Genomic DNA, 57,671 nt, shown 5'->3' on the forward strand with positions numbered 1-57,671 from the left:
GTGGAGAACCTAGCTACTAAGCCCATGTTTTCTCTGTCTCTCTTGTAGGATTGTTTTGAGACACTTAGTATTGATGCTTATTTAATGGGTTGTATGTGTTGTGTAGGATTGTCGCTACTAGTTGTCTTATGTGAGCTAGAGGTTGGAGCTGTTATTAGTACTTAGTGCTATTATTATGCATATTGTTGTAGGTATAATCCGTTGAGGCCGTGTTCTGCTATTGAAATTAGTGATACCTATTAGTGGCGTTATTGTTCCACCTACTATTGTGATTGTTGCAGCATGTGCTCTTAGGTAGAAATATTGTAGTTTTAATATACCTACTATTTCGAATACTCCTCCTAATCCTAGTTAGGATTATACCGGTTGTTTTTAGTATCTCTGTGAGTATGTTGATACCCGTAATCACTTTTTATCCCTCTCGTAGTGTACCATGAGATGTAGATGTCTAAAGTGTGTATGCCCATAGTGCTATTGGGATCATGCATACTGCGAGGATATGCCTACTTGATAGTGATATCATAGCCATGAATACCGCTAGATCATAGCTCAGTGTATCAATAGCTAGTACTCGGTCAAATACTCTTGATCCACGCATAACTCCGTATAGGAATAAGACGGCTGAGAGTAAATAGAGTATGATCATGGCCTCCAATAGTGGTTTTACAAATGATCTTCCCTGCCTTTCCCGGGAACTGAATTCTTTTTAATGGATTCTTGTTTTATACAACAGCCCTATCTTCTTTCCTCGGTGAAATGTCCACGAGACCACAGTATTCGAGATGTGAATAGTCTCAATCCTCCTCACATAGTTATTACCTCGATGAGTAGGCCTACAGGGGTAGTAGCCCGAAAGCCTCGCCCCTTCAAGACAGAGAGAAAACCAGCCCGAGAAACCCTATTGCTGCAAAAACTTTATTAATATTCATAGTCAACATTATTAAACACTGAGACTCGTGGAAACGGAGTTGAACATGACCGAGACTAAACCCGAGTTGAAACTATACGAGAAACTACTTATGATCTTTCCTGGGTACCGTGGATACAAGGAAAAAGAGCTAATAAGAGAAACCGATAAAATAGTCCGAGAGCAACTATACCGGAGACTAAAGAACATCATTAACATACTTAGAGATATCCAAGTTGACCTCTCATCGAGAAACAAAATCACCGATGCCCTCGAGATAGAGAGACTAGTCTACAGCATAGATACAATAGCAACTAGAACAAAACACGCTCCACACGGGTACAAACCACTATTCTACGTAGTCAAAGTAGATGAAAAAGACTTATCAAAACTACTAGAACACGACCTCTCCCTCAGCGAAATAATTGATAAACTAGTAAAAGCAACCGAGACACTTAGAGAGAAAACAACGCGTGGAGAAGACATCAAAGCAAGTATTAGAGAGATACAAGTCAAAGCTGGCAGAAAGAGACAACATAATCACAAGCACAGGTGTAAGACAATGAGCAAGAAAACAAATGTAATAGAATGGGTTAACCCAGGACCAGATGACATACTATGGGTATACCCATACGAAGATATCAGATGGGGTAGCATAATAGTAGTGAAAGAGTACGAAGTAGCAGTATTCATGCGTGATGGAAAAGTATACGATGTCCTCCCACCCGGTAGACACATGATTACAACACAGAATATACCACTATTAACAAGAGCATACAACCTAGTAATGGGATACGGGGAAACACCATTCAAAGCAAACATAGTCTACGTCTCACTAAAGCAATTCAGAGGGAGATTTGGATTATCAACGAGAGTTAAGCTAGGTCCAAGAACATTATACATGACAGAGCTACAAGCATATGGAGAATACTGGTTTAGAATAGCAGACCCAGTGTTATTCCTAACACAAATAGCTGGAGCAGTGCAAAGAATAGATACACAGAGCGTAACAGAGTTCCTGAGAGGATACATGGTTCAAAACCTAATAGAACAACTCAGCAACTACACAGCTATAGATGTCTACTCAAGACTAGGCGAAGTAGTATCAAAGATAAAAACGGGAATACTATACGATGCCTTCAAAAGCAGAGGAATAGAGCTAATAGATATACGAGTATCAGGAATATCACTACCACAACTAGAGAAAATGGAGAAAGAAGACCCAACATATGGACTACCACTACTCCTAGCAATACAGAAAGGAGATGAGGACAAGGCACTTGAGATCATTAGAACGGTTGAGAGCCTGAGAGCCCTTGGAAAAGCACCAGGAGCGGGGATACTAGGAGCATTAATAGCAATGCCAGGACTACTACAACCAATACAACCAGCACCGCCTCAACAACCACCCCCGCAACCACAGCCAACACAGCCACAGCAACCATCAACAAGCATAGCTGACAAACTACGAGAACTCAAAAAACTCCTAGATGATGGATTAATAACACAAGAAGAATACGAGGCAATGAGAAAGAAGATCCTCGAGGAGTTCACGAGGAAATAGGTGAACTAAGAAAATGGCGTGGAAAATATGGAAAAACGAGACAGAGAGATTTGAAGAGGAGATGAGAAAAGCATTTGACAATAGAAATAAAAATAAGATCGAGAAAGCAATAGAGCACTTCGCGAACGCATATAAAATAGCAAATAGCTCCAGTGACCCAAGCCTACGCGAGAAAGCAAGAATAGCGTATGCATACATGTTAATATACAACGCTATACAATACAAAAGCACCGATATACTTAAAAATACCTTTGAATACCTAGCAAGTCTACCAGGAGACATCGAGCTCGACCTAGCACTACCAAGACCAGTAAAAGTAGGTGAACTGGTAGAAGACTTCAAGATCCTCAGCTTACTCTCATCTATACCAAGCATAGAGCTCGAGAACGCATCAAGTATCAACCTCGAAGAAGCGAGGAGAATAAGAGAAGTCGGAGAGTACCTATTATCAAAAGGAAGCAAAAGACTAATACTAGAAGACATATTCAACATTAAGGAGCCAATGAATATAATTGCCTTGAGACTACTAGGATACTCAAAGCTAATAGAAGCCACTCACATTGAAAAAGAAGATCTAAACAAAAGCATAGAGCTATACGCGGAGGCACTAGTATACTTCCAACAAGCAGCTGATAAAATAGCAAGCAACGTGATGACAAAGATAGAGAAACTAGGCAAGGCAACAAAGTGCTGGATATGTGGTAGAGCTATACAAGGCGAGGACGTGAACTTCATATACCTTGATAGCTTTCTCACAAAGTACATCGTTGAGAAATACAGCGGTGACGCCCCTGGAATACTGATATCTGAGCATGGAAAAATAGCAACGTGTAGTGCGTGCTATGGTGTCATATATAACTTAAGCGATAAAATAGCGAGACACTACTATCAAGAAGCAATGAAAGCACTAAGAGAACTTGAACAAAGACTCCTTGCAATAATAAGTCAATTACAAGCTCAGATAAACATGCTACAAACACGAATAACAAGCATAGAGTCATCTATCTCATCACTAAGAACAACCATAATGTTCAAAAGGTAGAACACAGTGACAATCGTAGTAGAGAAGCTTAGATGCACTAATTGCGGGGCACCACTACCACAACTAAAACAAGGAGAGTCCTTTATAAAATGCGACTACTGTGGCTTCATAAATCGCATATATGACTCAACAACATACATGGAACAATTAAAAAGAGAGATATCCAAGTGGATCTCCCAGATACTACCACAATATACATCTCTATCCACGATAGCGGACCCCGTTGCAAGACATCATCTATTCCAAGGATATGTAAAACCAAGACTAATCCCAATAAGTGTAAATGCTAAGACAACATACATAGAGACAATACACAAGCCCTTCATAGCGCTCAACCCCATATACAGCCAAGCATGCAAAGAGCCAAAATCACTATTCGAAGAGTCTATTAAAATAGAAAGTGTATCAGAACTAGCTATAAGCGACGAAGATAAATCATTCATTAGTGATACACATCGATATCTCACCGTATCCGCTTACATATGCAATGCATTAATAGACGCCAACGAAGAGAAATACACCGAGAGCGCGAAGAACATTGATGAAGCATTACGATACCTAGAAAACACCGAGGATAAAACCCTAGTAGCAAGGTTGAAAATCGCGAAGTCCACATACACAGCATTAAGCGAACTATATAATAAAAACACACAGGCATCGCATAGCTTAATCGGGTTGGCACTCTCACAAGTAAACGAGCTATTAAACATGAAGGAGGCAGCATCCAAGCCCAAATACCAAGGTGCACTAGAGATCGAGAGAGACCTTATCAACTTAGTAAAGAACATTATTGAAATATCCAATATATACTTCGAGAATGGACTAGATCCGCTAACCCCAGCTCCAATAATAAAGAAAATACTTACATACATAACTCGCAGCGTTAAAGACCATAATAGACCATTAAAAGACGCAGTAGAGGTTATTACCCACTGCAAGAAAACTATCTTGTCAAGATTTAGAAGAGCCAGAGTCAAAGTGCTCGGAGAGGGAGATACATACCTCCCATTCTACGTTGTGGGCGTAAGTATAACTTATACATCTGGGTTACTTTTCAAGAAAGGGCATGGATCGAGGATAGATCTATTGATCTCCGCTGCATTCCCAACTCTACCAGCTATAAGCGACGTATTCGGACTATACACGGGTAGATTAGTAAACCTGGAGAAAGAAACTGACAAACTAGAATCAATAAGTAGTCTCCTTGAAAACACTAGAGAAGACTACCTCGGTAAGAACACAGTCCTACCATTAATATCACATGTAATAGCTGAAAGCATGATTGATAAGTACCTTGAATACATCGGAGCCAGGTATCATGGTAAGATAAAACTATCAACAACACAGGCAAAAGAGGATATTATATATGTGGGTTGTATGCTAGATAAAGGAGGTTTCAAGCCCTCTATACCACTAACTCCTTTAAGCAGTATTGATTATAATGTATTAAAAGAGATTATGGTGTAGTTTCATGGTGTTAAAGATAAGATTTATACACGACTTCATAGTGTTTACTATATGCCTAGTGATTGGGGTAGCCCTGACATATGTCTACCCAGTTGCACTCTCGATAGCTATATTCATACTATTCTATGGCTCCTGGCTACTAATAACGAGCTCTATAACGCATATAGAGCATGTATATGCATTAAATCCACGTGTCGCCAGGTCCTCTCTGGCATCAATACTGGTGTTGATATCAACATTGGTTATTTTAAGAGCAATACATCTCGAAATAAGGCTCGCATTGATTACGTTTTTAATCGTATTGATGATTCTAGCTATATACGTATACTACTTATCAAAACGCAGTAGATAAGTGGAAAGCAAATTAATAGTTCACCAGGCTATTTCATTAGATAAACTTAAACAATACTTACCACTACACTATGTGAATAGCATACGAGTGAGTAATGTTCACGGGCCCGCCGGGATTTGAACCCGGGTCCTCCGGCTCCGCAGGCCGGCGCCCTATCCTGGCTAGGCGACGGGCCCTGTACTACTTAACGGTACTTTGCTTTAATTACTTTTGTATACTCGTCAGCTATTTGCAGAGGTATTGGTAGTCTCTTCTTCTCAGTGAGTAGGCTTTTCACGAGCTTGACTGCGTCTTCCAGCCTCACCCTGTAGCCTACGCTAACGTAGAGTAGGGCTCCTTCGTGTTCCAGTACTTCGCCTACGGGCTTCCCGTGAGCGTGTATGAGTTTTCGGCCTCCCCTCTCAATGATTTCTCCGTACAGGTGGCTTTTAGCCACCCCTATGCTGGGCTTCCCGAGCACTAGGCCCATGTGAGTTGCTATTCCGAATGCCCGTGGATGGGATAGCCCGTGACCGTCTACTAAGACCACGTCAGGCACCGTGACTATTTTTCTTAAAACCCTCATGTAACCCGGCACTTCCCTAAACGCCAAGAGCCCGGGTATGTACGGTACGTGTACCCTTACCGCCGAGTATGCCTTTTCAACTACTCTCGAGTTCGCGAGGTCGTATACAACGATGACAGCACACTGAGTACTACGCGCGTACGAGGAGTCGAATGCCCCAACGTAGCGGATCTTACTGAAATCCAGTGGTGGAAAGGCATCCAGCTCTTCGAGCACTCTGCGTGAAAGCAACAACTGTAGTTTCATTGCCCTCTCAACGCTGAAAATCGCGACCACCACTCTAAAAACGCCTACTTCAATTTATTATTCTCCCTGGCCCCAATAACATATCGGGTGCGTGCATGAAGTACAGCATGGAGGAGCTCGTAGAGGTTTACAGGGAACTGGTCGAAGAGGGGGTGAATGCGGTGGTCATCGGTAACACGTGTGTGCAGTTAGCGCTCGGGTACACGGAGCTGGAAGGGGATCTAGACCTTTTCGTCGTAGACCCGAGCCCCATCGCGGAAAGGGACTTCTACTACCAGCTAGCCGAGAGAAAGGGGTGGGACTTGACCACTACGGAGATTGGGGCTCCCGCGCTGGTGGTGCCCTTGAGGGAGGGAAACCTCATCGTGGAGCTTTACGAAAACTACATGGACATAGACGTACCCCTCGAAATACTGGAAGATGCCCAGGAGTACAGGGTTAGGGGTGTAAGAGTGAGAGCGCTGAAGCCCGAGTACTACCTAGTGCTCAAGGCGAGGCAGGGAGTAGACCTAGACAGGCTTAAGCGGTACGTGGCTCACTTAAAGGAGCGTGGACTGAACACAAAGCTAGTGGAGTACGCGGCATCCCACTACCCGGAAGACGAGAGGGAAGTCATAGTGGAAAGGCTTCGTGACGCGGGCTTAGAGTTGTAGCGGGGAGGAGGGTTTTTAAGTCCCTGTCTGTATTTGACACTACGGTGTAGGGAAGCGCTCGAAGCCACAGTAAACGGGGTGATATCGTGCCAATAACTGATCCGGAGCTACTGAAAATAGTTTCGGCGAGAGTGCTGAATAGGTACGTGTGTAGGCGTTGTGGCGCGCTGAACCCTCCAGGCGCGACTAAGTGTAGGAGGTGTAAATCCAAGGGCACCCTCAGGCCGAAGAAGGCGCTTAAGGCCGGTCCAAAGGCCACAAAGACAGCGTAGCCCGTAGTAGGCCGTATTAAGCATGTTCACCGGCTTCGTCACGTATATTCTTAGGTCTCTTTAGTAGTACGAGTAGCCCTATCAATACCGGCACAAAGAAGTACAGCACGCGGTAAGCTACTACGGTATCCGCTGGAAGCGCTAGTGATAGGCCGTACTCGGCAACCCCACTACCACCCGGGGTCGGTAGGATGCTAATAGACTGCATCAAGTAGTAGGCGGACACGGATCTCCATAGAAGCCCCATAACGCCGGAATGGGCAACCTCGCTACACGGTATGAGAGGTATTAGTGAAACCGACCACAAGGTGTGCACGAGAAATGTCAGTGCCCAGGTCAAGGCTTTCAGCTTAGTGGTCACCCTTGACGATACCTCGGTATAATGCCCTTTAAACCGGGTAAGGGGGTACACCAGCTTGTCGAGGTATTTACCGACTAGCGACCCCTTCACGCGCTTACTACCAAAAATTCTCCTGCACAAGAAGCCCGTGATCTTGTCAAGGCTACTGAACACGACGATCCAGAGAGCGCCTGCAGACACCGACGTGATCAGCACTGGTAAGCCGAGTGGCATGTAGTTTAAGCTCACTGCAGCGCCCATCGCGCACGTCAAGATCACGTCGAAGTACACCTCGTAAATTGCGAGCGCGTAAGCTTCAAGGAAACTCAAACCAGTCCTCGTGGAGATGTAGTATGCTCTCGCAGGTTCGCCGCCAATGGAAGATGGCGTCATCTTCGCCAAGACATCACCAGCGAATCGGGCCTTAACGCACACTCCAAGCGAACACCTTAACCCGGGCTTAAATGCCCGGAACAGGAGCTTCAACCTGATGGCGGAAACAAACCACCCGGCTAGTAGTAATGCCGCGGAGAGCAGTACGCCGCAGACCGTGACATTTAGAGCACGGACGTTCATCAGGGTCGAGTACGCTAGGAGCACCGTTACAAAGATGATCGTGGTTGCCGCGAGCCTCCTCGCGAGCCCCCTTAAGCCTACCTCGTTCAACGCTTAATACCTCAACACGTTTATTAGGGTACTAGGCGCGTATCACTATATTCACGGATAGCTCTTATAGAAGGGGCCGGGTTATGAGCTTTTAGCTATAATGAAGAGCAGTTGGAAAAGTTAAAAGTAGATAAGCAAATGCTACGCGAAATCATAAAGGAGCTCGCAAAGTGGAAAGCTCACGCAACTGTACTGTTAAGCCTGTACATACCGCCGGGAAGGCCCATAAGCGACGTCTTAGCCCTGCTCAGGCAGGAAATATCCGTAGCTGACAACATAAAGCTGAAAAGAACTAGAAATGCCGTAGAGTGGGCCTTAAACGTCGCATACGATAGGTTGAGTAAAGTACCAAAGACGCCCGAAACAGGGCTAGTCCTCTTCGCCGGCATGAACCCCGACACCGGTGAAACGATAGTACTGATGCTCGTACCGCCCGAAAAGGTCCCCATATTCTTCTACAGGACAGATAAGTACTTCCACACGGAGTTTCTCGAGGAAATGGTCTCTGAGAGCAGTGTAGCCGGGTTGCTGATCGTGGAAAGGGACGCGGCGACAATAGGCTTGCTTAAAGGTAACAAGTTAGAGGTGGTCGAGGAGCTTGAGGCCTACATTCCCGGTAAACACCACAAAGGTGGTCAGAGCCAGAGGAGGTTTGACAGGATAATAGAGCAGATGGTCGAGGAGTTCTACAAGAAAGTTGGTGAACGCGCTAATAGCGTATTCCTGCCACTACTCGAGCAGGGCAAGCTCAAGTTAATAGTCATTGGAGGCCCCGGATACGCTAAGCACGACTTCGTTCACGGAAACTACCTAGATTACAGGCTCCTGCAGATCACCGCCTCCCAGCTCGTCGACGTATCTTACCAGGGAGAGGTCGGGTTGAGAGAACTTATTTCCAAGGCGGGGGACATCCTCGAGGAGTACGAGTACGCTGACTCCATGAAGTACCTGGAGGAGTTTAAGTACCACCTGGCAAAAGATGACGGGCTAGTAGTTTACGGTGAGGAGGAGGTGAAGCTGGCGCTAGAGCAAGGACTACTAAAAACACTACTACTAGGTGAAACAAGAGAGGACTTAAGTCAGTGGCTTGAAGCCGCCTCTAGAGTCGGGGTAAAAGTCGTAGTTATAGGTAAAGACCTCCCTGAAGGGGAGTGGTTCAGTAGAACTTTCAACGGGGTAGCCGGTATTCTGAAGTTTAAAGCGGGAGGAGCTAGGTCTTAGGTACGTGGCTTTAGGAACGAAGCGAACGCCGCCAACGAGCTCGGATCTTCCCGGTGTAAACGGTGCTCCTCGGCGCATTAGACTAGCCGAAGAGGGCTGCGTGCGTGAAAGCGAGGATCAGAGCTATTATCGAGGGTAACAGGCCGTACTTCATCACCAAGGCTATTCCCTGCTCTATTCTCCTACGGCCATACGAGGCCCTGACCCACGTCAGTACGAACAGCACTACGAGGAACTTAACTATCAGTAGCGCGGCCCCCTCGAAGCTCAAGTGCCTGTAGGGGTAGGGCCCTCCGATGAACACGTACGTTATCAGGATGGCAGAAAACGCGAATTTAACGTCATGTGAGAGATTGTATAAAGCCAACACGCTCCCCGAGAACTCGGTCATGTGACCCGCTATAAGCTCTTGCTCTGCTTCGGGTATGTCGAAGGGCTTGAGGCCTAGCTTAGCCTGCGTGGCCACTATCATCGATAGCAAGGCTAGAGCCATCGACGCGAACGACAGGGGAGAGGCTAACCAAGCCCTCCACGAGTTCGTAGCTGCACACGTGACGGAGTATGGGAGATCGCAGTGAGGCGTTAGTACCACCATCGGTACCAGGATCGAGCCGAACACTACTGGTTCCACCACCACCGTTAACGCTATTAGCCTCGACAAGCCGGCGATGACGAAGGGGTTGGGGTAGGCTAAGACTGCTAGTAATATCCCGGTGAAGTGCCACACCGCGTAGAGGTATACTAAGACGATGACATCGTAGGGAGCAGATAGCCTTACCGGCGATATTGGCAACAATAGCATTGAGGCTATGACGGACGCTATTGATATTCCCAAGCCTACTTCTGCCAGTAGTGTTGACGAGTATTTCTGCTTTTTAACTTCCTTGGCTAGAAGCAGCTTTAGCAGATCCGCCAGCGGCTGGAGTAGCCCTAGAGGGCCTGTATACGACGGCCCCATTCTATTCTGCATCCTAGCCGTGGCCTTTCTGTAAAACCATTCACCGAAGAGCGCTAGCGTGGCTGAAAATACAAGTCCTGGAAATACCAGCACCGCGAATATAGTGTAGAGGAGCTCGCTCACCAAGGGCCTCACCAAACCACGTAAACGATCAGCGCTATTAACGCTATGAGCAGCACCAGCCCGAGCCACATACTCATGTACCCGTACCAGTCATTGAGGACGCCCGTGTGAACGGAGTCTCTAAGCGTTTCAAAGGCCCTTCTCCACGCCTTCCGCACGATGCCCCAGTAAAGTGCGAGAACGCTGGGTATCTTGCGCCTCAGTACTTCTTCGCCTTCACCGCCAATGTACATCTCAGCGCCTTCGGTCGACATCCTACCACGTCTAGCCACCACGACTATGGCCACCGTGATCAGCGCAACGAGGATCGTGGCCCCCGTTAGGATCAGGCTTAACCCTACTATGTCTAAATTACACGTCACGACCATGCCCGTTCACCTGCCTAGAAGACTGGCCATGTAAGCCAGAAACACCTCTATGTACTTCTTGTAGCCATACATGGCCGAGCAGACGTCTTCCAGGTACTCGTAAAGCCCCACGGGCAGTAGGGTACCCAGGAGAACTAGAATGACCGCGAGCAGTAGGCCCGGTAGCGAGAACCTCATGTCCTCCTTTACATTTAAACCCTTAACGCCGGTACCGAAGACCATGAGTAAAAGCTTCGCGTAGCCCATGACGCTTATGGCCGTCGCTAATATGACCATTAGCGCTATTACTGGCTGCGAAACCTCTAGTGCTGCCTGGTATATCATTAACTTGCTGAAGAACCCGCCGAGGGGTGGTAGCCCTACCAGGTTTAAGACGCCCAAGACCACGCTCGTGCCAGCCACGGGCATGTACCTCCCCACACCTGCAAGGGCATCAATGTCGCGGCTACCAGAGGCCTTCTCCAAGGCCCCTACTGCCAAGAACAACATCGAACTTGTCACCACGTAGTTAACCATGTGGAATATTGCCGCCATCAACGGCAACCTGCCCTCCTGTGAGAACGCCGTTAATCCCAGCGCCATGTAGATGAAGCCCACGTGGCTTATAGAGCTGTAACCCAGTAACCTCTTCGCGTCTCTCTGCAAAGCCATCATGACCCCCCCGACAATGGAGGCAACTACGCCCAGAGCTAGTAGCACGTACAAGACGGTTGACCTAACGCCGTTCTCCGCGAGTATGGAGTCCGGTCCGAATATGGTGAAGAGGTAGCGTATAACAACGTACGTTGACGCCATTTCCGCCACCGGTAGCACGGCCGATACGGGTGTGGGGGCCTCGCTTATCGCGTCAGGTAGCCAGAAGTGGTTTGGAAACAGCGCTGACTCTAACGTGAATACCCAGATAATAATAGCCATGGCTATGGCCGTGGCGACGCGTATATCTGCGAAGTAGCCGCCACTAAGTAGCGCGGACTGGTAGTAGCCGAACTCTGAAGGCCTCGACTTTATGGCTAAGTCCGCCATGTTAAGCGTCTGGTAGCTTCCATATATTAGTAGAGTCGAGAAGAAGTACAGTACGAGCGCCACGATGCTAACTAGGGAGTACTTTATCGCGGCCTCCACGGCTTCTGCCCGCGTCCTGTGGAATGCCACCAGCACGTAGAGGGATATGCACATCACCTCCATCATCACGAAAAGATTAAAGATGTCCCCGGTGTAGAAAACCCCCATAACGCCCGCCGTAAAGCCCAGTACGGCCGTGTAAATGTAAGATAGAGTTGAAGGCTTGTAGTTCTCCAAGTAGCTTGTAGACGCCACAACGGATAGGAGTACTATGATAGACGCTAGAAGTGCCAAGGAGGCGCTAAGCTTGTCCACTATGTAAGCAATGCCTATGGGAGGAGGCCAGCCGCCGAACGGGTAGAGAGCCACGTCTACGCCGGTGAAGATGTTTCGCGCTATGATTCCAGCGATAACGGTCGCCGTAGCTACCACCACGATCGCGTAGAGCATGAAGAATTTCCTGCTCTTCACGAACAAGCCGAGTAGCGGCGTTATGAAAGCCAAGGAAACGAGAAATGGAGGTACCAGCCCGTAGAGGATGTCGAGGTACTGCATGCACGACACCCCTTAGTCGAATACCCGTTTAGAGTACTTCTCGAAGGTTTCCGATATCATCTTGTGGCACTCCTCAGGCTCAAACGCTTTAACGTCTATCCAGTGAACGTAGAAGCATCTTCTTTCCTCGTCCACGTCAACGACGACCGTACCCGGCGTGTTGGTTATGGAGTTAGCTACCGCCGTTATCCCGTAAGCCGACGAGACCTTAACGGGCACCTTGACTATACCTGGGTTTATGGGCATTCTCGGGCTTAAGATTCTCCTAATAACGTCTACGTGGGCTTTAACCTCGTCTATGAAGAAGTAGTGCAGTGCGTACGCTATAAGCCACGCCCATCTCTTAACATCGAATACCTTTGAAGCGTTCGTAAGTAGGATGTTTGCTGTAACCGCTCCCACTAGTACCGACGTTACCAGGCCCGTGACTATGTCGTACACGGTCGCCGAGCCAGAGAAGACTATGTAGGTCACAAACACTAGTAGCGTTACGGGTATTGCCCTTGACCACCTACCCACGCTCATCCCCTCAATTTAGCTATTTTCCTAACGTCGGTTGTACCATAAATACGGTAAATCTGTGTAGTTATAAATATCAGGAAGAGAGTTACAGCGAGGCCTATGACTATAGCTGTAAGGACTAAAGCCTGGGGTACCGGGTCCACGGCCTTGGCAACGAAGAGCTCCACGTCTTCGGGTCTCGGCGGTATCGACACTAACACTGGAGGTATCGGGTTCGGCTCGGCGTACCTAAACCCTATAAGAACGGCTAAGAGGTTTACGGTGTCACTGAATATTGTAAGAGCTATTATCTTCTTCACGAGGCTGGGCCTCGCGAATATACCATACAGGCTCAGCCCCACGTTTATGATCATGGACAACATAACGACGTTGAATAGGAATACAGGCGTCATCTCCACTAATCCTCACCCTTTAAAACAACCTCCTTCGCAGGTGCCTCGGGCACCGTTATAAGGATGAGTAATGCAACGAATCCGAACGCAACCGCGAACATTTCAGCTACGTTGAATAGTAAAAGGGTTCCACCTAGTACAGTGGCGTCTCCTACGTATGAGGGTATGCCGTAAGGTGCCCCCACCTTTGGCTGGTTTTGGAATATATACGCGTAACCTCCACGAGTTAAGGCTACTAGTAGAACTAGGTACGTGGTAACCGCTATTGCCGCCAAGCCGGCACTCCTGAGGAGAACTGCCCGTTTCACGGGCACTCTCTGGGCTAAGAAGTGCACCGAGAAGGCGATGATCATTAGCATGGGTGCCACTGCTATGGTAGCCCCTCCTTGGAAGCCTCCACCCGGTGTTAAGTGTCCGTGAAATGCTATTGAGATCCCAACAGCCACAATCATGATCGTCGTCAGCCTGGTGACAGTCTTCACTATTAATGAGAGGCCGCCTCCTCCTGAACCCGGTCCCGGTACCCTTTCCCCGAGCCCTCTAAAGATCATGAGGGCGCCGACGATCGCCAAGAACATCACGGACGTTTCGAAGAGCGTATCCAGCCCCCTGTAGTCCCAAACTATGGCTGTTACGGCCTCTGGTGATAGGGGGCTTAGGGCGAAGTTTGTATTAAATGTGGTGTTCAAGTAGATCTTGGCGAGAGAACGCACTTCGAGTGGTGGCATGTAAAGGCTTATGCCCCCCACCGTAAAGGCCGTGCCAAGCCCTATGGTCAGTAGAACTAGCGACGTTATTACAACTAGGTGTAAGTAGCTCCTCATCATTCACCACCCTCGAACCTCTCCGTCTTCTTAATTAAGACCAGTACTAGTGCGGTGTAAAGGCCAACCGATACAGGTATGTACGTTAAAAATATGTCAGGGGCCATTATCAGGTAGAATATTAGGGCGTAAAGAGAGCTCTGCAGTGCTGAATATATTACGGCCTTTACGAGGTCCTTTTCTATTACCGCAAGGTATACTGCTACGATGGAGAGTAACGCGGATGTTGCCATCAGCAAGTAGTAGATTAAGACGATCACGACCCACCACCTTTCCCTCTGTCCTCTTCGAGCTTATCCACGACTTTCGGGTAAACTACAGCGGCTCTAGACCTGTGAGCAGCCCTCGCAATGGCGTGCGATCCCGCGGGAGCCAGGAAGAGGAGCAGCAATGCAGTTATAAACGATGCTCCCGCCACGAACCACCTGTAGGGTCCGAGAAAGTCTGCTCCCAGGGCTATCAGCGTAACGCCAATCAGTGGAACGAACGCCCCTCCAATAGTCCCCACAGTGAGTGCGTGGAGCCTTACGAAGAAGTTGGGGAACCTGAGCATTCCCACCGCTCCGAGAAGGTCACATACTGCCCCGATGATTACGAGGATTTCGCCAACCACTATTAGAATCCATTCCAGCATTTCACTCACCGAACTCCTTTGCCTCAAGGTACTTGGCCATGTAAACGTCTAGTGCATAAGCCCAGAGCATGAGGACTATGGCACAGGAAATGAGTATAGGTGATTTGAAAAGCACGGATAGAACAGCTAAGAGCACAGCCATATCGTACGACAGGGCATCCACGGCTATGACCATGTCGGGTATTGTAGGTCCTTTAAGGAGCCTAATGATGTAAAGAACTATCGACACTATGAATAGGGGTATGACGAGCGTTAGTACCGTCATAACGTGCGCCTCCACGCTCATTGTTTCACCTCCGTGGCTTTGAGCGTTTTAAGTGTAAGGTCCTCGGAGCTTATTTCCCTAGACGACGAGAGCTGATATGTAGGCGTGACTATAAATGCGTTTACCGGGCACACCTTAACACACCTGTAGCAAAAAACGCACGCCATGTAGTTTACAACGGGGTAGAGACCTCTGAGGTTGTGTTTGAGCTTCACGTTTTCAGGTAGTTTTTTCATCTCTATGGCCTTAGCTGGGCATTCAAGGGAGCAAAGCGTGCACCCGGTGCACTTGCCAAGATCGGCGTAAAAAGCGCCTCTGAGGTCTTCTTCGACGGTTATTTTCGCCTTTTTAGGGTATTCTATCGTCGAGGGCCTCGAGAAGAAGTTCTTCAAAGCCTCCTTTAGGACGCTCATACGCGCTAGCACCTTCTCCGGGCCAGGTAATTAAGCGGAACTCTTTTCTCGCCCCCGCCCTTCAGGTCAATCACCGTGACCCTCTCCATGCAGGATATACAGGGGTCGTAGCTTACAAGTATGACCGGTACATCAGCTACACTGTGCCCCACGTAGCTAAATGCACTGTTTATCACGTTTACTGCAGACGGTGTCCGTATCTTGACACGGTAGGGATTGGTGCCTCCAGTGCTGATGACGTAGTATACGAGCTCGCCACGAGGTGCCTCGACGCGGGCGTACGCCTCTCCTGGAGGAAACGTCCTCGGAAGCTTCTTCTCGTCAACTACCGCGGGGCCTTCTGGTAAGTGTTCGAGGATGTACTTACACATCTCTAAGGACTCTAGTGCCTCGTCCCACCTGACGAGCATCCTAGCTAAGGAGTCACCTTCAGGCCTCGTCACAATGCTCCATGGTACTTCTCCATAGGCATCGTGCTTGTCCTCCGCTCTTACATCGCTTTTAACACCGCTCGCTCTGAGTACCGGCCCCACCAGTGAGTGGTTGAGCACATCAATAGGTTTAAGCTTACCCACTTCGGCTAGCCTACTGTGGATCGTTGAGTCCTCCTCGAACAGCTTCCTGTAGTACCTAAGCCTGGGTTCGAGCCTTTTCAGTAGGCCTAGAATCTTTTCACGCTTTAGACCGTCTATGTCTCTTCTAACGCCGCTAAACATGTGTATTTCAGCTAAAACTCTATTTCCAGCAAGCACTTCTTTCGCTTTCATGACGAGCTCCCTATCCCTCATTATGTACATGAACAGCGTGTCGAACCCTATTACCTCGGCCATGATCGCGTTTATGAGCATGTGACTGTGCACCCTCTCAAGCTCCATGGCTAGAACCCTTATGTACTTAGCCCGCTGTGAAGGTTCTAGCCCGGCGATGTGTTCAACCGCCCTCGTATAGCAGTTTTCGTGAACGGTATTACATATCCCGCACACTCTTGAAGCGATGAACTTGCCCTTGTAGTATGAGTTTTTCTCCATCAGCTTCTCTATCCCCCTGTGGTTGTACCCCGTGTTTATTTCCGCGTGAACGACTTCTTCGCCGTCCGCATATATTTTCAGCATTACGGGCTCGTGAATTGCCGGGTGCTGGGGGCCTATGGGTATTTCCAGCGATATCGGTATTTTTAACAGCGTGGTCGCGTCTTTGACGGCTGATTCCGTGTCCATACGCTACACCTGCGCATCTTTTCGCAGTGGGTGCGTTCCTTGGGAAGCAACGTCGAGAGGGACGAAGAACCCTCTTCTCAAGTACCTGTTCCCGACGAACTCCACGCCGAACAGATCGTAGATCTCGGCCTCGGCCGAAAATGCGCCCGGCATGATGTCGATTATCGTGTCTACTCGGGGACTCGTTTTAGGCGTCGACGTTCTAATTACGATGGTCTTACCCAGCGAGACTATGTGTACGAAGTAGTTTAACTCAAAGACGTTTTCTTTTACCCTGTCGACACCTGCTATCGTGGCCAGGTACACGTTACCGCTAAAACTGTTTTTAAGGACCTCCATAACCTCCCTAATCCTCGATGCCTCAACGACGTAGACGTCTCTGCCTGGTTTAATAACCTCCTTCCTAACAGTGTAAGGCTTTAAGGCGTCATCTACGCTTAAAAAGCTACTCAGTGAGCCTCACCTCGACTTTTTCCCTGCCGAGGAGCATTAGTATGGCACGGAGTATTTCCTCAGGCCTTGGAGGGCATCCCGGCACGTACGCGTGTACCGGTACTACCTTGTTAGCGCCTCCAACAACGCTGTAGCTACCCTTGAAGACGCCTCCATCGTACGCGCACGCACCTACCGCGACAACGTACTTTACGCTAGGCATCTGGTCGTAGAGCCTTTTCAGCCTCTCAGCTGCTTTTTTTGTTACTGCACCCGTAACTACGAGGACGTCTCCGTGCCTGATTGAAGGAGCTAGCTTGATGCCGTACCTCTCGGGGTCGTATAGGGGGGTTATAGCTGTGAGCACCTCTATATCGCAACCATTACAAGCCCCCGTATTGAAGTGCACGAGCCACGGGCTATACTTAATCATCTTGTAACTAGCCTTTTGAAGCCTCCTCGCCGCCGTCACTATAAGCACACCCACCATTCACTACTGTTAATGGGGGTTGGAATTATAAATCTTGCCCGGTTATGGCTACCCTGTTTCCTTGATCTTGAGTGACGCCGCCACAACCTGCCCGAAAGCAAGACCGCCGTCGTTAGGAGGTATCCTTCTCGGTAAGTAGGGATATAGGCCTTCTTCCCTTAGCCTATCCCGAATACCCCGGTGCATGAATTCGTTCACGGACGCGCCTCCCGACATGACGACGTAATCCACCCTCGTGCCCTTAATAGAAGCTAAGAGTAGGCTACCAATAGCATTTCCGAGAGAGTAGAGAAAGCCTCTCGCAAGTGAGGGGGCATCGTACTTGGACCTGTGCTCTACGAGCCAGTCAACCGCGCTGTCATAGTCGAGCCTGTACACGTCACCATCTCTGCGGACCTTGAAGTGGTCTATCACGATGACATTGCTACCTCTCCACGCCTCCGCTTCCAGCCATATGGCTGGTTCTCCCTCATACGTTCTCTCAATGCCCGGGTTGAGAATAGACGCCACGAGGTCGAGAAGCCTGCCCGTACTAGAAGCTGGGGTATATCTCTTAAGCTTTACCAGGGTATGCGCAGCCTTGCACTCGAACACCTCCTTCCCGTTCCTGACGTTCATGTACTTCAGGATTTCAGCGAGGTCGACACCTCTGAGAGAATAGTACGCGCATAGTAGCCTAAGGGGTATGTACGTATCCCTGTCACCAGTAAGAGGGAGGGGGTTTATGGAAGCTATTCGTTTAAAGCCGTAAGACTCCGTGTTAAAAACCACTACTTCGCAACCCCATATGGTCCCATCGGTACCCCAACCGACGCCGTCTGTTGCTATACCGGCGACCGTGCCTTCCAGTCCGTTGTCCACTGCAGCTCCCAGAACGTGAGCGTAGTGGTGCTGTATCTCGATCCACGGCGAGGATCTCAGCTTGGCGTATTCTAGCCCTAAGCGCCTGGAGTGGAGTTGAGGGTGCATGTCTACTACTATGTAGGGCTCATTTCTCAATCCAATATTGTAGTTCCTCGCGAGGAAGTCCACGTACTTCAGCATTTCTTTCTGTGCTTGAATGGAGTCTAGGTCACCAATGTACTGGGTTAAGACCACCCGGTTTTCGAACCCAACCGCACCCGCGGAGGCTAGATCTCCACCGAAAGCTATGAATTCCCCTCCAAGGTCTCTGTTGAGGTTTATCCACATTGGCGCGTATCCCCGGCTTCTACGGATCATTAGGTACTGATCGCCCGTCTTCCTGATAACACTGTCGTCTACCCTGTTCACGATTACCCGGTCGTGTACGAGGAAGTAATCGACGATCCTGGATAACCTCGACTTCGCGCACTCCTCATCCGTACACATCGGTTCGCCTGACACGTTTCCACTAGTCATTACCAGGAACTTATCGCGGGTGTTCATTAGGAGTAGGTAGTGTAGCGCGGTGTAGGCCACGAAAACACCTTCGTGGTACAGGCCCGGAGACACGTACTTCGAGACGGGAGAACCTTCTTTCTTGGGGAGTAGGAGTATGGGTGCTTGGGGAGAGTTTAAAAGGGCCTCGTCCACCTCATCCATGTGGACAAGGTCCCTTAAGACATCGGTATTGAGGCCCATGATGGCGAAGGGCCGGTGAGGCCTTTTCTTCCTCCTTCTTAATTCCAGTACTACGTCATCGTTTGAAGCCAGGGCGGCTATGTGATACCCTCCAATACCCTTAACCGCCACAATGAAGCCTTCATCGATGAGCTTTGAAGCCTGATATACTGGGTCTTCGGAATCTACTAGTTTGAAGTCCTTGTCAAGTAGATATGCACGAGGTCCATCTCTCGGGCAACTAATGCCCTCTGCGTGGTAGCGCCTTAAATTGCCGGGGTCATCGTACTCGCGGAGGCACTCATCACACAGTACGTACTTGTTCATTGCAGTGTTTTCTCGGTCATATGGAACCCTGTATATCATCGAGAACCTTGGACCACACCAAGCACATGAATTGAAAAGGTACCGGTACCTCCTGTTTTGGGGGTCTAATACCTCAGCGAGGCAGTCCTTGCAGATCGCGAAATCAGGCGGGATGTTCGACCTCGCAATAGCGTTTAAGTGACTTTTCTCGATGCTGAAATTCGTGTATCCACGAGGTTCCTCGATGGACATGTATACCTGGTCAAGAAGTGCGACCACGGGCTTGTCCTGGTGAAGGGCAAGTAGAAACTCGTAGACCCTGTCTTCGGGGCCCTCAATCCATATTTCGACCTCGCTTCCACCTACGTTTCTCACGTACCCGTAGATGTCAAGCCCGGTAGCCAGTCTCGATACGAAGGGCCTGAACCCAACTCCCTGCACAAGGCCTATTACTAGTAGCCGTACCGCTATCTGCTTCTGGTTTTCGTAGCTCATTAAGCCATCTACCTTGTCGCGGTGAAGCTATCGTCACTGCTAGCTACTCATTACTCGCCCGCCGCTGGTAGCGCTTAGCATCACCGACTACCCAGTACTCGCCATCCGACCTCCTTTCAAGCTTAAAGATCGGTACTTCTTTCTTAACTCGTTCGAGTATATTGCGCGTTGCATTTAATGCTGAAACCCTATTCTGGGCAACGGTGGCTATTATGACCGTCACGTCTCCGGGTTTACGCTTACCGAGGTAATGCCACAACACTACGGCATTTAGGCCGTGCTTTTCAGCCTCTTCGTGGGCAATCTTTTCGAGCTGTTTGAGTGCAACACTATTTACCGCGCTGTATTCGAGTTCGTAGACCTCGTGATCTTCAACGTATTTCTTAACGAAGCCTACAAAAACGCTCAAAGCGCCTGCTCCGGAATTCATTAACCCTTTCAACAGCTGGTTGAAGTCTACTTCCGAGTCCTCGTCGAGGATTTTGACGTCAACGAGCCTGCCACCACCAGAAAAAGGAGGGGCTACGTGCACGGTGGTGTCTCTATCTATAACGTAGTTTTCATCCACGACCTTGTCGTCTACGATTACGAGTTTTTCGAGATCTCGAGGCAGGGTGTACCTTTCTTCCAGGATCCTTAAGAGCTCTCTAACGGTTAAAGGCTCTTTAAGCTCTAACTCTATTTCGTTTCCAAGGACATCTTTGAATACCGAGTAGGTTTTAATCACGACCTTCAACGCTCACCTCCCGTTTTATTTTCTCCAGGACCTTGATCTCCGTGATCTCCGTGTACGGGTACCCACCTTTCTCGTCTTTCTCGTACTTCTTAACCATATCCCACACGTTGAGGAGTGCCACGGCAACGCCTACTAAAGCCTCCATTTCAACCCCCGTTTTCGCGGTTGTCTTAACCTTGACGTAGACTTTAACACCATCGTCTTCGACGTTGAACTTCACGTCCACGCCCGTAATCGGGATGTTGTGAGTTAAGGGTAGTATGTGCGGGGTTTGCTTGACTGCGTTTATGGCTGCAACGCTTGAAATCGTTAAAACATCGCCTTTCTCGACCAGGTTTCTCTTAATAAGCTCTACCGTGTCGCGCTTTAACCTGATAAACCCCGTCGCTGTCGCCTCTCTGTAGGCTTCATTTTTACTGGTTACGTCGATCATCCTGGCCGACACCACCACCCACCTCTAACTTGAAGTAGGGCATTCTAAGCTTCACTACCTCGTGAAGCGCGTTCATCAACCCTTCTCTGTCCCTCGCCTTAACACTCTTTAACACACATACCTTTAAGTCTTCAACGTAAAGGCACGGCTTCAAATACCCGTCCGGCGTCAACCTTAGCCTAGAACACCTACTACAAAACAGGTAATTCCCATACCCAATGACGACCTCGACTTTTATACCGCTGGCGAGAACGTAGACGGGCCTGTTGTGTAGTTCCCTGTAGTACTTAGCCGCGCTGTTTCTTTCCAGGAAGTCCACGATGGAGCCCAAGAACACGTGTTCTCGCCTATAGGTATCTAGTGGTACGCCGAGGGGTATGAGCTCTATCAGGTTGACGTCTAGACCGTTCTCCTCTGCAAACTCCAGTACCTTGAAAAACTCACCTAGGTTAGACTTCATTGCCAGGAAATTTATCTTAACCTTAATGCCGTACTTGAGGGCTTCTTTGACCCCTTCAACAATCCTGCTCACCGGCACGTAGCTACCGGTAACGTATTCGTATAGAGCTTTACTAAACGCATGTAGGCTTACGTTCAACCTATCTAAACCGGAATCTGCGAGGAGCTTCGCCTTCTCAAGTAGTAGTGAGCCGTTCGTGACCAGGGAGAGTTCGCGTGCGTGCGGTTTTATGCTCCTCACTATATCAGCTATATCGTCTCTAAGCAGTGGCTCCCCTCCACTGATTTTGTAGAATTTAATGCCCACGCTACTGGCGACTTCCGCTATGAAGCCGTAATCTTCGGCGTTCAGCACCTCCTCCGCGTGCCCTAGAACGCCCTCACTATGACAAAAAATGCACTTGTAGTTGCACTTGAGAGTTACGAGTATTCTAAGGCTGTCAATAACCCTTCCATACGGGTCTTCTAGCGTGGTGGTAAGCATTAAGTGAACCCCAATGGCCCGCTATCTATTTTACTGGTTGAAGTATTAATCCTTAACTACGTAATATGTAGCGCGTGGGGTCGGGCTTGAAACCAGAAATAGAGTGCTTAAGGTGCATTCTATCAACCAGGCTTAAGGAAGTAGAACAAGCCGGTGTCAACGCTAAGTTAAAATTAGAGTTCGCGAGAAAACTAGCATTAAAAGTGCTCGAAGGGTTTAGTCTTGACGCAGAGTTAACGGAGCTCGCCTCAGAGTTCTTCAGGTATGTGGCTCTAAACGTTCCAGGCGTCGTGGAGTACTACAGGGCGCTGAAGAGCGCATCGAATAGAAGGGCACTTGAAAACCTTCCGCTGCACATGGAGTACGCCTCAAGGCTTGAAGGCTTTAAGAAGTTTAACTACTTGGTTAGACTATCGGCGGTGGCTAACCTCGTTGACTACGGGGTTGCAGATCATAAGCCCCTCGAATACGCAATGACCCCTCACTTCGTGGAAGGATACGCCGTCTACAAGGATGACTCTCGCCTCCTATACGACCTGGTCGTAAGGGGTAGCTTGAAGATCGTCTGGCTCTTCGATAATGCGGGCGAGGCGGTATATGATACCCTGCTGATAAGCGAAATTAGGAAGTGGGGTAACGCCGTCTATGGCCTCGTAAAAGATGAGCCCGGGTTTCAGAATGACATTTCGCTAAGTGACGTAGAGCAGCTCAATTTAGGTAAGCTGGTTGACGGGATTAAGAGTTACGGTTGTAGCTGTTCAAGCATACACTTGAACCACGTCAGCGAAGGGGTGCGAAGCCTGATCGCGGAGTCTGACCTCGTAGTAGCGAAAGGGATGTCCCATTTCGAGTACCTCTCCGACATTGACCTCGGAAAGCCCGTGGTATTTATACTAGTCCCAAAATGCGATCCCGTAGCTAGGCGGATTGGAGAGGGATCTAGAGGGAAGATCGTGACTATATGGAGGAGTGGGGGTGCTCATTAATGCTCGTCGTGGAAAGGAGTGGTAAGGTTGTAAAGGTGAGGCGGCCGAATATGGATGACATATGTAACGCCGTTTACGCGTTAACGCAGTTAATACCAGTCGGCTATGTGACTAGCTACGGGCATATTGGAAAAGTCCTGGGCATACATCCACGTGTTGTCGCACGTTGCCTAAAGATCAACAAGAACGTAATCGTCGTGCCGTGTCACAGGGTGGTATACGGTTCGCGCGAACTAGGCGGGTACAGCGGCTTTGGTACAGACTTCAAGAGAAAAATACTCGAGCTCGAAGGAGTGACCTTTAAAGACAACAGGGTAGTGGCCAAGCACTTCGTCGATCTCCTCCTATAGAGCGCGCAGCTACTTTGCCTTGAAGCGGCTATCCGCGCGCCTCTACATTAATTACTTTAGTGCCAATTAAGTAATCCCGGAACCCAGTATAATCGTGGGTGTAGCGCGTGGAAGGCAAAGAAGAGCCCCTATGCCTCAAGGTAGTGGTCGTGAGCGACCGGGTTGCCGAGGGTTCATTAACCGATGTGAGCGGGGAGCTAGCCGTTAAGGCGCTGAGCGGTAAGGGCGTGTGCGTTAGCGGAAAAGTAGTAGCTAGAAACTCTTACCGAGAACTAATGAAGGTTCTAAGGAGCTCGCGGGAAAGAGTGCTGTTGTTTTTAGGGGGTACGGGGCCGAGTCCGCGCGATATAACTGTTGACGTCGTTGAAAATGTAGCATGGCGGTGTTTACCCGGGTTTGGAGAGCTCTATAGGTACATGTCCTACCAGAGAATAGGAATCAACGCCATACTAACTAGGACTACGCTGTGCATACTGCATGATGGGAAAGTAGCCGTTGTCTTACCCGGCTCACCCGACGCCGTAGCTCTCGGCGTTGAACTATTATCCCAAGTCATAAATCACCTAGTTGAGGAGGTTGATAGGTTTGAAGCCCCTCACGGGGACTTACCTGAAGGCCGGTGATAGCGGAGACCGTTGTGTAGTTGGGTTCGACGTGTGGGGGACGCTACTAGACCTCGAAAGGGTGTTAAAGGCGATTGCGCGAAGTGTTGCTTACGCCACTGGCCTAGACCTGGACATAGCTACACGGAATGTCTTCAAAGCACACGAAGAGGCGAAGAGCGTGAGGCGTAAGAACCCGGAAATGCCTGTCAACGAGCTGTTTAACGTATCGAGGAGGCTGCTAGCAATGGCCTTTAACACCAGTACCGGAGAAGTGGATCAGCTGATTAGGGGGGCTTTTGAAACAGCTGGTACTGACATCTTGTACGGTGACGTAGTAGAGGCTCTCGAGGCCCTTAACCATGCCGGTGTTGAAACGGGAATAATAGGGAACGTGCTGTTCTGGCCTAGCACGTACACGAGGCTGTTACTTAGAAAACTAGGTATATCGAGGTACTTCAAGCAGTGCGTTTTCTCTGATGAGGTTGGGATCTCGAAGCCCGATCGCAGGATCTTCCTGCTCTTCGCGGGAAGGATGGGCGTTGACCCGAGCAGGTTTATCTACGTTGGGGACAACGTGGTAGAGGACATTGGAGGCGCGCTTTCATCGGGCGGTGTAGGTGTGTTGATTTCGAGGCGCCGTACCGAGAAAAAGTACGTGCCGGAGCTACGAGTAGCGCTAATAAGCAATCTCAGAGACCTAGTAGAAGTGTACGATATATTCTGTGGACTGCGACTCGATTAGGGCCGGGGTGTCAATAACGATGAAACTGGCCATGAAAGACGGCATTGTTTACGAGGCAGTGCTAACAGCAATGTACATGAACGAGCCGTACGCGGCTCCCGTTGGATTCAAGAAGAAAGGCAATTTCGTGGAGATTAAAGCGTACAAGAACAGTAGGTTATTCGATGTGCTACTATCGTGTAATGTCGTCGTCCTCAACATCGTTCATAAACCACAGTTATTCGTGAAAACTGCCTTTAAACGCGAGCGCGTCTTAGAGTTCGATGCCAACCGGGAGATCGCAGCCATGCACGGTCTACCAGTACTAGCTGAGGGCGTCGGCTACGTTGTCCTAGAAAGGGCATCTGTAGTAGATTACGGAGAACATGTTATTGCCGTGTACGAAGTTAAGAGCACTGAATTCAACAACTACGCGGAGGTGGAACCATACACTAGGTGCTACGGTAGCCTGGTGGAATTCGCAGTTTATGCAACAAAAGTCAGAGACGTTAAGGACTCTGAAAAGAAGATTCAATATGCTAAAAAAGCCGAAGAGGTGCTGGAGATTATTAACAAGACGTGTAATGAGGAGTACATAGACGTGGCAAAAAGGCTCTGGGTGCTCGTTAACACATGGCTAGGAAAATAACGATAGAGGCCCCATCCAGGCTCCACCTAGGTCTAGTTAATCCCTTTAACAAAGACTACAGGCTCTACATTGCCGTGGGGGTGGCAATTGACCGGCCACAAACGGTGATCAGCGTCTACGTTGACGACCCGATATCAATTGAAGGCTGCAGATCCAGCGAAGTATACACCCGGATAAAACCCATTGTCGAGGAATACGGCCTGAAGCGTGGCCGAGTAGTCATAGAAAAATGCGTACCCGTGCACGTTGGTCTCGGTTCAACTACGCAGCTTCTGCTTTCAGTGGCGCACGGGTTAATGCTTTCTAACGGCTTAAACCCCGACGTTGCAGAGATAGTGGAGATGGCTAAGAAGATCGGTCTCGGGAGGATTTCAGGAGTGGGTACGTACATATACATGTATGGAGGGCTCGTTGTGGACTCTGGTAAGCGGCATGAAGCGGATTTCCCGCAACTACTGATGAGGTTTGAAGTACCGGAAAGCTGGAGATTTGTAGTGGCCATTCCCGCTGGAACAGGGCTAGATGAAATACGTGAGAGAGAGGTGTTCGAAGCCAGGGAAGAGGTGCCGGGCGAGGTAATCTGGTACGCATCTTATACGTTGTTCGCAGAGCTCCTCCCCTCGCTACTCGAGGGCGAGTTCGAACTATTCGCAAAAGCCTTAACGAAATTCCAGGAAACGGTTGGCAAGATGTTTAGCAAGTATCAAGGAGGCGTCTTTGCTCAGCACTCCGCAGCCGTTATCAATAAAATGAAGGAACTCGGCTTAGTGGGGGTTGGCCAGAGCTCGTGGGGCCCCACTGTTTATGGTATAACGGATACGCACGAAAAGGCCGTTGAGGTCTCCAGCAAGCTTAAGGAGGTGTTTGACGGGTTACACGTGTTCGTTGCAAGGCCCAGGAACAAGGGCGCGGTAGTGAGGTTCGTAGTAGAGTAGTAGGCATTCAGCTAGGCCCGTCAATTCATCCCGAAAAAGGTCATCCCTTCCAAGCTTCATCCTCGAAGCTATTATTAGCGGGTACAGAGACTTAAAACTTTGTGCAAATCGAGCTCCGCGATTACCACGGGGTTTTTGAGTTCAAGCCTGCAGAGAACACGAGGATCCACCTCACCGACGAACCCCAGCTCACTACCATGGGCTAGCACTACTGCCGTCCTCTCCGGCAGGAAACCCTGAACCCGCCCCTTCACGAAAACCGGCGTTACCCCTAGTTCGCTTAGAATAGACTTGGTGTAAGCTAGTCCATCGGTGATTGTTGCTTTATCGTGCATTATTGCTATTCCCAGCCTCCGCTCAACGCGTGCTAGCGTTTCGTAGTTCGCGTCCGGTACTACCACGTCACCGATCTCGAACACCATCAACCTAGAGTACCTTTCACTGTTCTCCTTAACTACTTCGAGGAGCTGCGGTGCGAGCCAGATCCTGATTCCTTCAAACCTTTCTGACCGCGGGTTTTCAACTAGGAACATCTCGTGCTGGAGGCCTAGTACGTCGAGCTGAACGGCCCTACAGCTCATCATGTAATTAGCGACTTCCTGGAAACCGAGACCTACGAGTATGTCTCTTAGACGCCTCGAGAGGTATTCTATGGGGCTTATCTTGCCAGGGACGTTGCTTGGAGGAAGCGATCCCGCCTCTGAGCCCAGTTTCTCGTAGCCGTACGCCATCGCGACGTCTTCGGCTACGTCAACCCAGGACTTCACGTCGATCCTGTAAATGGGAGGCTTTACTTTGAGATGCCTGTCTGTGGAGCTTACGACGTCGTAATAAAACATCTTGAGCAACTGTGCAATGTCGTCAACACCTAGCTGGACGCCGACGAGGTCGTTGACCTCCTCTACGGGAACTTCTACGGGTTCTGCCGTTCTCTTGGGGGCTTCGACAACGATGCCGTTCTCGTAGTGGACTTTAACCACTTCTACAATACCGCTCTCAGAGCGTTCAACTATGCTGGTAGCCATGATTGTGACTGCGTTTACAACGTCATCTGCGCTCATCCCCGTAGCGTCTATGAGAACGTTTTTAGTTGCAGGCCTCACTCTACAGTCCTCGCTATTGATGATTGGTACAAGGCTCAGTACATTGCCCCTCGAATCACGTAAAACCGGGTACTTCTCCATGTGCTTTATTATGTAACCGTATAAGATGCCTTTTTCGGTTTTCTCGATGATCTCCCTCAAGGTCATCTCTCTCAGCTCTCCGAGAGGCCTGAAAGTGAGGTCAGGGTCTGCTAAGTCGTAGTGTATTGGAGGCACTAGCTCATCTAGGTCGTAAACACCAATACTGATCTTCCTGCGCGCGCGTCCGTAGGTCTGGGTGATCTTTTCTTGTAGCTGCATTATTTGCGAGATCGCCTCGTCCGATAAAGCTAGATCCCTAACCACGGCTAGCGCTAAGTATGGTCTCTGGGGGATGCTTTTAGCATGCCCCACTACACTCGATTCTACCACGGTGAATTCACGCCATTTCAACCCTAGCCAGGGTCGGAGAGCCCTTGCAAGGCCCTCTACGCTGAATAGGTCGGGGCGGTCGCTCGTGACCTCGTACTCTATGACGTCGTCTTGTACCCTTTCGACTTCGCACTTTAACCTAGCGAGGGTTTTATAAATGGTTGAAGCTTCTAGCTTTACTTTGAGCAACGACTCGAGGTCCCTCCTGCTAACCTTAACTACGGGCATGGTATCACCCAATGTCCTCTTCAACCTTAAGCCAGGCCTCTTCCAGTAGCCGCCTCTCCTCGCTACTCCATTGGAGCAGGTTCTCCAATTGGAAGAGCTCGAAGAAGTTGTTCACGCCATTAAGGTATGCAAGTGGCGCGTACACGGATATGAAGCTGTAAGCGCCCTTCACGTTCCTCAGCTTGAGAAACGCCGCTACACCGAGTTTACCATACAAATACCGGGAAGAGAGGGGAGTGTATTCGAAGTTTACACTTAACTCCACTTGATTTTCTAGGACTCCACTCACCCGGGAAACGTCTATTCCTGCTTTAAGCGACTCGATAGCATACCACGACTTGACGAAGTCCTTGAAGGCGCTCTCGATACTACCTTTCCCGTGATTACCGGCAATGGCGCTGCCCACTAGTGCCGATATTACTGCCTTGTTAACTAGTTGCGAGGGCGATATTGTGTCGGCGTCATCCATGTCCGTGTGATAGTACTTACTGGGCCACTCGTTCAGCATCACGCTATCTATACCCCACAGCGTAGTTACGTCGTGGTCGCTCCCCGCAGTATATGGTGCTAGAGAGTACCTGGATGCTGGTAGCTTGAATCCTCCAAAAGAGCTTGCCTCGTCTAGTACAAGTTTCGTTGCTATGTACGCGTATGCCGGTGAAACGGATCTCGCGAATAGAGGCGCGTTAACTATGTTGAGCGTTGAGTTCGTAACCCACTGCTTCGAACCCACCATATCCAAGTTTACTGCGGCAACCGGCATCCATGGCAGGTACTCGTGAACGTAGACCGTGCCCGAGTACTCGGGCACAAAGAGGTGTGCATGAGATATTTTTTCCGGGGATCGACGTAGTAGCTTGGCAGTAAGTACATTCGCCACTACACCACTAGCGTTGTCATGTGCTCCTGGTTTCGGGTGACATATGTGGCTAATGTAAAGTACACCCGGGTCCTCGCCGCTATACGCCAGTAGCCCGTACATGGGCTTTGACATGTATTCGGTATCGACTTTCCAGCATACCTCGAGCTTCTCGTTCCTGCCTAGTAGTGAAATGGCCTTTAAGGCGGTAGTGTAAGGTACATTTACGACACTGGTATTCTTGATCTCCCCTTCCTTGATGAAGAGGCCCGTGTACGGCACGGCCTCCGAGTGTCTCTTGCTATCATACAGTATTATTAAGCGCGCGGGTATTTCCCGGTAGGCGATGTAGCCGGGCGCCTCGACTAGCACCACCTCTCCATCGCACCCAGACACCTCCTTACAGTATTTGAGCTCTCCACAGCCTTCACTGGGAGGGGAATGAGCTGCAATCAGAGTGGGGTGGTCATGGTAGTTGAACTTGGCTAGTTGGGAACCTCCGATTCTAAGCTCCACAAACCCGTCCCTGGCGTTCCAGGAAACGGGCGTCTCCATGAACCCCCTTTTACTGCTACTCGGTACTTCGAATAGCGTGGTCTTAAACCCCATCGTTTCGAAACTCTCCGCGATCTCCTTGGTGGCCTCCTCGAGCCCACTACTACCTTGAATCCTATGATACAATGTAATTTTCCTTAACAAGTCCCTAGCTTCAAGTGTTAACGGTACCCCTGAATACCGTTCTAGCAAGCCCCGCAAGCCGTTCACAAAGACACCTTAGCTTGAATTGGAGCCGTCAATCAAGAAAGAATGAAAAGTGTAAAATTTAAATACCGCACCTAGGTGGTTGGTTACGGTATTCATGATTCATGCTGGTGCCAGTGTAAATCGGCGTGAAGCATGGTCAAATAAAACCGTTTCGGTTTTCCCGGTTTGCTGCTTTGAAGAATCACCTAACAACGAATACGGAGACCGGTGCGTTGACTATTAGCGAGAGAGCGAAGCCTCCTAGACTTATTTCGCTGAGCCACGTTTTACCCCGTGCACCCAGGATCACGAGGTCGTAGCCTTCGCTAATGATCTCTTTGATTACAGCTGCTTGGGGGCTCTCGTTTTTAGGGTCATATTCAATGCTCTTGTAGCTAGCATTTACGGGCAATCCCTTTAACCTTTCTTTAGCCTTAACAAGCGGGTCCTCGAGCTCGCCGGCTCCCCGCGGTCTAGCGCTTACCACCACTATTCGGGAACCATAACGCGTGGCCAGGTCAGCAGCTACCATTAACGCCTTGAGGCTTGTCTCACTACCGTCTACGGGTACCAGTATTTTCCTGTAGTAGAAGCTTATCGTGTAAGAAGGGGCTTCCGACAAGCTATCACCACTAGGAGGCTTTAGCCTCACTGGGTATTATGCCTTGCAAAGCACCTATTCCGAGCGCCTCGTTAACCTTCTTGACCACTTTTAGAGGGTCGGTTTCGAGGTTCATCATCGCATAAGCTACGTCCAGGTTCTCTGGAATGACTATTGCCTCCTGGTGAATTGCCTGTACCAATGTAAAAGCCTCTTTGGCGAGCTTAACCATGTTGGAGAATACAACATTCTCGTAAATGTCGTAGCGGGGCCTATTAGCATCCCTTGAAAGCTCTACGATCTTGCCCGTGGAGTCTATCTTCAGTAGCGTAGAGTCGAGAACTAGTATTCTACCACTAGATCGCAGAAGCCCGGCTAGCTCGTCGGTAGAGAGGGGTTTTTTGAGCTTCACGTTCATTACTTGCATGTGCATTAGCGTCGTAGGAACGACCAAGGCAACTGTTTCGATGGAAACATCCCCCACGACCGTTTTGACGTCGAGGGCGTGGTGGCTGGGTATCGTAGAGGAATCAAGCGCTATAGAGCTCACGGGACCTCTGTGGTCTTCGCGAGGATCACTAGCCCTCCTCACGATTACTGCAAACACGGAGTCCAATTGCCCGGTGCCTATGGAGCAGATTATCCTCAACATTCCGGTGGTATTGCAGCTAACGACCCTTACGTACTTCTTACCAATAGCTGCTTCATAGTTACAGAGTGTGCTGTAACTTAGCCCTGCAACTTCGGGAGACTCGCCGCCCTGGAATACTGCCGGCTTATTGTACCTAACGTACAGCTCCTTATTCTTAGCGCCCTGTTTCCCTGGTGATGCGTCATACACTATATCAGCCCCATCCACCAGGTCTTCCACGGTGCCTTCAGGCTCTACGCCGGCGTTCCTGAACTCGGCGAACTTCTCGCGCGGTGTGAATATCCTTATCCCATTCCTATGAGCCAGTAGGGCAGAGTAGTCGACGGTATACTTGGCAACCCCGACGAGTTCGAAGTCCTTTACCCTTAAAACCGCGTCTGCTATTCGTTTACCTATAGTGCCATACCCGTTTACGGCCACCTTTACTCCCATGATACCACCTACCATCCTAGGAATATCTTAGCGGAGAGCTCTAATGCTTTAATAGCGGGGAGTTCTTCGCCGCTCAGGTAGAGTAGCAGGGAGTTTCCCCCCGTTGAGACGTGTATTCTACTACTGTCTACGTCTAGCGGTGCCATTGAGCTTAAATGGCCACCTGCTATTAAGACGAATGCTTGAGACTCAATGGCGACCTTAAGTAGTCTAAGGGTGCCAGCCTTGAACTCTTCTACTTCGATTACGCCGGCTGGACCTCTCATGACTATCGTTTTAGCCTCCTTTAATAGCTCTTCGTATATCTTGAGGGTGTGCTCGCCTATGTCCATTGCAGTACCTCGCAATTCTCCTAGGTAAGCGTTTTCCGTATTGCCGTTGTGCTTTATCTTAAAGTCTACGGGCGTTTCGATCGGCGCACCCCTCAGCAAGAGGTGCCTCGCTCTCGGAATGAAGGGGGTGAGGCCGTTTTCCTCGAGCAACTTGAAGTTCTCTGCACCGATGTCGACTCCTTTCGCGGCCAGGAATAGTAGCCCTAAGAGCCCGCCGGTTAGTATTCGGTCGGCTAGCTTGCTCTTAGCTAGGTTTTCTATAACGCGCAGGTGTTCTGCGACCTTTTTACCTCCAAGTACGTAAACCCGTGGAGGTTCCGTTTCCGCGAGAATCCTGCGGAGCGCCTTTATCTCCATTTCAAATAATGGGCCGATCGCGCTGGGTAGCAATAGCGGCAACCCGACAATGCTAGGCTGGCTTCTGTGGGCCGTTGCAAACGCGTCATTAACGTAGACGTCCACGACCGAGGCCATTCTTTTAGCAAATATGCTTAAAGCATGTTTTTCAGGAGGAGCTTCTAGAATTTCCTCCGATACCAGCCTCAGGTTGTCAAGTAGTAGTATTTCACCTGGTTTAAGAGCCCTTATCTCGTTCAGAGCTGTAGGCCCTATGACGTCGTTTACGAATTTCACCCTTTCTCCCAGGTACTTCTCTAGGAGCTCCCGGTGCCTTTCTAGTGTAATGAAGTCCGAAGAGCCCGGCCTACCCTGATGCGAGCCTAACACCAGTGCAGGAGTATACTTGTTCATTATTTCTCTAATGAACCGCGCATGAATGCGTATCCTCCTGTCATCGATGATCTCCTCCGTATCGGGATCTATTGGCACGTTGATGTCTATCCTCATGAACACTTTCTTTTCATGCACATTCACATCACTAAGCGTCGGGAGCCTGGGTACGTACATTGCTAGCTACCACCGATCGCGGTAAGGGGCTGAGACCTTATAAGTACTCATGGACACTTTTATTTTACTAACTGCGGGGGGCAGCGAAGTACTCTACGAGAACTTTTAAAGCAACTGCGTTAAAGTTGTGAGGCAGGGAGCGCATTAATACGCTTCTTTACATTCAACGGCCAGTAATGCCCTGTGTACCCCGAGAACACGAAGAGCTGGAAAAGTGAAACGGTAAAAAAGGGTCTAGCCCGGTGAACGGGGTTCTTAACCACAAATCGGGTACTCGTCGGGTACCTTTACTCTAAAGTACCTGCCTGTTTCTGGGTCCTGGAATAACCCTATCTTTACTCCCTTCCTACCTGCGGGGGCTAGCTGCCACACCTTGATTGGCACTAATTCGAGTTCCTTGCCACTTGGCGTCTTGACTTTAACTTTCTGAGTACACGGCATGCGTACCACCAATGGGACATAATACAGTCATGGTTTTAAATACCTTTTTGTACAATGCCATAAACTTGTACATAAGGCACGTGAATGTTTGCTCATTACATGAAAGCAGGAACGTTTAAGAGTCAGCTACCCCGGAGGGTTAACTTCATCAAGGTCCTAAGGCACGACTCTCATCATCAGTAAAAACTATGGTTATGGAGGTTTATTTAAACATTGCTACGAAGTCGCGGAAACCCCATTAGAGCAGCAGTCACGGCTCTTCGCTGTACGTACCGTACTGTCTGTTCCATTCCCTGTAGACCTCGACGAGTTTCATATCAATGCTTGGTTTATGTTTACCGATCACCACAACGAAGTCGTCGGTCTCGACCTTCCTATCAGTAGGCTTTACGCCCCTTTCGTTGATTTCTTCCACGATGTTGTTTTGTACTTCTTTGACTATGGAAACTATGTCGGCTGAACTGTAGCCTTCCGTCAAGTCAGCTAGTTTATCGCAATCTATCGAACCCAGGGGAAATGTTTTTGTAAGCATCCTTATGTAATGTTCGAAGAGGAGTTTACGGATGCCTTTATTTGGTGGAGGCACGTAGATCCTCCGCTCAAACCTCCTTATGAACCCGATATCGAGTAGCCAGGGTTTATTAGTTGCACCTATCACGAATAGTGGAAGCTTCGAGCACTCCTTGCTTGCAAGCCCATCCATTTCTATGAGAAACTGATTCCTAGCCCGCTTCTCGCCCCCTATCTCGACGCTGTACTGTTGGAAAAGGGCATCGACCTCGTCTATGAACACTATTACAGGGGCGCCTTGACCTGCAAGTTCGCGGGCTACTGTGAAAAGGGCCTTAACATTCTTCTCCGTATCACCAAGCCACTTGCTCATTATATCCGCTGGGCTGATGTTTATAAGGACAGCATCTATCTCGTTGGCTAATGCTAGCGTTATCTCTGTTTTACCACAACCGGGAGGGCCGAAAAGGAGTATGCCCTTGGGCCAGCCGAGGGGGTATAGGTCCGGGCTCTTAACGGGGTAGATCACAGATTTCTTGAGGGCCCTTTTAACGTTCTCTAAATCGACGAGGTCATCGAACGTTTTCTTAGGCCTCTGCTCGGGCCTCAGTACCTGGAATACTTGTACATTTGCACTATTACCACCAATTACCGGGGAAGCGCCGGTATCCGCTATTCGGGGCCTTTCCGCGAGCATTTTTTCAAGAGCGGCTACTCTGTTCTTGTACTTCGATATAAGCTCCTTGTAGAAATCTGCCAAAGGCGCATCTGGGTACAAAATCAGGTACTTGGTGAAGAAGTCTATTGCCACCTTATAGTACTTTACCGCAGTCTCGTAGTCGCCTGCCTTGTCGGCGGCTATTGCTTTTTGCGCATACTCTACGCCCTTATCTGCTATGTGGTACATGCTCACGCTAGCACCTCTGGTTACTCGGCCTGCCTGTACGCTACCGCTACCGTCTGCGTACTCTGATGATGTTCCTGGCTTCGAGGGATCTAATGGCCTCCAGGACTACCTCGCGCGTTACACCATATTTTTTCTCGAACAGCCTTATGTCCAGCACACCCCCGGAAACCTTAAGCTCGTTAAGTAACCACTGCTCGACAACGTGTAGTGGTACGCTCGACTCCACTACTGCCTTAACCGTATCTTTGAGGACCTCCTGCTCGGGCTTCGACCTCTCGGAAGTGGAGGGGATCGGTGCTGCTTCAGCCTTTCTTACCGTGACAGCGCTAACGGTTTCTTCTCGTTTAAGTTCAGTGCTTTTTACCAGGTTCCGTGCAACGCTCTCTAAGGGCTTTTCGCCAGCTCTCAATTCCATGGCCTCTCTTTCAACGCTTTTAGCCCGCTTCTGTTCACTAACGTCGATCTTCGCGCTTACCGGTTGTTGCGGTATACTACTTATACCCGGTATGTAAGACGACGATAACGCCATAATGCTTGCAACTCTCTGCTCGAGTGCCTTTATCTGGTTGATCAGCTGTGGGTTGATCTTCTCGATGACGGGCTCCACGGATCTGAGCTCTTCCAGCACTTCTGGTATGATCTTCAACGGCTCTTCCACGTAGAACAGGGTTTCAAGCCTGTACTTCACCCTTGCGAGGTCGTATATCGTTTTAGTGATCATCGAGAGGTACCCGTATATGTTCCTGATCTCATCATCGATGATCTTTGCCAGCTCTTTATCGTCACCTTGTACCTTTAACTTTTTTTTGTGCTCCTCTATAGCCGTTTCGAGGTTTTTCTTAGACGTTTCAAGGGATCTCAGCATCCTGTCTATGATGCCCGCTGATTGCAGGATCTCGCGCTTAAGGGGATCTCGCGATTTAAACACCGAATAGAGCTTACTGAATATTCCCGCACTAGTTGCTGATAGGGCCATCACAATACCCTCTATATGCATTCACTTAATGTATTGCATTTGTTAGAACTTTTAAGGAGGGGAGAGAGTATTACCGCGCGATCTCCCGTGGCTATTATTAATCTCAGTAGTGTTATTCTCCTAGAGGTAAGGCTCGGTGGCATGGTTGATGCTCGAAGGCATTCGAGTAGTAGATTTAAGTCACACTCTAGCGGGGCCGTTTGCGACGATGATTCTGGCTGACCTCGGCGCAGATGTGATAAAAATAGAGCCACCTCAAGGCGATGAAACGCGCTCGTGGCTTCCTTTCGTTAACGGGGAGAGCGCGTATTACATGTCCGTAAATAGGGGTAAGAGAAGCGTTGTGATTAACCTCAAATCGGAAAAGGGACGCGAGGTTTTGTACAAGCTCGTAGCAAGGTCCCACATCGTAGTGGAGAATTTTAGACCTGGCGTGCCTGAGAAGCTGGGAGTTGACTACGAAACCCTAGTCAGGGTGAACCCCCAGGTAGTGTACGTGAGTATAAAGGGCTTTAGGCAGGGTAGCATATATGAGCATAAAACCGCGTATGACGTTATAATACAAGCAATGTCGGGTTTAATGCTGACGACGGGCAGTGAAGGAGACCCCCCCGTGAGAGTCAGCTTCGCGCTCTTCGACGTCATGACGGGGATGATGGCCACCATATACACGCTCGCCGCTCTACATGCGGGGGTAAAGCCGGCTAAAATAGAGGTGTCCATGTACGATACCGCTATATTTTCAATGTGCTACGTTCCCTTAATGTATCTCATGACCGGGCTAAGGCCCAAGAGAATGGGGCACGCGCACCCCTCAATGGCCCCTTACCAGGCCTTTAGAGACGCCAACGGTAAGTGGTTTATCGTCGCCGCTGCCAATGATCGGCTTTGGAGACTACTGTGTAACGCGGTTGGCGCAAAAGAGCTGGCGGAGGACCCGAGGTTCAGGACCAACGCTGACAGGGTAGCTAATAGGAAGGACCTAGTCGATGCGCTACAGAGCATATTCGAGAAAAATACGAGAGATTATTGGGTTAAGGTACTTGAAGAGGGCGGCGTTCCCGCATCACCCGTATACGAGATCGACGAGGTGTTTAGAGACCCTTACGTGGCCTCGGAAAACGTCGTGATAAGCCTCGATCATCCAAAGCTCAATAAAACACCTCAACTAAACGAGCCGGTCACAGTTAATGGTAGGAGGTTTATTAACACCAGGCACCCTCCACTACTTGGCGAGCACACGGTTGAGGTTTTAAGGGAGTTAGGGTATTCGAGTAGTGATATTGCTAAGCTAAAAGAAGATGGCATCGTGTACTACCCCTAGGTGAAGTATATGGTTACAAAGGTAGCGATCGGGGAGAAGGGCGTGGTTTCAGACCACCAGCTAGCAACGCAGGTGGGGGTCGAGGTACTGAAAGAGGGTGGAAATGCATTCGACGCCGCAATAGCTGTGAGCGCCGTCCTTTCCGTCGTGCAACCACACATGGGTGGGCTAGGAGGAGATGCGTTTCTACTAGGTTTCATTGGAGACGACGTAGTTGCTTACATGTCATCAGGCAGGTCTCCGAAGGGGTTTGATGTCGACGCATTCTTGGAGAAGAAACCACTACGAGGTCCCCTCACAGTCACCGTTCCAGGGCTTGTACACTTGTGGGGGCACATACACGAAGAGTACGCCACCATGCCCCTAGAACGCCTATTAAAGCCCGCAATTAAGTTAGCGTATAGTGGCTTCCATGTAGGTCTTTCGCTTGCAAGGGCTAGCAAGCTCAACGAGGAGGAGCTCGCAGTTTACAAGTGGGCTAATTACTTTAAGGGACTTAGACTCGGGGATTTATATGTGAACAGGGAGATGGCACGTGCATTAAGGTTGGTAGCTTCACGTAGCTGGGAGGAGTTCTATTACGGTGAACTCGCAGAGAATACTGTTTCAGAACTGCAGGATCAGGGCGTGGACGTGGGACTTGACGATCTAATGGAGCACGGTAGCTATAAGGTAAAACCGCTTAAGCTCGAAGTAGATGAGATGACCCTTTACGAGTTACCGCCAAATACCCAGGGGGTCTCAACGCTTCAGCTAATAAGTGCGCTGTACGAACTAGGCCTTCGCGAGGAACCCTTCGACTCTCCAAGTAGAATAGTTAAGTGGAGTAAACCGGTTGCAGACGTTTACTTGTTCAGAGACCTTTACCTCGGAGACCCGGACTATATGAGCATAGATCCGCAGAGCCACGTAAAATACTCTGATATAAGTAACCTCGAACTCGAAGCCTCCTCAAACGAGAACGGCACGGCTAGCGATACGACGTTTTTCGTGGTCTCGGATGGAGAGGCCATATTGGGGTTCATACAGAGCCTCTTCAGTAGTTTTGGCTCAGGACTAGTGATATCGGGCTTTCCCGTTCAGAACAGGGCAGTGGGGTTTGCCAAGAAGAAGGGCTTACCGAATAGTCCGGCGCCAGAAAAGCTACCCCTGCACACGTTGTCGGTTCTCGGGGTGGACAGGGGTAACGAGAAGTATATTATTGGCTGTGTTGGTGGGGATCTAAGGCCTCAGCTTCATTTAAGGGTATTCGAAAATCTGTTCGCGTACAACATGAACGTGGACGAGGCGCTCTCAGCTCCGCGATTCATATATACAACCTTCTACGGTAGCCAGAAAGTTATAATTGAAGAGCCCCTAAGAGTGCCCAGCAGGAGCGAGCTCAACAACATAGTTGCCGAGAAAGCAAACTACTTCGGCTTGAAGGGGCACGTTCACGTAGGCAAGCTAAGTAAAGGAGTACTGGTATTAGCGTGCGACCCTAGAAGTGAGGGCGTGCCCCTGGCCACGTAGTCGAAGAACAGCGAGGACACACGCTTCCCATACCTAGCTAACGTACTCTTTAAGGGGTTAGGGTTATTTGCAGCTGGGTTTAAGGTTACGCCCCCTCCGCGTGGAGGTTCAGCTTCACGCCCAGTCTGAAGCACACCACTCCTAATAACGCAGGGCCCGAAGTGGGTTGAGTTTATCGTGTAGAAAATGGTTATCAAGGAAGGTGCTGTAGTCATACCGAAGGGGCCTTTAGTTGCCCGAGGAGGGTGGTTTGAAGCCCCCTAGTGTTCGGAGGCTTAGAGTCGAGTAAGCTTCATATTGATGGACCCGGAAGAGGCCTCTTTTACGTGCCCACCGCGTGGTTCTAGGCTTCTCCCGGTGACGAGTAATGCTTGGAGAGATAGGAGTCCCCGAAAACAACCTGGTACCCTACTTTCCCGTAAAGTATATGTCACCGCTCCATGGAATTCTCGAAACCATGTTCTTTGAGAGCAGGTTATTCAACGCTATGATGCCGAGGTCACCGTACATTGCCTTGATCTCTACGTACTTTGAAGGAATCCTCAACAAGTGGTTATATAGTACGGTCGCCGTTTTCTGCCAGCGCGGAGGCGTAGAAGGGGGCTCGTACCTGTCGATATTCACCTTAAACCCCTCTTCGACGAAGAACTCGCACACACGCTTAACGCGGCTTTCAGGTAAGGGCTTTACGTGTGGACTTGCAGGAGGCCTGTCAACGGGTTTCAACACCAGGGCCTCTGCCTTAATGTACCTTAAAACGGCGACCGTTTCATCTATGTGGAAGTGTTCTGGGTAATAGTTCTCGTGTACTTTGAATAGGTGTAGCTCTATGATTAACTTATCTCGGTTGCTTTCGAAGGTCTTTCTCAATAGTTCCAAATATTCGCTAAAGCTCCTTTCGCGGGGCCACCCCAACAAGTACTTTTCAGCCCCGTACCAGAGGAACGGTATTAGGAGCACGTCTACCTGCTCTAATACGAACCTGGCACGTTCCTGTGCACTCCCCTCAGAGCATTTCAGTAGCCCCAGGAGGCTCGTATGAACGTAGAGTTTACGACCAATGCCACGTGAGCTCAAGAAAGCTCTTAGGGAGAGTAGTATTTCATGTATGTTTACCAGTTGAAGTGGGTCGCCAGAGCCCCATAACAAGACGCCATTCAACTCTACCCCGGTAGGTAGCCTTTCTTCGATGTTACCTAGGATTTGGCTTGGTTGACTAGCGGTTAGCGAGGCCTCTGTAACTCGGTCTCGCCTCAGGGGGCACGTTATGCAGTCTACATAGCATTTTCTAGGAGGTAGTAGGGGGTCTACTAAAAGCAGGTTTCCATAAGCGCTACTCGGATATATCCCGTAGAAGTGCTCGACTTTAACTTCACTCAATGCCTTGCACCCGCAATGCGGTGATGAAAAATCCTTGGCCATTCACGCGGTGGGGGTAAATTCTAAACGCGCTGTTGGAACACCTGTATCCCATGTATCCTTTATCTACATATGGGAGTTTTAATTGGAGGAGCTCGATTTTACCACTGTATTTTTCTACTAAGTAATCCACCACCTCTTCCCCCTCTAATGGGTGAACGCTACACGTCACGAAGAACAGCTTCTCCGCGTGTTTTAGACAGTTCTCTAACAACGCTTTCTGTACAAGTTGCAGTCTTTTGAGTCGTTTCCTGGAAAGGTGCAGTTTAACGACGGGGTCAGCGTAGATGGCCCCGCTATTACTGCAAGGCGAGTCTACGAGTACAGCCGCGCCTTTTACATTGTAATGGAGCGTCCTCGAGTCACCAGTTACCACTATAAGATTTGGCACCGTGCCTAGAAACGAGTTGACGAGTTTGGGGATGACGCTTGCCCGTTTCTCGCTTATATCAACCGCGATGGTACGCGTAATGGTGGCTCGCGAGAGCACCTGGATAAGCTTTATGCCTGGCGCGCTACAAGCATCTATAAAGTCCCCGTGCACGTTTTCAAGAGCTAGCGTTGAGGCGTATGAACTGATGTCTTGCGGCACGACGAGACCCTCCTTTAAGCACTCGTTATCTCCGATCTTAGCAAAGGGGTCTTCGAGCAGTAGCATCTCCTTGAATTCCCTGTGCTGCTTAACGCGTAAACCGCTTCTTTCTAGGCACTCAATCGCGTCTTCGATCGACGTTTTCGCCGTATTTACACGTACCCATCTCTTACGGTCATTTAAACTCCTTAGCATGTTCTCGAGTTCGTTTAGTGGTAACTTCCCGTGGAGATCTCTGACAAACCATGAGGGGTAACCGTGGAGTAGTGCTAATTGTAGGGTAGGGGACAGCGAGTGGGATAGTTCCTTAACCTCGTCTAGAATGCAGTCTACGTCGAAGTTCCGGGCATATAGGTATTCCACTAACCCGCCTATTCGCGGTCCAAAACCGCTGTACGCGGACATGAACCTGATCGTGTGGTAGTATATGATCACCTTGTAGAAGGCCCTGTAGAGCAGGCCTGCCTCCCTGCTACTCAAACCATGCTTCTTCACGAGCAGGCTGAATGCCTTGTCGAAGGCGATGTCGTGCTTAAGTACTGCTTTTAGCAGTAAGGCTAGTAGGAGTTTTTGTTTTTGAGGATGAACCATCGAGCGCTTTAACCCTATAAAGGCGCGTCGACTACCTTAACACTTTTACCTGTAGACTTCTTCGTGAAGTAGTCCAGCCCCTTGAACCTCATACTCGATAGGACTTCCAAGTTCCTTGAAAATAGCAGTCTTATGTCGTCTACTTCGAGAACGGTCATAGCCAGCCTGTCCACCCCAATACCCCACGCTGCCGCCTTACACGTACTTGCACCAAGTATTTCCATAACCTCCGGTCTAAACATACCTCCTGGAAACACCTCTATCCATCCAAGTTTCGGGTGTTTAATGTACCCCTCAACACTGGGCTCCGTGAAGGGGAAGTACCCTGGCTTAAACCACACCTCCCTTATACCAAGTGCTGCTGCAAGCTCCTTGAAGAAGTATAAGAGGTGCTTGAAGCTGATGTTTTTACCCACTATCACCCCGTCTAGTTGGTAGAACTCCATGCTGTGCTTCGCATCGAGGCTCTCCGGCCTGAAGTTCCTGTCGATGGTGAAGACCCTGTACTCTCCGGGACCCCGCTCGTAAATGGCCCTTGCCGTGACAGCTGTTGTTTGACTCCTGAGTACGAGTTTGAGAGCTCTTTCAGGGCTCCACTTATAGCCCCACCCAGTTTCGTGGACTATTTGCGTTCTTTCAATCAAGTCTAGAGGTGCGCGTGCTTGTAAGCTCGTTTTAATGAAAAACGTATCGTGAATTTCCCTGGCGGGGTGGTCTTGGGCTTGGTACAGCACATCGAAGTTCCACAACTCGGATTCTACATGAGGTCCCTTAACCTCTTCGAAGCCCATGCTGACCATTATCTCCCTTAGTTCATCTATGAATTGCATGAATGGGTGTTTCTTTGAAAGGCGGGGTTTCGGGGGCTCTACTGAGAGGTCGAACTCTTTAATTAAGTAACGGTCCAGTTCAGGGGCGTACTCGGGTTTCACAACGGTAACCAAGATCTTCTCTTTTACGAGACCGCGTTCCCATAAGCTAACTAGCGTGTTAGTGGGCCGGAGGGTTATTACTACCCTTTCTTGCACTTCAACTAGTCTACGCCTCTTCAAGGAGTTAAAGGTATCCGCGTCTAGCTCCATTCCGCGCGAGACGTTGTTCAAGAGCTCCCGGTAGCTTTTCGCGCTTTTCAACGCCTCAACGCACCGATCTTCATTGACAGCTACTATTACTCCTTTATCTATGACGATGCACCTACTTCTTGCAAGGTACTGGATACCTACGTAGACTTCTTCAATGGGGTATTTTGCAATGTTCTCAACGCACTTGGCGAACTCCTCGACAACCCTGCTTGTACAGGTAGCAAGAGCATCGTGTACTACCTCTTCCGGAAAACCGCGCTCTAAGTAGTACTTAGCGAGCTCTGCGAGAACGTAATGCCGCCTTTTCGCCCTAACCACCTCAACTAACTTTTTGGCCTCTAACTCGCTCAAATCCCTCATAAGGTCTTCTTGCCGTACTCCGAGCCTTTCAGAGATTTCAACTAGTAGCGGTTCCTTCAGTTCTAAAACCAATTTGATTATCGAATACTGTCTGGGGGTAACGTACGTGACCGCCTCCACATAAACACCTGTACTCTACTATAAGCGATTGTAAGCAGGCTTAAAAATGAGCTTAGATGAGCTCATTGCGGTTTAGTGAAGCTGTTACGTAGTAGCTTAAGACAAGAGATCTCGCATACTCGCTTTTCGGCGATCTGAGAACGCAGTCGAGGGGGCCCTCCTCAACGATAATACCGTCCTTAATTATGAGTACACGGTCAGCTAGATATTGGGCAACAGCTAGGTCGTGAGTTACCAGTATCATGGTGGGGTGTAGCTTCAAGTACACGTCATTCAGCAAGTTGATGATCTGCGCCTGTATGGACACGTCAAGCGCAGATGTGGGCTCATCTAATAAAAGCACCGTGGGCTCGTGTATCAAGGCCCGAGCTATTAGAACCCTCTGCCTCATCCCTCCACTCAATTCATCAGGGGTTAAGTCCAGTACGTGGCTTGGCAAACCCACGAGCTTTGATATCTCTTTAATTCTCTGCTCGATGGTTTTTTTATCCAGTTTCAGCACTTCGAGCGGCTCGGCGAGTATTTGCTTAACTTCGAGGGAAGGGTTCAGTGCTTTATACTGGTCTTGCGGAACGTAGCCTACTTTACGTATTGTCTGAACGCGCTTCTTCCACGGCAACTGGTATATCGATACCCCGTGAATTCTAACCTCGCCTCTTATAGGCTTGAGAAGCCCCAAGATCACTTTGAGGAGAGTGGATTTACCAGAGCCGCTTTCACCTATGATAGCCACTCTTTCCCCGCTACGAACGTTTAGGTTTATGTTTTTCAAGACCACGTAGTACCGCTTAAAGATGGACATTGCCCTCCATACGATCTTGTACCCTGCCCAAACGCCCTTGAGTTCCACAACGCTACTACTATCCGTGTTCAATCACCTCTTTAAACCGCCAGCACATGGTATAATGGGGTTTCCCCGTACCATTCACGGGGACTAAAGGCGGCTCCTTCTCGCAGACATCTGCCCTAAATGGACACCTATCTCTGAAGGGACACCGGGAAAAGTCCTCTAAGAGGCTTGGAGGTTCTCCCGGTAGTGGTTTTAAAGGCTTCTTGGATCCGAGGACTGGTATGCTTTCGAGAAGCATCCTCGTGTAGGGATGGTAAGGTTTATTCAAGACAGCTTGCGTAGAGCCCACCTCGACTATTTTACCCGCATACATGACCGCTATTTTGTCGCACACGCTTGCAGTAGAGAGCATGTCATGCGTTATCAGTAGCAACGTGAGTTTAAGCTCTTTTCTCAGCTTGTTAATTAAAGCTAGTATTTGAGCCCTCAAATTGGCGTCTACGGAAGATGTCGGCTCATCCGCGACTACTATTCTAGCACCACTTGCTAGAGCTATCGCGATTAAAACCCGCTGCTGCATTCCCCCACTTAGCTGGTGGGGGTACTTATCTAGCACATCGCTATTTAGCCCCACCATTCGCAGGTGTTCAAGTGCGGTTTTCCTGGCCCCCTCCCTATTGAGCTTGTGCAGTTCTCTCACTATGTAGTAGAAGTGGTCTTCAACGGTTATGAACGGGTTTAAGCTCGTACCCGGGTTTTGGGGTATTAGGCTGACAGTTCTGCCCCGAACGCCATTAAATCTATGACGGGGCCCATCGATCACCAGGCGATCGAAGATCCATAGTCTACCTTCCGTTATGCTGTGAGGGGGTAGAACGCCCGCGATCGCGCTGGCTATCGTCGACTTCCCGCACCCGCTTTCCCCTACTAAGCAAAGTGCCTCTCCTTCCGAGACTTCGAGATTTACCCCTCTAGTGGCCCATATTACGTACCCCTCCTCGCTCGCGTACCCTACTTTCAGGTTCTCGGCCCGGATCGCTAAAACCACAGCCTCCACCTCCTACGTAGCCTGGGGTCTAGGTCTTCTCGCAGAGGATCAGCCACCAAACTGAACCCGAGAGTGGTTACCAGTATGAAAAGACCCGGTATTATGATCAACCATGGCGCCTTGGTGAACACCTCAATGCTCAGTCCAGTTATGCCCTCGTACAGTATAACACCCCACTCCGGCGAGCCGGGGGGTAGGCCGAGGCCCATGAAGTTTATAGCTGATGCTTCGAGTAAGACGCTACCCATGTCCGAAATCGCCTGGACGATCATGGGCTGAATCAGGTTTTTCACGACATGCCGCATAATTATCTTAAGTGGACTTAAGCCCGATAATTTAGCTAGTACTACGTAGTCCAGCTCAACGACGCTCTTCGCGTAGACGTAGGATATTCTTGCATACCAGGACCACCAAGTCACTGTTAGCGACGCGATGACGACGTGTATTCCCTGGTCCATTGTTAGCCGGAGGAACAGCGCTATCAGTATTGAAGGTATCGACATGAAAAGCTCTGTTAAGTAGTTGAGAACGGCCTCGGTAACGCCCTTGAAGTAGGCCGAGCACGTGCCCATGATCACTCCTATCAGCATGCTCATGGAAATAACAGTTAGAACCTGAATTATAGCTGTCCTGGTCCCGATGATCACTCTCGAGAAAAGATCCCTTCCGAGAGCGTCTGTCCCGAATAGAAACTGCAATGAAGGCGGAAGCAGCCTCCTACCACTTGATTCGGGTGGCACATAACCATAACCCTCCCGCGGGTAGGGCACTATAAATGGGGAAATCACCGCGAGAATGATAACGGTTATGGAAATGAAAAGCCCTATCTTAAACCTCGCTTTACCGAGACTCCTCGAAACTATCCCGAGAAGGGGCCGCCTGATCATCGCTAAAGCCTCACCCTCGGATCAATAGTAGCCTGTAGGATGTCAACCAGCGTGTTGATGGCTATGTAGAATATCGTCAAGTAAACAACCAGCGCTATCGCGACGCGGAAATCAGACTTATGTAGTGCATCTAGTAGAATACTCCCAAGGCCCTCTCTCCCATATATGAGCGTTTCCACGACCATGGCGTCCACTAAGCTGTAAACGAACGCCAAGCCGGATACCTGAATCAATGGCGGTATAGCCGATCTTAGCACGAATTGCCTTATGATAGTCTGCCTCCTGACGCCCCACGCCACTACCGCCCTTATATAGTCCTCTAAAAGAGCCTCAGCCACGAGGGTTCTCGTAACCCTAGCTAGAGCGCCAATGGGGTATATGGATATGGCGAGCGCGGGCGGAATCATCCTCTTTAGCACGTCAATAAACACCTGAAAGTTACCCGTTATCAGCGAGTCCAGTAAGTATAAGCCCGTTACGGGCTCAAACCCGCTCTCCAGGACAAGCTTGCTTGAAACTCTACCGTACGGTATTAATCCGAACGCGCTGTACAGTATTAGTAGTATGATTGCGCCAAGCCAGAACGTGGGGGTGCTGGTTAAGACTATACTGAACGATTGGGTAAAGGCATCTAGCCTTCCCCCTCTTCTGAGCGCTGAGCATACTCCAAGCCATACACCTACCGGGACAGCTAGCAGGTACGCGAAGACCAGTAGTTCAAGCGTGGATGTGAACCCGGACAAGATGACTTGGTTTACCGGTATCTTATAGGCTATGCTCATACCCAGGTTTCCGGTCAATACGTTGTAGATGAAACCGGCCACTTGAACGTAGAGTGGTTGGTTTAAACCTAGTTCACGCCTAGCTAATTCAACTGCCTTAGCGGCACCTGGCCCGCGGGGATTACCAGCCCATTTTACCGCGGGATCTCCTGGAGTGAGCATTAGTAGAAGGTATGAAAAGACTATCACTCCAATAACAACTAGGAAGGAGAGGACGATTCTCCTAATTATGTAGTTCAAGCTTATAGGCAATTCTACGACCTTACCTTCACTAGTTCAAATCTTATAACGTACATGTAAAGCGGGTTGAGCGCTTCTTGGGGCACGTAAATTCTCTTCGAGTATATGAATGGCCTTATTTCATCCCATAGACCCACAGCAACCGCTTCCCTGAATATTATTTCGTGTGCCTGCCTGTAGAGTTCAAGCGCCTGCTCGTAGTTAGAACCTTCCAGCTCCCACGCAGCATCTATTAACCTGTTTAGTTCCTCGTTCTCGTACCCTGCGAAGTTCCACTCTCTCGAATCACTGTGAAACATTGTGTAAAGATAGTCGTATGGTGAGGGCACCGTAGGCCACCAGTCAGCCATTATTATGTGGGGGGTTTTCTCGGGGTCTTCCCACACACCTTTAGCGATGTCTTTGAGCCTAGTCCAGTCCTGGGCGTTCAGCTTAACTTCTATACCCAGCTCGCTCATTACCGACTTGAAGATCACCGCGAACTTGTTCGTCTCTTCGTAATCCACCTGGTACAATAGCTCGATCGGCTCGCTTAGAGGCGTCTTCACTCCCGATTTTTCCAGATAATCTCTAGCCTTGACTAAATCATATTCGTACACGAAGCCCTCAGTGCTACCTGGAAAACCAGCTGGTATGACGCCACTAGCGACTTGCCCGTAGCCGAGTAGGACGTCATTGATTATCCTCGATAAGTTTAGCGCGTGAGCTACCGCTAAGCGAAACTCGGTAATGTTGGTTGGATACCTCTTAGTGTTAAAGAACAGTAGGAAGTTGTGGAATGCCTTCAGCTTAATTACCCCGAAGCCCCGTTCTTCGAGCTCCTTGACGTTTTCTCTAGGAACACTGCACGCGATGTCGATCTGGCCTCCCAGTAGCCCGTTGTATTGCGATGCAGGCTCAAGCACTATCTTAATTACTACAATATCCGGTGCGTCCGGGTTGTTTAGTTCTTCCCAGCCCCACCAATCCTTAAATTTCTCTAGGCGGATTTCTTTGACGGGGTCGTAGTAGAGGAGCCTGTAAGGCCCCGTCCCTACGGCATTACCCGCATTAAACCATTCCTCGAGCTTACGATCGGTGTAATGGGTGGAACCACTCTTCTCCAGGACGCTCGGCGAGAAGATGTAGGCTGCATAAGCCGCGGAGGCCAGTAAGTCTAGCCTTTGTGGGTATCTTAGTCTGAACTTGACCGTGTACTCGTCGACGACCTCGACTTCTTCAACGGCGTCCCATATGTAGCCCAGCCCCCTACCGGTTTCCCTATATATGTCCCTTGCACGTTCAACGCTGATCTTTACCGCTGTAGCGTTGAAGGGCGTCCCATCGTGAAAGCTCACCATCCTTCGGAGGTGGAAAGTCCACTCAGTGCCTCCTTCACTAGAAGTCCAGTTGATGGCTAGGCGCGGCTTCACTTCGCCCGTCTCATGATCGTAGTATGTTAGGGTTTCGTATATGGTACCTAGCACTACGAGGCCGGTATCGTCCTCGATACTGGGATCTATTCCGGTTATCCTGTCATTGTATGCGTATATCACTACTTTACCCTGCTTTGTTTGAGGCGTTGAAGCGGGTTTAATGTACATAAACGTGGCTGCAGTGATTGCTGTTAACAATACAAGCACTCCAATTACTACGGTTAAAGACCTCTTGCTAACCAACTCCTCTCACGCAAATCTCCATTGCTCAATATAAAGCCAGGATTTAAAAATGTACACCTAGTAGTAGGGTCTCGTAGTGGAGACTCGCGCACGCGTTGTTCCCGAGCAGGGCGCAGTAGCTAGTGCTCCACTTCACTCATAGACTTTAAAGCGGCGGTATGCTGTAAAGTGGTATTAGTAGGAGTCCGGTATGAACGAGATATCGGAGTGCATTGTAAGCCATCTGCCAGATGCGCTGAGCAAGGTGCTCGGCATCGAGAAGGACCTTGTCAACGTGCTAATTACTAGCGGGAAGGTGAAAGTGGCTCCTACACCGGATTCCAAACTAGGAGACTACGGTATCGCCATACACGCTGTTCTAAGAAACGTAGAGCGCAGTAAATGGGATGAAGTGGGTAGAGCGATAGCTAGCGAGCTATATTCCGTTACGTACGACAAGTGCTGGGTTGAAAAGGTGGATTTTGTGAACGGGTATGTGAACGTTACAATAGACTACTCGAATATTCTAACCCAGCTTGTCCGGGACTTCGCCACCGGAAAGGTGTTCGAGGAGTTAAAGAGCGTTGGCATGGGATCCCATGTTATCGTTGAACACACTAGCGCTAACCCCGTACACCCGCTACACATAGGTAGTGGTAGGAACAGCGTTTTAGGAGACACGTACGCTAGGCTACTTCGAAAGCTCGGATTTAACGTTCAAACGAGGTTTTATGTCAATGATATGGGTAGACAAGTAGCCGTTCTAGTGTACGGTGTTAGTGTTGCCGAGTCTAAGGGAGTCGTTAGACCTGAATCCCTTAAAGTAGACCACTGGTACGGAGTGATCTACGCCCTAACGCACGTTCTAGTAGAGCTATGTAGATTGAGAAGCGAACTTAAAGGTAAAATGAACCTGCTCGTCGAGAAAGCTGAAAGCGCTTGCCGTGACTTCGCCAACAACGAGTTCTCGGGAGGCGCTTCTCGGGACCTAGGGTTCATGCTTTGCGAAATAGCATGGAAAAAGAACTTTAAACTGGAATTACTTGAGTACACTAAGCGACTGTACGAGGTATTGAAAAGGCAGTACGCCAGAGATAACACAGTACCTACCGAAATACTGAAACTGATCGACGAGATCAGGAGCTTGGCGCGGGAATATAGAGAGTACCTTGCAGCTGAGAGAAGGCTTGCAACCCACTATCCCGAACTCTATAACGCATTAAAATCGTCTGTACTAGACTACAAGGAGGTGGAAGAGTCTATTAGGAAGCTGATGGTGCTCGCTGAAGGTGGGAAAGAGGATGTCCTCGCCCTGTTTAGAAGGGTCTCCGAAAGCGTTATTAGTGGATTCAAGGAGACGCTTAAAAAACTCGACATAGAGTTCAACGGGTTTGACTACGAGTCTAGCAATGAGATCCTCGAAAAAGCACGAAATGTAGTTAAAGACCTGGCTAAGACGAGCTACGCTAGAGTAGTTGAGGGGGGGGCGATAGAAGTAGACTTGAACAAGGCAGCAGAGGATCACGAGTACGTGAAGGGCCTCTTCTACCCCGATCAGGCAGGCAGGTTCGTGGTGCAGAGAAGTGATGGTACGACACTTTACGTTACGCGAGACATCGCGTACACTCTCTACAAGTTTAGGGATCTCGGTGCAGAGAGGGTATATAACGTCATCGCGGTAGAGCAGGCCCGGGAACAGAAACAGCTCAAAGCGGTGTTGCACATCCTAGGTTACGTTAAAGAAGCGGAGAACCTCCACCACTTCGCGTACGAGATGGTCCACCTCAAAGGAGCCCGGATGAGCGGTAGGCGCGGCACATACTACACGGTAGACGAAATGCTCGTGGATAGTAAACTAAACGTGTTGCAAAAACTCGTGGAAAAGGAAAGCAGCTTAAACGCCGAGGAGCTCATGAGCGTGGCAGAGAAGCTCGCCGTCGCGAACACCAGGACACTATTACTATCCGTAGATCCCGGCAAGGTCTTAGTGTTCGACCCTAAAAAACTAGGAGAGGTGGAGTATGGGACGATCATTGAATATGCCTTCGTGAGGGCGCAAGGTGTTGTTAGAAATCTATGGGGATTGGAGTTCCTCAATGAACCGGGTGCCATTTACGCGAAGATGGCCGACGCGGTAAAAGGTGGAGGTAAGATGCAGTTTTCTCCCGAAGAGAAGAAGCTTATCGAGATCCTAATTAAGTTTAAAGACGTGTTACTGGAATCCTACCGGGAGATGAAGCCAAATAAGCTACTGGAATACGCGATCGGCTTGGCACTGGAATTCAACAAGTTCTATGAAAAGTACCCAGTCATCGGCGAACGCGACGCATTTAAGAGAAGTGCACGAATAGCATTAACGCTAATGGTGTTAGTGGTGCTCTCAGAGCTCATGGATATCATGGGCATACCGAAGCTCAAGAGAATGTAATGAGAGGTGCGCTAAGGTGTGAACACCGCTGGCAGGTCCTTAATGAACGTTGTCCAGTTAGTGTGCTTGCTCACCGTCGTGTGGTTGTCGATAAGTTCCGGTAGTATACTTGTTTTGCTGTCCGGCGCCCCCGCGGAAGCGTGCGCCTTTTGGAGACTACTGCTATCCGTCCCGCTCCTATACCTCATTGACACGTTACAGGGCGGACCCACCCCACCGAGGATTAGACCACACCATATAGTGTCCGGTGTGTCTCTAGCCTTGCACTTCGTTTTCTGGATGCGTAGCCTTTTCATAATACCAGTGTACATAAGTACCCTGCTCGTCGCGGTATACCCCTTCTATTCACTCCTAATAGAGGTAATTGCGTACAGGAGAAGGCTTCCCCTCATGCAGTTTGTGGGGTTCTTAGCGTGTACGCTTCTGCTTGCTATGTACCTTGGCGTACATGAATTGGTGTTTAATGTTGGTGTTATAGAGGCGATGGTAGCTGGTTTCATGGTAGCAGTCTACTTCGAGGTGGGTAGCTATGCAAGGTATAAGTTGAAGGAGCCGACTACCAAGTATGCCATTAGCACCTACCTGGTCGCGGCACTCTTCGTGGCGCTGTTCGCGGGAATGCTGGGCGTTAGTCTGCTGTACTATGAGCCGGTGAAGTACGTGTTCTTCGTGGCGCTTGCTGTCGTGCCCATGATACTGGGTCACACGCTGATCAACTACATGCTCGGTAAGTATCCAGCATCGATAGCCACATCCATTGGTTATGGTGAGCCCTTCGGGGCCGGGCTATTGGCGTACTTGTTACTAAAACAGGAAATCTCACCGACACACATAGTCTTCGGCATCCTCATAATCGTAACGGTCTTTATAACGGTTACGACCCTTTACGAGGAGTGATAACGGTGAAGGCTCTTTTAGAGCTCATCGACGTCGGTGAAGCGATTAGGCGCCTGGTTGACGCGCTCTCTCGTACACTCCACCTAGACGTAGAAACCGTAAACCTCACTAATGCTATTGGAAAAGTCCTCGCCGAGGAGGTGTACGCCACTATAGATAGGCCCGGGGAAGACATTAGCGCCGTGGACGGGTACGCTGTAAGAAGCCTGGATACGGTGGGCGCTTCATACTACAATCCCGTAGAACTGACAGCAAGTAGGTCGGTGAAGCCCGGTGAAAAGCCCGCCTTTCCGTGCATCGAACCCGGCGTAGCGGTGGAAGTTTACACTGGTACACCAATACCGTGCGGTGCCGATGCTGTCGTGATGAGCGAGGATGTCGAGGTCCGTGGTGATAGAGTCCTGGTCTATAAGCCGGTTGCGGGAGGCTCTAACATAATCTTCAAAGGTGAGGATTTCAAGAAAGGGGATTTACTGGCAACTAGAGGTACCCTTATTAAGCCAGCGCTACTAGCAGCTCTTGCAGCTAATGGCGTAGACAAGGTTAAGGTCTATAGAAAGATAAATGTATCTATCATAGCAGTAGGAGACGAGCTCGTAGAGCCTGGCAAGGAAGCACCTCCTGGTAAGGTGTACGATTCCTCGACCTATATCGTGTACTCGTCACTAGTAAGGGACCTCGTGTTTAACGCCAAGTACTCCGGCATAGTGCCCGACGACGTTGATGCAGTAGCAAATGCCGTAGCAAGGGAATTTGAACGTGGAGCCGATGTGGTGATTACGACCGGTGGAACCGGCGTAGGCAGGCACGACATTGTAGTAGATTTCGTTAAACGGCACGGTGAATTCGTATTCAGAGGCGTGAAACTGAGGCCCGGTAGACCTACGAGTAGCTCCGTTGTGGGTGGAAAACTACTACTTCATCTTTCAGGCTTTCCCATCGCGGCTTGGACGGGTTACGAGGTCCTGTTTCGAACAGCTGTTATCAAGTGGCTGGGTGTTAGTGGGCTGGAAAGGCACTCGGTCTACGCATTATTGACGAGAAGGCTACCTAACGTCGCTGGTTATACGTCTATTGTAAGGGTCAACGTGTTTGAACGGCACGGTGAGCTTTACGCAGAGCCGTACATGCTTAGAGGTAGTGGAGTTATATCAAGCATGCTTAGGACGAATGGGTACGTCGTGCTACCGGAGAACGTGGAAGGGTTCGAGAAAAACACCCGAGTGAAAGTGTACTTTTACGACTAGTAACTTAAAGTAAACTGAGGTGCCGGAGTTGGAAACCGTTGGTGCCTTGAGCGAAGAAGAGGTTATCGCGCTGATCGCGGGAAAGCTCTTGTCGAAGACGGGTATTGGCGAGCACCTATCACATCCCGACGACGCGCGCGACGTCATACCCAGAGCTCCCAAGATACTTTTCTCCATGGATGCTTACACGGTGAACTCGCTAAAACTACCGTGGAGGGGGTATTCCGATGTAGGATGGTCGGCACTTACGGGTGCCATCAGCGATATCGTTGCTAAAGGAGGAGTACCCCATGCGTGTATGGTGGCTCTCGGAATACCCCCTGAACTAGACTTGAAGCTACTCGATGAATTCATTAGCGGCATGAAAGAGGCATCCGAGTACTACAAGGTCCGGGTACTGGGTGGCGATACCAATAGAAGCGCGGAAATGTGGGTGGCGATCTCCGTGCTCGGCTTCACGACCGCGAGAACGCCCCCGAGTAGAAGGGGGTTGAAACCGGGCGATGCCATCGTCGTAACTGGAATTTACGGTCCAATGGGTTATGTAGTTAAACATGGCTTTGAAAAGGCCCTTAACGAAAAATGGGTCGTAGACTTCACTAAAAGGCCGAGAGCATACTTGGAGGTGGGTTACATTATTGAAAACTACTACAAAGCGGTAACAGCCAGCATGGATGTAAGTGATGGGCTAGGCTACACGCTCCAAACCATGGCGATTTTAAGTAGCTGCGGAATAGCCGTAAGAGACCCGCCTCAAACACCACAGCAACTAGTAGACCTGTGTAGAGGGGGGTCTGACTGCCTACTCGAATACGCACTGCTCGGAGGCGAGGAGTATGGGGTAGTCTTCGGCGTCAAGCCTGAATGGCTACGGACGGTACTAAGAGACCTCGAGCACTTCAACGTACCATTCACTGTCATAGGCGAAGCGGTTGAAGCCGGTGAACCGGGCCTGTACGTCAACGGGAGGAGGTTTAGAGCCGCTAGATACGATCAGTTTAGGGAGTGGGCGTAGACGCGCTTTTACTATAACGTGCCCGGCACTCTGCACTTATAACCTAATTCATAGTGACAAATCCACTATGGTGTAGGCAAAGTGACAGTGGTTTTACTGCTATCGTTACTGATCGCCGTGGTCAACGTAGTGGACATATTCACGGACGTATTAGCAGTAATAGTTGCCAAGGTAAGCGCGTTCCAATTAGGGTTATTAAATTCCCTGTCCTATGTCTTCTACATCGTGGCACTATACGCGGGAAGCAGGCTATCCGATAGAGGTATCATTAAGCTACAGGTGTTCTTAGTACTCACATGCTTAGCATCGTATGTGACGTTACTGGGCATATTCGTGCACGCTCCAGGCATACCTGCACTGGCCGTGATGTACTTGCTATATTCGAGCGCTCAGGCCTTAGCTAAGACGGCTACCCTTACCTATATACATGAAATGCACCCGAGCACTTCGTGGAATGGGCTCCTCGCCCGGAGGGTAGCGGTAACAGTCATTTGTGAGGCCTTACTACTTATTGTGATCTCCAGGGTAGGGTTAGAGGCTATTGTATGCAACCTAGTCCTCTTCACGATACCGATCTTAGCACCAGTACTCGCAACGCTACTTTTAATCAGGGATCCTTTACTGAAAATAGAAAAAACCCTTTATAGGATAGATGTTGGATTGAAGCGCGTAGAGCGCATAATTACTAGTAACCTAGTAGTGTACACTCTGCTAACCGGGCTGTCAGGGTTCAGGCGTCCCAGCTTCAAGCTACTGACGTCCACCGCGCAGAGTGTTAATGTAAAGAGAATTCTATGGGCTCTAGTAAGCTTTAGGGCTGCAAACGCGTTACTGCTCATACAGCTACCCATCTACCTAGGTAAAGTCCTGGGATACGCCCCCGATAGCATGCTCGGAGTATACGGGTTAGCGAGGCTCGTGTTGACGCTGGATTTCCTCGTACCGGCCCCCATTAGTGGTGGTAAGACGTACCTAGTAATGCTCGTACGCGGCATGCTACCACTACTACTATTGATGCAAAGCAGCAACGTAGCCGGCACGATGATCGCACTAGTTCTCGGCCTAACACTGTACCTGAACAGTAAGATTGACGTGGCCTTATACTCCATGTACGTTGATGCACTAGGCCGCGTTGAAACCACTAAGTACCTATTAGTAAGCGAGGCAACCGGGTTTCTCAGCACGCTGGTGTCGGGAGTAGTTTACGCCGCGGTAGGTTATGGTGGCATCATTATAGCGACCGCCTTACTACATGCTCTAGGAGCTGTGTTGCTGAGGACCTAAGTATTTGAGGATCGGTGCCCGCTATCGATGCTACATTCATCGAGTAGTTCTCGATCTCCCGGGTTCCTCCTCATCTCCGGTACTACTTATTGCAAATGAGTGATTTAAGCTTGATTGCGGGTCTTAAGATTAACACCTCTATAAAGGATATCACGACATACGCGAACGCCGGTAAAATACCCTTCTCGTAGTAGGCTTTTTCGACACCCGCCCAGTCAACCTTGCCAAAAGCTACCATTAAAACGGCGGTAATCACGATCATTATGGGGATGCTAACTACCATTGGGAGCTCGGTTACCCCCTCCAACAAGTAGCTTAAGACAAACCCGTAAACAGCTGTTAGCAACGTGATGATGAGCTTACCTGTAAACAACGCAATGGCGAACTGCATTACGTTGTAGCCGGAAGCACCGATAGGGATGTAGAAGATATCGTCTGGTATGGGTAGCGCGGCGATGAGGAACACCGTTATGAACGTTACCTTTTCGTGTTTCCGTGCGAAGTACGAGAACCCACGAATGAAGTTGCGGACAGTCTTCACGCTCGAGATCGACCTTCCCACCGCGTAAATCACGAGCTTACCAGCTGTGGCCCCTGCAGCTAGCGCGATTATGGCGATGATTAACGGTAGCCCACGCAACCGAGATAGTAACGGGGCCACGAAGACGAGGTACGGGATTGTTGAGTATGGAATGGAATTCGATAGGAAAGCCAGCAAGAACAAGCCTACATAGCCTAAGCCCACGAACAGCTCTATGCTCATAGACTTCGCCTACCCCACCGTCCTCAACCTTCTTTAACTTGCTTGAAGGTTGTTCATTCCAAGTGTACTTATTACAAGCTTATAAGCAGTTTACACCCTGAGTAAGCGGGCTACCTCGGGGTTCGTTCTTGCCGCCTCGTATAGAGCCCTCTCTTCTCCGGGTTTTAGAAGTCCTAGCTTTGCTTTAAATAAGCATGCCTTGCAGATTGCGCGAGATGCTGGGTTACCGCACACTACACACCTTGTGTACTTTTTAGTAACGGGCTTGTCCTTACCCCTCATTTTAAGTAATTCGAGTAGGCTCCTCAGCAGGCCGTACTTCGAGCCAGGATACTTTTCTTCGAGCTCGTTGAGCATTTTCCTAACGACAAACCTAACATTGTACTTGACGTAAGGACACTGCACAAACTCCAGTTGAACTAGGTTATTTAAGAGTGCATATATTGTCGTTTCTTTTTCAGGTACTTCGTAGAAAGGTTTAATCCTCTTCACGATAAACTCCTCGCTAGAGGACCTCACCGGGCTGAGAGAAAGGGCTCTATCCCAGCTGTTACTTATGAGGTTCATTAGGTATGTCTGGATAATGTCGTCCATGTTGTGGGCAGTTGCTATTACCGTCGCACCTATCTCTCGTGCGACCTTGTTCAGGACGTATCTTCTAAATACACCGCAGTAACTGCAGGGCATGTAGGGGAGTTCCCGCTCAAAGCTATCCCTCACTATCTCGTCTAAGGTTTTACCTACGTAGTCTTTAAAGCTAGCTATAACGTACCTTACTGCGCGCCTCTCGGCGTAATTAACTAGGTTGGGGATCGTCTTCTCCCGGTACCCCGCAATGCCCTCGTTCACGAGAACGGCCGTTATTTCTAGCCCGGGTATTTTTCCTCTCAGTTTGAGTAATAGGTGTAATAATGCCATTGAATCCTTGCCGCCGCTAACGCCAACAAGCACGTGATCGCCAGGCTGAACCATGCCATACTTCCTTATAGTCTTCCTCACCCTGTGTTCGAAGTACTCTACGAAGTGCGGCTTGCAGTAGGCAATATTGCTGATCTTATTGACGTATACCGCTGACCTGTCACAACGGCTACACTTAACCACGTCGTGCACCTACACGTTAACTACCATTACCTAAGACTCCACTATTAAGGTTACTCTTATAATTGTATAATATAACAACTAGCTAGCAACTAATTGGGTGAGAGGGGCGCGCCATGAAATTGCTCGTGGTGAGCGATGTACATGAGAGAACCGGTAACATCAATAGGCTACATGCCAAGTTACAAAGGGAATCGTTTAAACCGGACTTTGTCGTAGTGGCGGGGGATATAACGTATTTCAAAGACATGGGTACCGCCTATAGCATTCTATCCGGTATTCGTAGGCTATTTGGCGTTAAGGTGCTGTTCGTGCCCGGGAACTGCGATCCGCCGGAACTCCTCGAGGCTAGAGAGCTGGGCGAAGACCTGGTTAATCTACACTCCCGGTTCGTGAATATAGGTGAATATACATTTTATGGCGTTGGTGGAGGCGGAATTAGCCCGTTCAACACGCTCATAGAGTTCACGGAAGAGCAGTTCGATGAGTTCATGAGCATGCTAGGTAGCGGCTCAGCGGGTAGCCTCATCCTCGTAACGCACCAACCCATATACGGCTTTTTCGATAACGTTAATGGTGAAAGAATAGGTTCGAAGACTTTCGCCACGTACCTCCGTAAAATCGAACCGATACTTTGGATCACCGGACATGTGCACGAAAATAGCGGGTGGACGCTATCGGGTAAGACCGTTATAGTGCACCCAGGACCGCTGATGAGGGGGTACTACGCTGTGGTCGGGGTCGAGGACGGCGTCGTAAAGCACATCAAGGTCGAAAAGCTGTAAAGCCGGGTACAAGCCCCCTTATACCCGTAGAGTATTAGTGTGATCTGCAGTAGCAAGAGCAGGACCAGGATGTTCCTAGTTAACGCCATTAGCTGAGCCGAGGAGCCCAGGATCCAGGGATTTCCACCGCGCTGCATCTCGGCGAAAAATTCTACAATTAGCGCCGCGTTAAAAAGATCGGCAATGGCGTACTCTAGCAGTAAAAAGCCCTTCAAAGCCAGCACCGCGAGAGGCAGTAACACGATGAGCATTTGAGGCGAGAAGACGTAATTGAACACTATTAACGCGGAGGTGTATGCATAAGCGTACCTGATATCCAGCTCTACGCGTGGCTCGTATCTAGCCAGTAACAGCTTTGTTAATACAGCTACGTACAAA

61 protein-coding genes and 1 tRNA gene (1 of these 62 running past the window's edge) are annotated in these 57,671 nt (G+C 49.4%); 21 read left to right on the forward strand and 41 right to left on the reverse strand.

The genetic code is table 11. The features are described from left to right. Positions 1-448: 448 nt before the first annotated feature. The gene (locus QXU03_05770; protein MEM2171240.1) at positions 449-646 is read right to left on the reverse strand and encodes a pH regulation protein F; all 198 of its coding nucleotides are present in this window, start codon (positions 644-646) and stop codon (positions 449-451) included. Positions 647-956: 310 nt separating this feature from the next. On the opposite strand from QXU03_05770, the gene QXU03_05775 reads away from it, so the two are divergent. Genes QXU03_05775 through QXU03_05790 form a run of 4 tightly spaced genes read left to right on the forward strand, consistent with a single transcriptional unit; the run spans position 957 to position 5,332 of the window. Beyond that, the gene (locus tag QXU03_05775; GenBank protein ID MEM2171241.1) at positions 957-2,471 is read left to right on the forward strand and encodes an SPFH domain-containing protein; all 1,515 of its coding nucleotides are present in this window, start codon (positions 957-959) and stop codon (positions 2,469-2,471) included. Between the two features lie 13 nt (positions 2,472-2,484). Beyond that, positions 2,485-3,513: a hypothetical protein gene (locus QXU03_05780; protein ID MEM2171242.1), complete on the forward strand. Its 1,029-nt coding sequence runs from the start codon at positions 2,485-2,487 to the stop codon at positions 3,511-3,513. A gap of 6 nt (positions 3,514-3,519) precedes the next feature. After that, positions 3,520-4,980 carry a hypothetical protein gene (locus QXU03_05785; GenBank protein MEM2171243.1) on the forward strand — a complete coding sequence of 487 codons (1,461 nt, stop codon included), beginning with the start codon at positions 3,520-3,522 and terminating at the stop codon, positions 4,978-4,980. A gap of 4 nt (positions 4,981-4,984) precedes the next feature. Beyond that, entirely contained in the window at positions 4,985-5,332 is a 348-nt protein-coding gene (locus QXU03_05790; GenBank protein MEM2171244.1) for a hypothetical protein, read from the forward strand. Positions 5,333-5,433: 101 nt separating this feature from the next. Here the strand turns inward: QXU03_05790 and QXU03_05795 are convergent. Both QXU03_05795 and QXU03_05800 read right to left on the reverse strand, forming a co-directional pair. Further along, a tRNA-Arg gene (locus tag QXU03_05795) sits at positions 5,434-5,508 on the reverse strand. Between the two features lie 8 nt (positions 5,509-5,516). Further along, positions 5,517-6,176, reverse strand: a complete 660-nt coding sequence (locus QXU03_05800; protein MEM2171245.1) for an endonuclease V — start codon at positions 6,174-6,176, stop codon at positions 5,517-5,519. 62 nt (positions 6,177-6,238) lie between these two features. Here QXU03_05800 and QXU03_05805 point away from each other — a divergent pair, with 62 nt between their 5' ends. Then, the gene (locus QXU03_05805; protein ID MEM2171246.1) at positions 6,239-6,796 is read left to right on the forward strand and encodes a nucleotidyltransferase; all 558 of its coding nucleotides are present in this window, start codon (positions 6,239-6,241) and stop codon (positions 6,794-6,796) included. 86 nt (positions 6,797-6,882) lie between these two features. Then, positions 6,883-7,068 carry a 50S ribosomal protein L40e gene (locus QXU03_05810; protein ID MEM2171247.1) on the forward strand — a complete coding sequence of 62 codons (186 nt, stop codon included), beginning with the start codon at positions 6,883-6,885 and terminating at the stop codon, positions 7,066-7,068. Positions 7,069-7,084: 16 nt separating this feature from the next. Here the strand turns inward: QXU03_05810 and QXU03_05815 are convergent, their stop codons facing one another. Continuing rightward, positions 7,085-8,074: a lysylphosphatidylglycerol synthase domain-containing protein gene (locus tag QXU03_05815; protein ID MEM2171248.1), complete on the reverse strand. Its 990-nt coding sequence runs from the start codon at positions 8,072-8,074 to the stop codon at positions 7,085-7,087. A 138-nt stretch (positions 8,075-8,212) separates the two neighbouring features. Between QXU03_05815 and prf1 the strand changes: the two genes are divergently transcribed. Continuing rightward, positions 8,213-9,295, forward strand: a complete 1,083-nt coding sequence (gene prf1 / locus QXU03_05820; GenBank protein MEM2171249.1) for a peptide chain release factor aRF-1 — start codon at positions 8,213-8,215, stop codon at positions 9,293-9,295. Between the two features lie 82 nt (positions 9,296-9,377). Here prf1 and QXU03_05825 read toward each other — a convergent pair whose 3' ends face one another. The 17 genes from QXU03_05825 to moaA are packed head-to-tail and all read right to left on the reverse strand — an operon-like array spanning position 9,378 to position 22,044. Beyond that, positions 9,378-10,376, reverse strand: coding sequence for a complex I subunit 1 family protein (locus tag QXU03_05825; protein ID MEM2171250.1), 999 nt, complete (start codon positions 10,374-10,376; stop codon positions 9,378-9,380). An 8-nt stretch (positions 10,377-10,384) separates the two neighbouring features. Further along, entirely contained in the window at positions 10,385-10,744 is a 360-nt protein-coding gene (locus QXU03_05830; protein MEM2171251.1) for a hypothetical protein, read from the reverse strand. Positions 10,745-10,750: 6 nt separating this feature from the next. Next, positions 10,751-12,361: a proton-conducting transporter membrane subunit gene (locus QXU03_05835; protein MEM2171252.1), complete on the reverse strand. Its 1,611-nt coding sequence runs from the start codon at positions 12,359-12,361 to the stop codon at positions 10,751-10,753. A 12-nt stretch (positions 12,362-12,373) separates the two neighbouring features. Continuing rightward, positions 12,374-12,886: a Na+/H+ antiporter subunit E gene (locus QXU03_05840; GenBank protein MEM2171253.1), complete on the reverse strand. Its 513-nt coding sequence runs from the start codon at positions 12,884-12,886 to the stop codon at positions 12,374-12,376. Beyond that, the gene (locus QXU03_05845; GenBank protein ID MEM2171254.1) at positions 12,883-13,275 is read right to left on the reverse strand and encodes a sodium:proton antiporter; all 393 of its coding nucleotides are present in this window, start codon (positions 13,273-13,275) and stop codon (positions 12,883-12,885) included. The genes QXU03_05840 and QXU03_05845 overlap by 4 nt, the downstream gene beginning before the upstream one ends. Positions 13,276-13,280: 5 nt before the next feature. Continuing rightward, positions 13,281-14,099 carry a Na(+)/H(+) antiporter subunit B gene (locus QXU03_05850; protein ID MEM2171255.1) on the reverse strand — a complete coding sequence of 273 codons (819 nt, stop codon included), beginning with the start codon at positions 14,097-14,099 and terminating at the stop codon, positions 13,281-13,283. Further along, positions 14,099-14,359 (reverse strand): hydrogenase subunit MbhD domain-containing protein, encoded by a 261-nt coding sequence (locus QXU03_05855; GenBank protein MEM2171256.1) that lies wholly within the window; start codon positions 14,357-14,359, stop codon positions 14,099-14,101. The genes QXU03_05850 and QXU03_05855 overlap by 1 nt, the downstream gene beginning before the upstream one ends. Continuing rightward, complete coding sequence (mnhG, locus tag QXU03_05860) at positions 14,356-14,733, reverse strand: monovalent cation/H(+) antiporter subunit G (protein ID MEM2171257.1); 378 nt, start codon at positions 14,731-14,733, stop codon at positions 14,356-14,358. Before mnhG ends, QXU03_05855 begins: the two co-directional genes overlap by 4 nt. A 1-nt stretch (position 14,734) precedes the next feature. After that, the gene (locus QXU03_05865) at positions 14,735-15,019 is read right to left on the reverse strand and encodes a monovalent cation/H+ antiporter complex subunit F (GenBank protein ID MEM2171258.1); all 285 of its coding nucleotides are present in this window, start codon (positions 15,017-15,019) and stop codon (positions 14,735-14,737) included. Then, positions 15,016-15,411 carry a 4Fe-4S binding protein gene (locus QXU03_05870; protein ID MEM2171259.1) on the reverse strand — a complete coding sequence of 132 codons (396 nt, stop codon included), beginning with the start codon at positions 15,409-15,411 and terminating at the stop codon, positions 15,016-15,018. Before QXU03_05870 ends, QXU03_05865 begins: the two co-directional genes overlap by 4 nt. Before the next feature lie 5 nt (positions 15,412-15,416). After that, on the reverse strand, positions 15,417-16,628 hold the full coding sequence (locus tag QXU03_05875) for a nickel-dependent hydrogenase large subunit (protein ID MEM2171260.1): 1,212 nt from the start codon (positions 16,626-16,628) through the stop codon (positions 15,417-15,419). Positions 16,629-16,631: 3 nt separating this feature from the next. Beyond that, positions 16,632-17,081: an NADH-quinone oxidoreductase subunit C gene (locus tag QXU03_05880; protein MEM2171261.1), complete on the reverse strand. Its 450-nt coding sequence runs from the start codon at positions 17,079-17,081 to the stop codon at positions 16,632-16,634. Further along, positions 17,074-17,550 carry an NADH-quinone oxidoreductase subunit NuoB gene (gene nuoB, locus QXU03_05885; GenBank protein MEM2171262.1) on the reverse strand — a complete coding sequence of 159 codons (477 nt, stop codon included), beginning with the start codon at positions 17,548-17,550 and terminating at the stop codon, positions 17,074-17,076. The genes QXU03_05880 and nuoB overlap by 8 nt, the downstream gene beginning before the upstream one ends. Positions 17,551-17,598: 48 nt before the next feature. Continuing rightward, positions 17,599-19,932 (reverse strand): carbamoyltransferase HypF, encoded by a 2,334-nt coding sequence (gene hypF, locus QXU03_05890; protein MEM2171263.1) that lies wholly within the window; start codon positions 19,930-19,932, stop codon positions 17,599-17,601. A 43-nt stretch (positions 19,933-19,975) separates the two neighbouring features. Then, positions 19,976-20,659: a molybdenum cofactor biosynthesis protein MoaE gene (locus QXU03_05895; GenBank protein ID MEM2171264.1), complete on the reverse strand. Its 684-nt coding sequence runs from the start codon at positions 20,657-20,659 to the stop codon at positions 19,976-19,978. After that, positions 20,652-21,113, reverse strand: coding sequence for a cyclic pyranopterin monophosphate synthase MoaC (moaC, locus tag QXU03_05900; protein ID MEM2171265.1), 462 nt, complete (start codon positions 21,111-21,113; stop codon positions 20,652-20,654). Before moaC ends, QXU03_05895 begins: the two co-directional genes overlap by 8 nt. Continuing rightward, the gene (gene moaA, locus QXU03_05905) at positions 21,082-22,044 is read right to left on the reverse strand and encodes a GTP 3',8-cyclase MoaA (GenBank protein ID MEM2171266.1); all 963 of its coding nucleotides are present in this window, start codon (positions 22,042-22,044) and stop codon (positions 21,082-21,084) included. Before moaA ends, moaC begins: the two co-directional genes overlap by 32 nt. 86 nt (positions 22,045-22,130) lie before the next feature. Between moaA and QXU03_05910 the strand changes: the two genes are divergently transcribed. The 6 genes from QXU03_05910 (at position 22,131) to QXU03_05935 (ending at position 26,290) form a co-directional block, all read left to right on the forward strand. After that, positions 22,131-23,030 (forward strand): ARMT1-like domain-containing protein, encoded by a 900-nt coding sequence (locus tag QXU03_05910; GenBank protein ID MEM2171267.1) that lies wholly within the window; start codon positions 22,131-22,133, stop codon positions 23,028-23,030. Beyond that, a complete protein-coding gene (locus QXU03_05915; GenBank protein MEM2171268.1) occupies positions 23,030-23,380 on the forward strand; it encodes an MGMT family protein in 351 nt (116 codons plus the stop codon). The genes QXU03_05910 and QXU03_05915 overlap by 1 nt, the downstream gene beginning before the upstream one ends. A 107-nt stretch (positions 23,381-23,487) precedes the next feature. Further along, positions 23,488-24,003, forward strand: a complete 516-nt coding sequence (locus QXU03_05920; protein MEM2171269.1) for a molybdopterin-binding protein — start codon at positions 23,488-23,490, stop codon at positions 24,001-24,003. Then, on the forward strand, positions 23,966-24,727 hold the full coding sequence (locus QXU03_05925; protein ID MEM2171270.1) for an HAD family hydrolase: 762 nt from the start codon (positions 23,966-23,968) through the stop codon (positions 24,725-24,727). The genes QXU03_05920 and QXU03_05925 overlap by 38 nt, the downstream gene beginning before the upstream one ends. 19 nt (positions 24,728-24,746) lie before the next feature. Continuing rightward, entirely contained in the window at positions 24,747-25,355 is a 609-nt protein-coding gene (locus QXU03_05930) for a DUF447 family protein (protein MEM2171271.1), read from the forward strand. Next, a complete protein-coding gene (locus QXU03_05935) occupies positions 25,340-26,290 on the forward strand; it encodes a GHMP kinase (GenBank protein ID MEM2171272.1) in 951 nt (316 codons plus the stop codon). The genes QXU03_05930 and QXU03_05935 overlap by 16 nt, the downstream gene beginning before the upstream one ends. A 74-nt stretch (positions 26,291-26,364) precedes the next feature. On the opposite strand, the gene pheT is transcribed toward QXU03_05935, so the two are convergent. The 8 genes from pheT to QXU03_05975 form a co-directional block, all read right to left on the reverse strand. After that, positions 26,365-28,032 carry a phenylalanine--tRNA ligase subunit beta gene (gene pheT / locus QXU03_05940; GenBank protein ID MEM2171273.1) on the reverse strand — a complete coding sequence of 556 codons (1,668 nt, stop codon included), beginning with the start codon at positions 28,030-28,032 and terminating at the stop codon, positions 26,365-26,367. 4 nt (positions 28,033-28,036) lie between these two features. After that, on the reverse strand, positions 28,037-29,656 hold the full coding sequence (locus QXU03_05945) for a M28 family peptidase (protein ID MEM2171274.1): 1,620 nt from the start codon (positions 29,654-29,656) through the stop codon (positions 28,037-28,039). Positions 29,657-29,837: 181 nt separating this feature from the next. Further along, positions 29,838-30,257 (reverse strand): universal stress protein, encoded by a 420-nt coding sequence (locus tag QXU03_05950; protein ID MEM2171275.1) that lies wholly within the window; start codon positions 30,255-30,257, stop codon positions 29,838-29,840. A 10-nt stretch (positions 30,258-30,267) separates the two neighbouring features. Continuing rightward, positions 30,268-31,320 (reverse strand): type II glyceraldehyde-3-phosphate dehydrogenase, encoded by a 1,053-nt coding sequence (locus tag QXU03_05955; GenBank protein MEM2171276.1) that lies wholly within the window; start codon positions 31,318-31,320, stop codon positions 30,268-30,270. A gap of 8 nt (positions 31,321-31,328) precedes the next feature. Continuing rightward, the gene (gene pgk / locus QXU03_05960) at positions 31,329-32,558 is read right to left on the reverse strand and encodes a phosphoglycerate kinase (protein MEM2171277.1); all 1,230 of its coding nucleotides are present in this window, start codon (positions 32,556-32,558) and stop codon (positions 31,329-31,331) included. 255 nt (positions 32,559-32,813) lie between these two features. Further along, positions 32,814-32,999 (reverse strand): chromatin protein Cren7, encoded by a 186-nt coding sequence (locus QXU03_05965; protein MEM2171278.1) that lies wholly within the window; start codon positions 32,997-32,999, stop codon positions 32,814-32,816. Between the two features lie 250 nt (positions 33,000-33,249). Further along, positions 33,250-34,416 carry an AAA family ATPase gene (locus tag QXU03_05970; protein ID MEM2171279.1) on the reverse strand — a complete coding sequence of 389 codons (1,167 nt, stop codon included), beginning with the start codon at positions 34,414-34,416 and terminating at the stop codon, positions 33,250-33,252. A gap of 46 nt (positions 34,417-34,462) precedes the next feature. After that, positions 34,463-35,413, reverse strand: coding sequence for a hypothetical protein (locus tag QXU03_05975; GenBank protein ID MEM2171280.1), 951 nt, complete (start codon positions 35,411-35,413; stop codon positions 34,463-34,465). A 115-nt stretch (positions 35,414-35,528) separates the two neighbouring features. Between QXU03_05975 and QXU03_05980 the strand changes: the two genes are divergently transcribed. Together QXU03_05980 and QXU03_05985 are read left to right on the forward strand one after the other, a co-directional pair. Next, positions 35,529-36,716, forward strand: a complete 1,188-nt coding sequence (locus QXU03_05980; GenBank protein ID MEM2171281.1) for a CaiB/BaiF CoA-transferase family protein — start codon at positions 35,529-35,531, stop codon at positions 36,714-36,716. A gap of 9 nt (positions 36,717-36,725) precedes the next feature. Continuing rightward, on the forward strand, positions 36,726-38,228 hold the full coding sequence (locus QXU03_05985) for a gamma-glutamyltransferase (protein MEM2171282.1): 1,503 nt from the start codon (positions 36,726-36,728) through the stop codon (positions 38,226-38,228). A 408-nt stretch (positions 38,229-38,636) separates the two neighbouring features. Here the strand turns inward: QXU03_05985 and QXU03_05990 are convergent, their stop codons facing one another. From QXU03_05990 to QXU03_06025, 8 genes are read right to left on the reverse strand one after another with little or no spacing between them, the layout of a single operon-like run. Then, a complete protein-coding gene (locus QXU03_05990; protein ID MEM2171283.1) occupies positions 38,637-39,608 on the reverse strand; it encodes a hypothetical protein in 972 nt (323 codons plus the stop codon). Then, positions 39,601-40,830 carry an RsmB/NOP family class I SAM-dependent RNA methyltransferase gene (locus QXU03_05995; GenBank protein ID MEM2171284.1) on the reverse strand — a complete coding sequence of 410 codons (1,230 nt, stop codon included), beginning with the start codon at positions 40,828-40,830 and terminating at the stop codon, positions 39,601-39,603. The genes QXU03_05990 and QXU03_05995 overlap by 8 nt, the downstream gene beginning before the upstream one ends. A 14-nt stretch (positions 40,831-40,844) precedes the next feature. After that, entirely contained in the window at positions 40,845-42,392 is a 1,548-nt protein-coding gene (locus QXU03_06000) for a phenylalanine--tRNA ligase subunit alpha (protein MEM2171285.1), read from the reverse strand. Positions 42,393-42,444: 52 nt separating this feature from the next. Continuing rightward, positions 42,445-43,266, reverse strand: a complete 822-nt coding sequence (locus tag QXU03_06005; GenBank protein MEM2171286.1) for a dipeptide/oligopeptide/nickel ABC transporter ATP-binding protein — start codon at positions 43,264-43,266, stop codon at positions 42,445-42,447. Further along, positions 43,253-44,230: an ABC transporter ATP-binding protein gene (locus QXU03_06010; protein ID MEM2171287.1), complete on the reverse strand. Its 978-nt coding sequence runs from the start codon at positions 44,228-44,230 to the stop codon at positions 43,253-43,255. Before QXU03_06010 ends, QXU03_06005 begins: the two co-directional genes overlap by 14 nt. Further along, the gene (locus QXU03_06015) at positions 44,221-45,117 is read right to left on the reverse strand and encodes an ABC transporter permease (GenBank protein MEM2171288.1); all 897 of its coding nucleotides are present in this window, start codon (positions 45,115-45,117) and stop codon (positions 44,221-44,223) included. Before QXU03_06015 ends, QXU03_06010 begins: the two co-directional genes overlap by 10 nt. 2 nt (positions 45,118-45,119) lie before the next feature. Then, positions 45,120-46,139 carry an ABC transporter permease gene (locus tag QXU03_06020; GenBank protein ID MEM2171289.1) on the reverse strand — a complete coding sequence of 340 codons (1,020 nt, stop codon included), beginning with the start codon at positions 46,137-46,139 and terminating at the stop codon, positions 45,120-45,122. A gap of 14 nt (positions 46,140-46,153) precedes the next feature. Continuing rightward, positions 46,154-47,797: an ABC transporter substrate-binding protein gene (locus QXU03_06025; protein ID MEM2171290.1), complete on the reverse strand. Its 1,644-nt coding sequence runs from the start codon at positions 47,795-47,797 to the stop codon at positions 46,154-46,156. A 190-nt stretch (positions 47,798-47,987) separates the two neighbouring features. Between QXU03_06025 and argS the strand changes: the two genes are divergently transcribed. Continuing rightward, the gene (argS, locus tag QXU03_06030) at positions 47,988-50,204 is read left to right on the forward strand and encodes an arginine--tRNA ligase (GenBank protein MEM2171291.1); all 2,217 of its coding nucleotides are present in this window, start codon (positions 47,988-47,990) and stop codon (positions 50,202-50,204) included. A gap of 11 nt (positions 50,205-50,215) precedes the next feature. Here argS and QXU03_06035 read toward each other — a convergent pair whose 3' ends face one another. Then, on the reverse strand, positions 50,216-50,500 hold the full coding sequence (locus QXU03_06035) for a hypothetical protein (GenBank protein MEM2171292.1): 285 nt from the start codon (positions 50,498-50,500) through the stop codon (positions 50,216-50,218). Between QXU03_06035 and QXU03_06040 the strand changes: the two genes are divergently transcribed. The 4 genes from QXU03_06040 (at position 50,484) to QXU03_06055 (ending at position 54,647) form a co-directional block, all read left to right on the forward strand. Then, complete coding sequence (locus QXU03_06040; protein ID MEM2171293.1) at positions 50,484-51,101, forward strand: DMT family transporter; 618 nt, start codon at positions 50,484-50,486, stop codon at positions 51,099-51,101. The two genes, QXU03_06035 and QXU03_06040, sit on opposite strands and share 17 nt — an antisense overlap. Beyond that, the gene (locus tag QXU03_06045) at positions 51,098-52,348 is read left to right on the forward strand and encodes a molybdopterin molybdotransferase MoeA (GenBank protein ID MEM2171294.1); all 1,251 of its coding nucleotides are present in this window, start codon (positions 51,098-51,100) and stop codon (positions 52,346-52,348) included. The genes QXU03_06040 and QXU03_06045 overlap by 4 nt, the downstream gene beginning before the upstream one ends. Before the next feature lie 28 nt (positions 52,349-52,376). Further along, the gene (locus tag QXU03_06050) at positions 52,377-53,363 is read left to right on the forward strand and encodes a thiamine-phosphate kinase (protein ID MEM2171295.1); all 987 of its coding nucleotides are present in this window, start codon (positions 52,377-52,379) and stop codon (positions 53,361-53,363) included. A gap of 81 nt (positions 53,364-53,444) precedes the next feature. Next, positions 53,445-54,647 (forward strand): hypothetical protein, encoded by a 1,203-nt coding sequence (locus QXU03_06055; GenBank protein MEM2171296.1) that lies wholly within the window; start codon positions 53,445-53,447, stop codon positions 54,645-54,647. An 82-nt stretch (positions 54,648-54,729) separates the two neighbouring features. On the opposite strand, the gene QXU03_06060 is transcribed toward QXU03_06055, so the two are convergent. Continuing rightward, entirely contained in the window at positions 54,730-55,410 is a 681-nt protein-coding gene (locus tag QXU03_06060) for a VTT domain-containing protein (GenBank protein ID MEM2171297.1), read from the reverse strand. Between the two features lie 90 nt (positions 55,411-55,500). Beyond that, positions 55,501-56,511, reverse strand: a complete 1,011-nt coding sequence (locus QXU03_06065) for a TIGR00269 family protein (GenBank protein ID MEM2171298.1) — start codon at positions 56,509-56,511, stop codon at positions 55,501-55,503. Between the two features lie 113 nt (positions 56,512-56,624). Between QXU03_06065 and QXU03_06070 the strand changes: the two genes are divergently transcribed. Beyond that, on the forward strand, positions 56,625-57,293 hold the full coding sequence (locus tag QXU03_06070; protein MEM2171299.1) for a metallophosphoesterase: 669 nt from the start codon (positions 56,625-56,627) through the stop codon (positions 57,291-57,293). Here the strand turns inward: QXU03_06070 and QXU03_06075 are convergent. After that, positions 57,233-57,671, reverse strand: the 3' end of a protein-coding gene (locus QXU03_06075; protein ID MEM2171300.1) for a hypothetical protein. It continues 872 nt past the right edge of the window; 439 of the gene's 1,311 nt are visible here — the last part of the coding sequence; its start codon lies off the right edge, out of view — the gene reads right to left on this strand; it ends in the stop codon at positions 57,233-57,235. The genes QXU03_06070 and QXU03_06075 overlap by 61 nt on opposite strands.

Source organism: Desulfurococcaceae archaeon, from assembly GCA_038845865.1.
Classification (GTDB): Archaea; Thermoproteota; Thermoprotei_A; order Sulfolobales; family Desulfurococcaceae; genus UBA285.

Coding starts and splice junctions, on each gene's coding strand:
- QXU03_05770 (MEM2171240.1), bottom strand. CDS start 646: ATGATCATACTCTATTTACTCTCAGCCGTCTTATTCCTATACGGAGTT.
- QXU03_05780 (MEM2171242.1), top strand. CDS start 2,485: ATGGCGTGGAAAATATGGAAAAACGAGACAGAGAGATTTGAAGAGGAG.
- QXU03_05790 (MEM2171244.1), top strand. CDS start 4,985: ATGGTGTTAAAGATAAGATTTATACACGACTTCATAGTGTTTACTATA.
- QXU03_05805 (MEM2171246.1), top strand. CDS start 6,239: ATGAAGTACAGCATGGAGGAGCTCGTAGAGGTTTACAGGGAACTGGTC.
- prf1 (MEM2171249.1), top strand. CDS start 8,213: ATGCTACGCGAAATCATAAAGGAGCTCGCAAAGTGGAAAGCTCACGCA.
- QXU03_05830 (MEM2171251.1), bottom strand. CDS start 10,744: ATGGTCGTGACGTGTAATTTAGACATAGTAGGGTTAAGCCTGATCCTA.
- QXU03_05835 (MEM2171252.1), bottom strand. CDS start 12,361: ATGCAGTACCTCGACATCCTCTACGGGCTGGTACCTCCATTTCTCGTT.
- QXU03_05840 (MEM2171253.1), bottom strand. CDS start 12,886: ATGAGCGTGGGTAGGTGGTCAAGGGCAATACCCGTAACGCTACTAGTG.
- QXU03_05845 (MEM2171254.1), bottom strand. CDS start 13,275: ATGACGCCTGTATTCCTATTCAACGTCGTTATGTTGTCCATGATCATA.
- QXU03_05850 (MEM2171255.1), bottom strand. CDS start 14,099: ATGAGGAGCTACTTACACCTAGTTGTAATAACGTCGCTAGTTCTACTG.
- mnhG (MEM2171257.1), bottom strand. CDS start 14,733: ATGCTGGAATGGATTCTAATAGTGGTTGGCGAAATCCTCGTAATCATC.
- QXU03_05865 (MEM2171258.1), bottom strand. CDS start 15,019: ATGAGCGTGGAGGCGCACGTTATGACGGTACTAACGCTCGTCATACCC.
- QXU03_05870 (MEM2171259.1), bottom strand. CDS start 15,411: ATGAGCGTCCTAAAGGAGGCTTTGAAGAACTTCTTCTCGAGGCCCTCG.
- QXU03_05875 (MEM2171260.1), bottom strand. CDS start 16,628: ATGGACACGGAATCAGCCGTCAAAGACGCGACCACGCTGTTAAAAATA.
- nuoB (MEM2171262.1), bottom strand. CDS start 17,550: ATGGTGGGTGTGCTTATAGTGACGGCGGCGAGGAGGCTTCAAAAGGCT.
- hypF (MEM2171263.1), bottom strand. CDS start 19,932: ATGAGCTACGAAAACCAGAAGCAGATAGCGGTACGGCTACTAGTAATA.
- moaA (MEM2171266.1), bottom strand. CDS start 22,044: ATGCTTACCACCACGCTAGAAGACCCGTATGGAAGGGTTATTGACAGC.
- QXU03_05915 (MEM2171268.1), top strand. CDS start 23,030: ATGCTCGTCGTGGAAAGGAGTGGTAAGGTTGTAAAGGTGAGGCGGCCG.
- QXU03_05930 (MEM2171271.1), top strand. CDS start 24,747: ATGAAACTGGCCATGAAAGACGGCATTGTTTACGAGGCAGTGCTAACA.
- QXU03_05935 (MEM2171272.1), top strand. CDS start 25,340: ATGGCTAGGAAAATAACGATAGAGGCCCCATCCAGGCTCCACCTAGGT.
- pheT (MEM2171273.1), bottom strand. CDS start 28,032: ATGCCCGTAGTTAAGGTTAGCAGGAGGGACCTCGAGTCGTTGCTCAAA.
- QXU03_05955 (MEM2171276.1), bottom strand. CDS start 31,320: ATGGGAGTAAAGGTGGCCGTAAACGGGTATGGCACTATAGGTAAACGA.
- pgk (MEM2171277.1), bottom strand. CDS start 32,558: ATGTACGTACCCAGGCTCCCGACGCTTAGTGATGTGAATGTGCATGAA.
- QXU03_05965 (MEM2171278.1), bottom strand. CDS start 32,999: ATGCCGTGTACTCAGAAAGTTAAAGTCAAGACGCCAAGTGGCAAGGAA.
- QXU03_05970 (MEM2171279.1), bottom strand. CDS start 34,416: ATGTACCACATAGCAGATAAGGGCGTAGAGTATGCGCAAAAAGCAATA.
- QXU03_05975 (MEM2171280.1), bottom strand. CDS start 35,413: ATGCATATAGAGGGTATTGTGATGGCCCTATCAGCAACTAGTGCGGGA.
- QXU03_05985 (MEM2171282.1), top strand. CDS start 36,726: ATGGTTACAAAGGTAGCGATCGGGGAGAAGGGCGTGGTTTCAGACCAC.
- QXU03_05995 (MEM2171284.1), bottom strand. CDS start 40,830: ATGGTTCATCCTCAAAAACAAAAACTCCTACTAGCCTTACTGCTAAAA.
- QXU03_06015 (MEM2171288.1), bottom strand. CDS start 45,117: ATGATCAGGCGGCCCCTTCTCGGGATAGTTTCGAGGAGTCTCGGTAAA.
- argS (MEM2171291.1), top strand. CDS start 47,988: ATGAACGAGATATCGGAGTGCATTGTAAGCCATCTGCCAGATGCGCTG.
- QXU03_06040 (MEM2171293.1), top strand. CDS start 50,484: ATGCGTAGCCTTTTCATAATACCAGTGTACATAAGTACCCTGCTCGTC.
- QXU03_06035 (MEM2171292.1), bottom strand. CDS start 50,500: ATGAAAAGGCTACGCATCCAGAAAACGAAGTGCAAGGCTAGAGACACA.
- QXU03_06060 (MEM2171297.1), bottom strand. CDS start 55,410: ATGAGCATAGAGCTGTTCGTGGGCTTAGGCTATGTAGGCTTGTTCTTG.
- QXU03_06070 (MEM2171299.1), top strand. CDS start 56,625: ATGAAATTGCTCGTGGTGAGCGATGTACATGAGAGAACCGGTAACATC.